Raw genomic sequence first — 57189 nt, forward strand, 5'->3', positions numbered from 1 at the left:
GGTCGAGCCGCGGGTGCTGGTGCCCCGCGTGATCCGCGACGACGCCCGCTACCAGACCACGGCAGGCGAGGCCCGCGACCTCAGGGTCGGCACGGTGCGCGGCCATGGCGTCGCAGGAGAGAGCAAGTGAGCATGCAGCCCCCGAGCGAGCTGCTGGCGAGCAACCCTTCCGAGGCCCGCCAGGAGATCCGCAACTACACGCTGAACTTCGGCCCGCAGCACCCGGCGGCGCACGGCGTGCTGCGCCTGATCCTGGAGATGGACGGCGAAGTCGTGCAGCGCGCCGACCCGCACGTGGGCCTGCTCCACCGCGGCACCGAGAAGTTGGCCGAGTCCAAGCCGTTCAACCAGTCCATCGGCTACATGGATCGCCTCGACTACGTGTCGATGATGTGCAACGAGCACGCCTACGTGCGCGCGATCGAGGCCCTGCTGGGCATCGAGGCGCCCGAGCGCGCGCAGTGGATCCGCACGATGTTCGACGAGATCACGCGGATCCTGAACCACCTCATGTGGCTCGGCTCCAACGGCCTCGACCTCGGCGCGATGGCGGTGATGCTGTACGCGTTCCGCGAGCGCGAGGAGCTGATGGACGTCTACGAGGCGGTCAGCGGCGCGCGCATGCACGCGACCTACTACCGCCCCGGCGGCGTCTATCGCGACCTCCCGGACCGCATGCCGCAGTACCGCGAGTCGCCGTGGCGCAAGGGCGAGAAGCTCAAGCGCTTCAACGAGTGGCGTGGCGGCTCGATGCTCGACTTCCTGGAAGCCTTCACCAGGGACTTCCCGACGCGCATCGACGAGTACGAAGTACTGCTCACCGAGAACCGGATCTGGAAGCAGCGCACCGTCGGCATCGGCGTGATCAGCCCCGAGCAGGCCAAGGCCTGGGGCATGTCGGGGGTGATGCTGCGCGGTTCGGGCATCGAGTGGGACCTGCGCAAGAAGCAGCCCTACGCCAAGTACGACGCGGTCGACTTCAAGGTGCCGGTGGGCACCAACGGCGACTGCTACGACCGCTACCTGGTCCGCGTGGCCGAGATGCGCGAATCCAACCGGATCATCGCCCAGTGCGTCGACTGGCTGCGCGCCAACCCCGGCCCGGTGATGGTCGACAACTTCAAGGTCGCCCCTCCTTCCCGCGAGGAGATGAAGGACGACATGGAAGCCCTGATCCACCACTTCAAGCTGTTCTCCGAGGGCTATTGCGTGCCCGCCGGCGAGACCTACCAGGCCGTCGAGGCGCCGAAGGGCGAGTTCGGCTGCTACCTGGTCAGCGACGGCGCCAACAAGCCGTTCCGCGTGCACCTGCGCGCCCCCGGGTTCGCGCACCTGTCCTCGATGGACTCGGTGGTGAAGGGGCACATGCTGTCCGACGTCGTGGCGATGGTCGGCACCTATGACCTCGTCTTCGGAGAAGTGGACCGATGAAAGCGACCGGCAACTTCGAGAACGCGCGCAACGTCGACCCGCTGGAAGTGCTCAGCGACGACACCCGCGCGCACATCGACCACTGGGTGGCCAAGTTCCCGCCCGACCGCAAGCGCTCGGCCGTCATCCAGGGCCTGTTCGCGACCCAGCAGCAGAACGGCGGCTACCTGACCGACGAGCTGATCGCGGCGGTGGCGAAGTACCTCGGCATTCCGCCGGTCTGGGCCTACGAGGTCGCGACCTTCTACTCGATGTTCGAGACGCGGGAGGTCGGCCGCAACAACGTCGCCTTCTGCACCAACATCAGCTGCTGGCTCAACGGCGCCGAGGAACTGGTCGCGCACGCCGAGAAGAAGCTCGGCTGCAAGCTGGGCGAGACCACCGCCGACGGCCGCGTCTACCTCAAGCGCGAGGAAGAGTGCGTGGCCGCGTGCTGCGGCGCCCCGGTGGTCGTGATCAACGGCCATTACCACGAGAAGCTCGACGCGGCGAAGGTCGACGAGCTGCTCGACGGACTGAAGTGAGGCTGGACGCAGGCATGGCGCATCACACTCCCCACGTCTCAGAAGGCTACGGCCCCGTCGGCCCCGCGCCGAAGGAGCACCAGGCCGTCTACACCACGCTGCATTTCGACAAGCCGTGGTCGTACGAGAACTACCTCAAGACCGGCGGCTACCAGGCGCTGCGCAAGGTGCTGACGGAGAAGATCCCGCCGGCCGAGATCATCGAGATGGTCAAGCAGTCGGGCCTGCGCGGCCGCGGCGGCGCGGGCTTCCCGACCGGCCTGAAGTGGAGCTTCATGCCCAAGGGCGACATGCAGAAGTACATCCTCTGCAACTCCGACGAATCCGAGCCCGGCACCTGCAAGGACCGCGACATCCTGCGCTACAACCCGCACTCGGTGATCGAGGGCATGGCGATCGCCTGCTACGCCACCGGGTCCACGGTCGCCTACAACTACCTGCGCGGCGAGTTCCACCACGAGCCCTTCGAGCATCTCGAAGAGGCGCTGGCGGAGGCGTATGCGCACGGCTGGCTGGGCAAGGACATCCTCGGCAGCGGCGTGGACATCGACATCCACAACGCGCTGGGCGCCGGCGCCTACATCTGCGGCGAGGAAACCGCGCTGATGGAGTCGCTGGAAGGCAAGAAGGGCCAGCCGCGCTACAAGCCGCCGTTCCCGGCCAACTTCGGCCTGTTCGGCAAGCCGACGACGATCAACAACACCGAGACCTATGCCTCGGTGCCGGCGATCATCCGCAACGGTCCCGAGTGGTTCGCGGGCCTGGGCAAGCCCAACAACGGCGGCTGCAAGATCTTCTCGGTCTCGGGCCACGTGATGAAGCCGGGCAACTACGAGGTCCGCCTCGGCACGCCGTTCGCAGAGCTGCTGGAGATGGCCGGCGGCCTGCGTCCGGGCCGCACGCTCAAGGGCGTGATCCCCGGTGGTTCGTCGATGCCGGTGCTGCCGGGCGAGACGATGATGGGCCTGACGATGGATTACGACGCCCTGCAGAAAGCGGGCTCGGGCCTGGGTTCGGGCGCGGTGATCGTGATGGACGACAGCACCTGCATGGTGCGCGCCTGCCAGCGCATCTCGCGCTTCTACTGGCAGGAATCCTGCGGCCAGTGCACGCCCTGCCGCGAAGGCACGGGCTGGATGTACCGCATGGTGAGCCGAATGGTGGAAGGCAAGGCGACGATGGAGGACGTCGAGATGCTGCGCGCGTCCGCCGGCCAGATCGAGGGTCATACCATCTGCGCCTTCGGCGAGGCCGCGGCCTGGCCGGTGCAGGGCTTCCTGCGCCACTTCTGGCACGAGTTCGAGTACTTCATCGAGCACGGCCGCTCGATCGTCGACGGCAACCGGGAGGTCGCGGCATGAGCGCGCAGCCCGTGAACCCGAGCCTGCCGCCCGACCACGTCACCGTCTTCATCGACGGCGTGGAGCTGGCGGCACCCAAGGGCTCGATGATCATCCAGGCCGCCGACAAGGCCGGCATCCCGATCCCGCGCTTCTGCTACCACGACAAGCTCGCCATCGCGGCCAACTGCCGCATGTGCCTGGTCGAGGTGGAGAAGATGGGCAAGCCGGCACCGGCCTGCGCGACCCCGGTCATGGACGGCATGCGCGTGCAGACGCGCAGCGACAAGGCGCTGAAGTCGCAGCGCAACGTCATGGAGTTCCTCCTGATCAACCATCCTCTCGACTGTCCGGTCTGCGACCAGGGCGGCGAGTGCGAACTGCAGGACCTGTCGCTGGGCTACGGCCGTTCGGTCAGCCGCTTCGCCGAGCGCAAGCGCGTGGTCGCCGACGAGGACCTCGGCCCGTTGGTGGCCTCCGAGATGACGCGCTGCATCCACTGCACGCGCTGCATCCGCGTCACCGCCGAGATCGCGGGCACCTACGAGCTGGGCGGCATGCAGCGCGGCGAGAGCCTGCAGATCGGCACCTACGACGGCAAGCCGCTGACCACCGAACTGTCGGGCAACGTGATCGACGTCTGCCCGGTGGGCGCGTTGACCAACAAGGTGTTCCGCTTCCGCGCCCGCCCCTGGGAGCTGATCGCGAAGGAATCGCTGGGCTACCACGACGCGCTTGGCAGCAACCTGTTCCTGCACGCCCGCCGGGGCGAGGTGATGCGCACTGTCCCGCGCGACAACGAGGCGGTCAACGAGTGCTGGCTGTCCGACCGTGACCGCTATTCGCACCAGGGCATGTACGCCGATGACCGCGCCGTGCGGCCGCTGGTCCGCGTGGCCTCGAACGGTGACGAAGGCGACTGGCGCGAGGCCAGCTGGGACGAGGCACTGGCGAAGGCGGCGCAGATCCTGCGCGACAACGCCGCGGACGACCTCGGCATCCTGGTCCACCCCGCGACCCCGAACGAGGAGGGCGCGCTGATCGCGCGCCTGGCCGAGGGCCTGGGCACCGGCAACCTGGACCACCGTATCGCCCAGCATGACCTGTCCGACGGCGCCGTGGCCGAGGCCTTCGGCATGCCGGTCGAGGACATCGAGAAGGCCGACGCCATCGTCATCGTCGGCAGCAACCTGCGCCACGAACTGCCGCTGGTCAACCAGCGCGTGCGCAAGGCGTGGCGCGCCGGCGCGAAGGTGCACGTGGTCAATCCGGTGGACTTCGAGTTCACCTTCGACATCAGCCACAAGGCGATCGTCGCGCCGTCGAGGATCGCCGACGCCCTGGGCTCCGGTGAGCTGGCCGGGGCGCTGAAGGACGCGGCGCGTCCGGTGGTGATCGTCGGCGCGCTCGCGGAGTGCGGCATCCATGCCGCCGCCATCCGTCGGGCCGCCGCGGATCTCGCCGGCCGTGCGAACGCCGCACTGTGCCGCGTCCCGCAGGGCGCGAACGCGGTCGGCCTGGCGCGCCTGGGCGTGCTGCCGGCCTCGCGCGACGCCAACGCCATGCTGGCGCAGCCGCGGGCGGGCTACGTGATCTACGGCATCGAGCCGGGCCTCGACTTCGCCGACCCGGCGGTGGCGATGCAGGCCCTGGCTGGCGCGCAGGTCGTGGCCTTCAGTCATTTCGCCTGCCAGTCCACCCGCCGTGTGGCCGACGTGATCCTGCCCATCGGCCTGCTTCCGGAACTCGACGCCAGCCTGACCAACCTCGACGGCCGCGAACAGCGCACCGTCGCCGGAGGCAAGCTGCCGGGCGAGGCGCGACCCGGCTGGAAGGCCCTGCGCGCGCTCGGCGGCGTGCTCGGCGTCGAAGGCTTCGACTTCGTCGACTTCGCCGGCGCACGGGCGCTGGTGCAGCCGCGCCAGGTCCAGGTCGCGCGCGGCGCGGCTCCCGCTGCGGCCGGCGGAGGCCTCGAACTCGCGGTGGCCCAGGCGATCTACCGCGTCGACGGCGTCACCCGTCGCGCCGCGGCGCTGCAGGCGCACCCGCTGACGGTCGGGCCGCGAATCACCCTCAACCCCGATGACGCATCGGCCGCCGGCGTGGCTGACGGTGCGATGGCGCGGGTGTCCAACGGTGCCGGCACCGGCACCCTGCAGGTCGCCATCAGCGCGGGCGTCGCCCGCGGCACGGCCCTGATCGAATCCGGCTATGGCGCCACTGCCGCGCTCGGCGCTGGCACGGTGCGGGTGGAGGCCGCATGAGCACGACCACGACCAACACTTCCACCGTGCTGCTCGGCTGGCTCGAGCCGGTCCGCTCGTGGCTCGAGTCGCTCGGACCGATGGGCACCGTCGTCTGGCTGGTGCTGCTGATCCTGGCGATCATGATGCCGGTGATCACCACCGTGGCGTTCTACGTGGTCTGGGAGCGCAAGCTGATCGGCTGGATGCACATCCGCCACGGGCCGATGTACGTCGGTTTCGGCGTGCTGCAGGCCTTCGCCGACGTCTTCAAGCTGCTGTTCAAGGAAGTCATCCGGCCCAGCAGTGCGCACAAGGTGCTCTACATCCTGGCCCCGATGATCACCATGGTGCCGGCGCTGGCCGCCTGGGCCGTTGTGCCCTTCGACACAGGGATGGTGCTGTCCAACGCCAACGTCGGCCTGCTGTACCTGCTGGCGATGACCTCGATGGGCGTGTACGGCGTGATCATCGCCGGCTGGGCCTCGAACTCGAAGTACGCCTTCCTCGGCGCCATGCGCTCGGCGGCGCAGGTCGTCAGCTACGAGATCGCGATGGGCTTCGCCCTGGTCGGGGTCATGGTCGCCGCGGGCAGCCTCAACCTGACCGAGATCGTGATGGCGCAGTCCGGCAACGGAGGCTTCCTGGAATGGTTCTGGGTGCCGTTGCTGCCGCTGTTCGTCGTCTACTTCGTATCCGGCGTGGCCGAGGTCAACCGGGCGCCGTTCGACGTGGTCGAGGGCGAGAGCGAGATCGTGGCCGGCCACATGGTCGAGTACTCGGGCTCCGTGTTCGCGCTGTTCTTCCTGGCCGAGTACGCGAACATGATCCTGGTGAGCTTCCTCACCGCGATCTTCTTCCTCGGCGGCTGGCTGTCGCCGGTCCCGGCGGCGTGGATCCCGGATGTCCCGGTGCTTTCGGTCGTGCTCGGTGACGGCTGGTGGTGGCTGTTCGCCAAGGTGTTCTTCTTCGCCAGCTGCTTCATCTGGTTCCGCGCGACCTTCCCGCGCTACCGCTACGACCAGATCATGCGCCTGGGCTGGAAGGTGTTCATTCCGCTGTCCATCGCCTGGATCGCGGTGACGGCGCTGATGGCGTACTTCGGCGTGTTCGAGGCAGGTGCGTGATGGACAAGTTCGTATCCCGGGCCCGGAGCCTGCTGCTGGTCGAGATGATCCAGGGCATGGCGCTGACCTTCAAATACCTGTGGCGCCCCAAGTACACGATGATGTACCCGATGGAGAAGATCCCGCAGTCTCCGCGGTTCCGCGGGCTGCACGCGCTGCGCCGCTACCCGAACGGCGAGGAGCGCTGCATCGCCTGCAAGCTGTGCGAGGCCGTGTGCCCGGCGCTGGCGATCACGATCGACTCCGAGCAGCGCGAGGACAACACGCGCCGCACGACGCGCTATGAGATCGACCTGTTCAAGTGCATCTTCTGCGGCTTCTGCGAGGAGTCGTGCCCGGTGGACTCGATCGTCGAGACCCACATCCACGAGTACCACTTCGAGAACCGCGGCGAGAACATCGTCACCAAGCCGCAGTTGCTTGCGATCGGCGACCGCCTGGAGGCGGAGATCGCCGAGCGCCGCGCCGCCGACGCCGCATACAGGTAAGCCATGGACTTCGTACAGTTCGCATTCTTCGCATTCGCCGCGCTCGCGGTCGGCTCCGCCGGCGCCGTGATCAGCGCGCGCAGCCCGGTCCACTCGGCGCTGTTCCTTGTGCTGACGTTCTTCAGCGTCGCCTGCACCTGGATCATCGCCGGCGCCGAATTCCTGGGCGTCGCCCTGGTGATCGTCTACGTGGGCGCGGTGATGGTGCTGTTCCTGTTCGTGGTGATGATGCTCGACATCGACCTGGTGTCGATCAACGAAGGCTTCGTGAGCCACCTGCCGATCGGACTCGTGGTGGCGGTGGTGATGCTGCTCGAGCTGCTGGCGCTGATCGGAGTCATGGCCTTCGTCCAGACACCACTGTCGCCCATCGTGCCCGAGGCCGAGGTATCGAATACCGCCTGGATCGCGCGCCGCCTGTTCACGGACTTCCTGCTGCCGTTCGAGGTCGCCGCGGTGATCCTGACGGTGGCGGTGGTGGCCGCGGTCACGCTGACGCTGCGCCGCCGCCCGGGCACCAAGCACCAGATCGTGGGCGAGCAGGTGCGCACGCGCCCCGGCGACCGCCTGCGCATGCTCGACATGCCGGTATCGGTCCACGTCGCCGACGACCCGCCGGCGCCCGCCGCCCCCGTCGACGGGGAGGAGAAGTAATGGAGTTCCTCGGACAGGGCCTTGCGCTCGGCCACTACCTGACGCTTGCCACCGTGCTGTTCTGCATCAGCGTGGCCGGCATCTTCCTGAACCGGAAGAACGTCATCATCCTGCTGATGTGCATCGAGCTGATGCTGCTCTCGGTGAACATCAACTTCGTCGCCTTCTCGCGCGAGTTCGGCGACGCGGCGGGGCAGGTCTTCGTGTTCTTCATCCTCACCGTGGCCGCGGCCGAGGCCGCGATCGGCCTGGCGATCCTGGTCACGCTGTTCCGCAACCGGCGCACCATCAACGTCGCCGAACTCGACACGCTGAAGGGCTGACGGAATGCCTGGCATGGATATCGTGATTTCCAAGACCGTACTGCTGGCGATCGTGCTGGCGCCGCTGTTCGGCGCCATCGTCGCCGGCCTGTTCGGCCGCCAGGTCGGCCGCGTGGGCGCGCAATCGGTGACCATCCTCGGCGTCGCGGCGAGCTGCGCGCTGTCGTGCTACGTGCTGTGGCAGCTGATCCAGGGCGCGGCGCCCTTCAACGAGAACGTCTACACCTGGTTCTCGGTGGCGGGCTTCGAGGCGCACGCCGGCTTCATGGTCGACAGGCTGACCGCGATGATGATGGTGGTGGTGACCTTCGTCTCGCTGCTGGTCCACGTCTACACGATCGGCTACATGGCGGACGATCCGGGCTACCAGCGCTTCTTCAGCTACATCAGCCTGTTCACCTTCTCCATGCTGGCGCTGGTGATGGCCAACAACTTCCTGCAGCTGTTCTTCGGTTGGGAAGCGGTGGGCCTGGTGTCGTACCTGCTGATCGGTTTCTGGTTCAAGCGCCCGACCGCGGTGTTCGCCAACCTGAAGGCTTTCCTGGTCAACCGCGTCGGCGACTTCGGCATGTTGCTGGGAATCGCCGGCGTGGCGTACTGGTTCGGGACCCTGGACTACGCCACGGTGTTCGCCAATGCCGGCCCGGTCCTCGGCGGCGGGCAGGTCATCGAGATCTTCGAGGGCCATGCCTGGTCGGTCGCGACCCTGATCTGCATCCTGCTGTTCATCGGTGCCATGGGCAAGTCGGCGCAGGTGCCGCTGCACGTGTGGCTCCCGGACTCGATGGAGGGCCCGACCCCGATCTCGGCGCTGATCCACGCCGCGACCATGGTCACCGCCGGCATCTTCATGGTGGCGCGCATGTCGCCGCTGTTCGAGCTCAGCGAAGTGGCGCTGCAGTTCATCCTCTTCATCGGCGCCACCACGGCCTTCTTCACCGGCCTGATCGGCATCGTCCAGAACGACATCAAGCGCGTGGTGGCGTACTCCACGCTGTCGCAGCTCGGCTACATGACCGTGGCGCTGGGCGTGTCCGCGTACTCGGCGGCCGTGTTCCACCTGATGACCCACGCGTTCTTCAAGGCCCTGCTGTTCCTGGGCGCGGGCTCGGTGATCATCGCCATGCACCACGAGCAGGACATGCGCCGCATGGGCGGCCTGCGCAGGTACATGCCGATCACCTTCTGGACCATGGTGATCGGCACCCTGGCCCTGGTGGCGACGCCGTTCTTCAGCGGCTTCTATTCCAAGGACACCATCATCGAGGCGGCGAAGTACGGCGCCGAGGGGATGGGCTGGGTCGGCACGTACGGCTACTGGGCGGTCCTGCTGGGTGCGTTCGTGACCTCGTTCTACAGCTTCCGCCTGCTGTACCTGACCTTCTTCGGCCGGGAACGCTTCCGCGACGCGGCACCCGCGCACGAGGATGCGCACGGCAAGCACGATCACGAAACCCATCACGAGCCCTCGAGCCTCGACGCCTACGGCCATGACGACCATGGCGTGCACGAGCCGCGCGAGTCGCCCTGGGTGGTGACCCTGCCCCTGGTGCTGCTGGCGATCCCCTCGATCGCGATCGGCTTCTTCACCGCCGGCCCGATGCTGTTCGGCACCGACTGGAGCGGCAGGGAGCAGGTGCTGCCGTTCTTCCTCGGCGCCATCGAGGTGCTCCCGCAGCACGACACCCTGGCGCGCATCGCGTCCGAACTCTGGCACGGTCCGGTGGCGTTCGCGCTGCATGGCTTCCTCACGCCCGCGTTCTGGCTGACGCTCGCCGGCTTCGTGCTCGCGACGGTCATGTACTGGTGGCGTCCGGAGCTGGCGGCGAAGGCCCGGCGTGCATTCGCGCTGCCGGTCAAGGTGCTCGAGAACAAGTACTGGGCGGACGACTTCTGGATCGGTGGCCTGGCCGGCGGCAGCCTGCAGCTGGGCAAGGCCTCCGACCTCGTCGACCGCCGTGCGATCGACGGCGTGGCGGTGAACGGCACCGCCGGTTTCATCGGTCTCGCGTCGCGCGTCCTGCGCCGCCTGCAGTCGGGGCGCCTGTACGACTATGCATTCACGATGATCGTCGGCCTGATCGTGCTCCTGGCCGTGCTCATCCACCACTGGACCTGACGGAAGACGATACGTGTCGAACTGGCCTCTCCTCAGCCTCCTCATCTGGCTGCCGATCATCGGCGGTGCGGGGGTGCTCGCGCTCGGCAACCGCGCCGGCGCCGCCCGCTGGCTGTCGCTGGCGATCGCCCTCGTGGTGCTCGCCATCAGCATCCCCCTGTTCACCGGCTACGACGCCTCGGCGGCCGCGGCCACGATGCAGTTCGTCGAGGCCCGGGAGTGGATCCCGGCCTATGACATCCAGTACCACCTGGGCGCGGACGGCATCTCGGTCGCGCTGATCGTGCTGACCACCCTGGTCACGGTGCTGGTGCTGATCGGGGCCTGGACCTCGATCGACAAGCGCGTCAGCCAGTACTACGCCTCGATGCTGATCCTCGAGGGCCTGATGATCGGCGTGTTCTCGGCCGTGGACGCGATGCTGTTCTACGTGTTCTTCGAGGGCATGCTGATCCCGATGTTCATCATCATCGGCGTCTGGGGCGGGCCGCGTCGCGTGTACGCGTCGGTGAAGTTCTTCCTGTACACCTTCCTCGGCTCGGTCTTCATGCTGGTCGGCCTGGTGTACCTCTACCTGAAGTCGGGCAGCTGGCAGCTGCCCGACCTGTACGCGCTGCCGCTGACCGCGACCGAGCAGATGTGGCTGTTCTTCGCCTTCCTGATCGCGTTCGCGGTCAAGGTGCCGATGTTCCCGGTGCACACCTGGCTCCCGGACGCGCACGTCGAGGCGCCCACCGGCGGTTCGGTGATCCTGGCGGCGATCATGCTGAAGATCGGCGGCTACGGCTTCCTGCGCTTCAGCCTGCCGATCACGCCCGACGCCGGCCACGAGTGGGCCTGGCTGCTGATCGCGCTGTCGCTGGTGGCGGTGGTCTACGTCGGCCTGGTGGCGCTGGTCCAGCAGGACATGAAGAAGCTGATCGCGTACTCCTCGGTCTCGCACATGGGCTTCGTGACCCTGGGCATCTTCATCGCCTTCGCGCTGGTGCGTGACACCGGCAACCCCGAGGCCGCGCGCCTGGGCATGCAGGGCGCGATGGTGCAGATGGTTTCCCACGGCTTCGTATCGGGCGCCATGTTCTCCTGCGTCGGAGTGCTGTACGACCGCATGCACACGCGCATGATCCGGGACTACGGCGGCGTGGCGAACGTGATGCCGGTGTTCGCGGCGTTCTACGTGCTGTTCGCGTTCGCCAACTCCGGCCTGCCGGGCACCTCCGGCTTCGTGGGTGAGTTCATGGTCATCGTGGCCTCGTTCCAGCATCATCCGCTGATCGCCTTCGTGGCCGCCATCACCCTGATCCTGGGCGCCGGCTACACGCTGTGGCTGGTCAAGCGCGTGATGTACGGCGAGGTCGGCAACGCGCACGTCGCGGAGATGAAGGACATCAACGGCCGCGAGGCCCTCGTGCTTGGCGTGTTCGCCGCGGGCGTTCTGCTCATCGGCTTCTACCCCAGGCCCCTGACCGACCTGATGGAACCGTCCATCGCGCAGCTGGCGGGCATGCTCGCCAACAGCAAGCTTTGAGGAATGTGACGCGATGATGCCTGGAGCGATGACCCCTCCCGTCCGGACGCTGGCCGACATCGCGCCGCTGGCGCCCGAGCTCGTGGTCGTGATCGGCGCGTTCGCGCTGCTGATGCTGGACCTGTTCATCGGCGAGCGCCGCCGGGTCGTGACCCACGGCCTGGCCGTGGCCGTGCTGCTGGCCGCCGCCGCCATGATCGTCGCCGGCGTGGGCGGGCACGGCATGGTGCTGGCCGACATGTTCGTGCGCGACACCGTCGCCGATGTGCTGAAGGTGATCATCCTGGTGATCACCGCGGCCTCGCTGGGCTATGCCTGGCCGTTCATGCAGGAGCGCGGCCTGTACAAGGGCGAGCTGCCGGTCCTGGTGCTGTTCGCGACGCTGGGCATGATGCTGCTGGTCTCGGCGCCCAACCTGACCACGGTCTACGTCGGCCTGGAACTGCTTGCGCTGTGCCAGTACGCACTGGTCGCGATCGACCGCGACAATCCGGTCGCTTCCGAAGCGGCGATGAAGTATTTCGTGCTCGGCTCGCTGGCATCCGGCCTGCTGCTGTTCGGCATGTCGCTGGTCTACGGCGCCACCGGCAGCCTGGACCTGTCCGCGATCAGCAGCGCCGCGGCCACCGTCGAAGGCGGGACCCGCACCCTGCTGCTGACCGGGACGGTGTTCCTCGTGGTCGGCATCTGCTTCAAGTTCGGCGCTGCGCCTTTCCACATGTGGCTGCCCGACGCCTACCACGGCGCACCGACCCCAATGACCCTGTTCATCGGTTCGGCGCCCAAGCTCGCGGTGTTCGGCATGGCCTACAGGCTGCTCGAGTCGGGTGTCGGCCCGCTGCAGGACCAGTGGCAGCTGATGCTGGCCCTGATCGCCGCGCTGTCGCTGGTGGTCGGCAACGTGTTCGCGATCGCCCAGACCAACCTCAAGCGCATGCTGGCGTACTCGACCGTCTCGCACGTCGGCTTCCTGCTGCTCGGCCTTGCCGGCGGCGGCGCCGAAGGCTACGCCGCGGCGATGTTCTACGCGATCAGCTACGCGGTCATGGCCGCCGCGGGCTTCGGTGCCATCGTGCTGCTGTCGCGGCGCGGCTTCGAGGCCGACCGCATCGATGATTTCAAGGGCCTCAACGCCCGAAGCCCGTGGATGGCGGCGATGGTCCTGGTGATCATGGCCTCGCTCGCCGGCGTGCCGCCCTTCCTCGGCTTCTGGGCCAAGCTCGTGGTGCTGCGCGCGGCGATCGGCGGCGACATGCTGTGGCTGGCGATCGTGGGCATCGTGTTCGCGGTGGTGGGCGCGTTCTACTACCTGCGCGTGATCAAGGTGATGTACTTCGACGAGCCTGCCGGCGAGGCCATCGAGGTCCGCGACAACGGCCCGTTGAAGGTGCTGTTCTCCGCCAACGCGCTGGCCCTGCTGGTGCTGGGCATCGCATGGAATCCGATCATGGCCCTGTGCCAGGCGGCGTTCGCCTGATCGCGCGCTGAGCGTCCGCAGGCGCGCGACGCGATCGCGGGCTTGCAAGACATCCGGCATTCCGTCATAATTGTCGGCCTGCTGCGGGGTGGAGCAGTCTGGCAGCTCGTCGGGCTCATAACCCGAAGGTCGCAGGTTCAAATCCTGCCCCCGCTACCAGTTTTGCAGCAGTCCGAACGGCGCGCCTGATACCAGGCGCGCCGTTCTTTTTGGTTCCTCGTCAGGCTCCGGGACGCGGGCGTGCAGTCGCCGCGTTGTTGCACCCGGGAGCGGCTCCGTTGTGGTCTGGCGCCAGTCCCGCGCTCAGGAGCGGCTCCCTTCTGGTCCGCGCAGCCCGTCCCGCGCACAGGGGGTGTGCTCCCCCGGCCGTCTCCGCGTCCTGCTCCCATCGGCCGGCCGCCGGCCATCCATGGCCGGCTGTCCGCACACCCCCTGTACGCGGGACGGGCTCCAACGTTCTGCGGCTTCGGGACGGAAGATCAAGAGCGGTCGCGAGCAGGGCGGCGCGCACTCACATCCGATCCGCCTGCGTCCGCGGCGGACTCCAGGGGAACGTCTCCCCGATAACGTGCCCTCAGGCCTCCAGGACCATCCGCCCGCGGCTTCCGCGACGGTCACGCCCCTCGCCAACGATCACATGCGGCACGAAGCGCGCGGTGTCGCGGGTGATCGGCGAATCGTCTTCGCGAATGCCCATGCCGCAGGCGCGGTCGCCCACGACCCAGCTGCCGATCAGCGGATACGCGCCGCCATGCTCGGGGAGCGCGTGCAGCGCCTGGCGGATGGCGGGGCCGCCATAGGGACCGGGCTGGTGCAGCGTGCGGCCGTCGGAAAAGCGCATCTCGATGTTCGCGCCTTCGCGCGAGAACAGGGGTTTGCGCACCCAGCCGCCGGGCAGCGGGGCGGCGCCGTCGTCGAACTCGGCCGGCAGGAGATTCGGATGGCCGCGATGGCGCTCCCACAGCAGCGGCAGCACGCCCTTGTTGCTGAGCAGCAGCTTCCAGGCCGGCTCGAGCAGCCGCATGCCCGAGCCGGGCAGGGCCTGCGCGAACTCGTCGGCGAACAGGTCCTCGAGCGGGTAGAGCTTGAACAGGCTGGCGATCACCACGTCGTCGCCCGCGGTGAAGCGGCCATCGGCCGCCAGTCCGATGTCCTCGATCGCCACCGTGCCCGACTCGATGCCGGCCTGCGCGGCGCAGTCGCGCAGGTAGTCGACGGTGCCCTGGTCCTCGGCGCTGCCCTGGGAGGCGGCGAAGAACAGGGGCCGCGGCAGCCTGCCGCCGATCTCGGCGAAGCGCTCCACCAGGGCCTCGTGGATGGCGTTGAACTGGTCGGCGTCCGGCGGCAGGGCGCCGGATTCGCGTTGCCGCTCCAGCCAGTCCCACTGGAAGAAGGCCGCCTCGAACAGCGAAGTCGGGGTGTCGTAGTTGAGCTCGTACAGCTTCGCCGGGCCGCGGCCGTCGTAGGCCAGGTCGATGCGCCCGTAGAGGTGGGGATCGCGGCGCCGCCAGCTGTCGGCGACCTGGTCGCGGGCAGCCATCGGGATCGCCAGCCGTTCCATCAGCTCCTGGCTGCCGGCAGCCTCGGCCGCGAGTTCCATCGCCATGGAGTGCAGCTCGGCGCTGGGGTCCTCGATGTCGTCCTCGATCTGGCGCAGGTCGAAGGCGTAGTACGCGCTTTCATCCCAGTACGGGGCGCCGTCGATGGTGTGGAAGGCGAAGCCGCAGTCCGCGGCGCGCCGGCGCCAGTCCGGGCGTGGCTCGATCGCGATCCGGCGCATCAGCCGCCGGCGCTGCGGCCGGCGCCGGAACGGCCGAAGCCGCCGCGGCGCACGGTGGGCGCACGATCGGGCTGTAGGTCGGTGCGGGCGAGGGCGATGGCGCCACCGGGGCCCGCCTGGGGACGCAGCCAGCCCGACTGGTTGGAGAGGAAGGCGGGCGCCGCGCGCGTATTGCCCGCCGCCGCCGCCGGCGCGCCCGAAGGCGCGGGGCCGGGAGCCATCGCGCCGCCGCGGCCGCCGAGCATCTGCGAGAGCACGAAGCCGGCCATCATCGGTCCGACGAAGCTGCCACCTGCGCTCTGCCGGGTCTCGCACCGGCCCTCGCCGAACTCCGCCTCGCATTCGGCCACCGACGCGTAGCGCGGCGCGACGGCGTCTGCCTGGGCCTGCGCCTGGTCGAAGGCCTGGCGGCACATCGATGGATTCATGGTTTCGGTCGCGCAAGCCTCGACCGAGGTGAACAGGCCCTCCGATGTCTGCACTTCGGGCTGCTTCGCGCAGGCCACCAGCAGCAGCGGGGCCGAGCCCATGAGGACGAGAGCGGTCTTGCGGGAGCGTTTCATCGAAGCATTGCACCGGCGCATGGCTGGACGCCAAGATTAACCGATGGCGCCTGCGGGAGGGCGGAAGGGGGCGTTGTCTATCTTGCGGGAAGACGGCGCCACGCCTATAATCCAGCGGCTCGGCGGGATCCGCAGGGCCGGCGCGGCGCCAGCGGCGCAGGGGCCGGCATCCGCCGCAAGCTTTTCGCAGTCGCCGGAGAGCCTCCAAGGAGGCTTTTTCGATTGCGGGAGTCGGGCTCGCGCGGTGCGCAACGAGGCGCGCCGGCACCGGATCCAGCAGCATCGGACAAGGGGCCCGTCGGGCCCTTTTTCGTTTTTCGTTCCCCGGCGCGGCCGGTACTTGACCAGACAGGAGGAAGCCAGTGGCCGACAAGTCGACCGACATCGCGGAACTCCTGTCGCCGACCGTTTCCGCGATGGGCCTGGAACTGCTCGGCGTCGAATACCTGCCGTCGCCCGGCGGCGCCCTGCTGCGCCTGTACATCGACCGTCCGGGAGCCGATCCATCGGCCGAAGGGCAGGGCGTGGGCATCGAGGACTGCGAGGCGGTGAGCCGCGAGGTGTCCGCGCAGCTCGACGTCGAGGACCCGATCAGCGGCAACTACACCCTCGAGGTTTCGTCGCCCGGCGTCGACCGGCCGCTGTTCACGCCGGCGCACTTCGGGCGCTTCCTCGGCGAACAGGCGAAGGTCGGCCTGAAGCTGCCGCAGGACGGCCGCCGCCGCCTGCAGGGCCGGATCGCCGCGGTCGAGGGCGACATGGTCACCTTCGAGGTCGATGGCCAGCCGTTCGCGGTCGCCGCCGGCAACATCGACAGGGCGCGCCTCGTGCCCGACTGGGTCGCGCTCGGCTACGGCCCCGCGAAGGACGCCTCCGGGCGCGACGCGCGGCCGGGCAAGGGCAGGCCTGGCGGGAAACCGAACACCAACAACAAGCCGGCGGCGTCGAAGCCGTCCAGTGCGGAGTGAACCAGAAGATGAGCAAGGAACTGTTGCTGGTCGTCGATGCGGTCGCCAACGAGAAGGGCGTGCCCGAGTCGGTGATCCTCGAAGCCCTCGAGGCGGCGCTGGCCACCGCGGCCAAGAAGCGCTACCTCGACCAGGACGTGCTGACCCGCGTGGCCATCGACCCGAAGGACGGCAGCTACGAGACCTTCCGCCGCTGGGAGGTCGTGGCCGACGACGTGGTGATGGAGTCGCCCGACCGCCAGATCCGCCTGATGGACGCGATCGAAGAGGCCGAAGGCGTCGAGGTCGGCGACTACATCGAAGAGCAGATCGAGAACGTCGACTTCGGCCGCATCGCCGCCCAGGCCGCCAAGCAGGTGATCGTGCAGCGCGTGCGCGAGGCCGAGCGCCAGCAGGTCGTGGACGCGTGGAAGGACCGCGTCGGCGAGCTGGTGACCGGCGTGGTCAAGCGCGTCGAGCGCGGCAACGTCTACGTCGACCTCGGCGGCAACGCCGAAGCCTTCATTCCCAAGGACAAGGCGATCCCGCGCGACGTCGTGCGCGCCGGCGACCGCATCCGCGGCTATCTGTACGACGTGCGCAGCGAGCCCCGCGGCCCCCAGCTGTTCATCAGCCGCGCCGCGCCGGAATTCATGATGGAGCTGTTCAAGCTCGAGGTGCCGGAAGTCGGCCAGGGCCTGGTCGAGATCAAGGCCTGCGCCCGCGATCCGGGCGATCGCGCCAAGATCGCGGTGCTCGCCTACGACAACCGCACCGACCCGATCGGCGCCTGCATCGGCATGCGCGGCTCGCGCGTGCAGGCCGTGAGCAACGAGCTCAACGGCGAGCGCGTCGACATCGTGCTGTGGTCCGACAATCCGGCCCAGTTCGTGATCAACGCCATGGCGCCGGCCGAAGTACAGTCGATCGTGGTCGACGAGGACAAGCACTCGATGGACCTGGCGGTCGCCGAGGATCGCCTGGCCCAGGCCATCGGCAAGGGTGGCCAGAACGTGCGCCTCGCCAGCCGCCTCTCGGGCTGGCAGCTCAACGTCATGACCCAGGACCAGGTCACCGCGAAGTCCGAGGCCGAGCAGGCCACGGCGCGTGCCCTGTTCCAGGAGAAGCTCGAGGTCGACGAGGAGATCGCCGGCATCCTGGTGGCCGAAGGCTTCAGCACGGTCGAGGAGATCGCCTACGTTCCGGTCGGCGAACTGCTGGCCGTCGAGGGCTTCGACGAGGACATCGTCGAGGAACTGCGCGCCCGCGCCCGCGACGCTCTGCTCAACGATGCGCTCGCGGTGGAGGAGGAGATCGGCGAGAACGTGCCTGCCGATGACCTGCTGGCGCTCGAGGGCATGGACGACGGGACCGCGTTCGCGCTGGCCGCGAACGGTGTCCGCACCGCCGAGGACCTGTCCGACCTGGCCGTCGACGAGGTGCTGGAGTTCGGCATCGAGGGCCTCGATCATGAGCGCGCCGCCGCGCTGGTGCTGGCCGCCCGCGCGGGCGAGATCGCGCGCCTGGAGAACGAGGGCTGACAGGCCGGGGCCATCGGCCCCCGAACCCGGCAAGCACCCAGTCCAGTATTGATCCATCCACAGCGCGGCACGCGCCGTCGCCAAAGGAACCGGAATCCGAATGTCGCAGCAAACCACCATCCGCAAGCTGGCCGCACTGGTGAACACACCGGTCGACAAGTTGCTGGAACAGCTGTCCGAAGCGGGCATGCAGTTCAGCGACCCCGACCAGGTCGTGACCAGTACCGAGAAGGTGAAGCTCCTGGGCTTCCTGCGCCGCACCCATGGCCGCGCCGAACAGGGCGCCGCCGCCGATCCCGTCGCGCCCAGGAAGATCACCCTGCAGCGCAAGAGCACGCTCACCGTGGGCGGCGGCCGCAACAAGGCCCCGGTCGACGTGGTCGTGCGCAAGAAGGTCACCCTGGTGAAGCCCGAGGAAGGCGTCCGTGCACCGACGGCCGCGGGCGAGGTCGACGACGAGCGCGCCGAGATCCTGCGCAAGCTCGAGGAGTCGCGCCAGCGCAATCTCGACGAGCAGCAGCGCCTGGCCGAGGCCGACCGCCGCCGCCTGGAGGAGGCCGAAGAGGCGAAACGCCGCGAAGCCGAAGAAGCCGAGCGGCTGCGCGCCGAGGCCGAGGTCGCGGCCGCCGCCGTGGTCGCCGAGGACGCCGCACCGCGCAAGGCCCACGGCCATGGCCATCCCAAGCCGGCACCCGCGCGCGACGACCGCGGCGCGGGCAAGGCCAAGCATCGCGGCTCGCACGTCATGGTCGCCGGAGTCGAGGACGACGAGGGCGCCGCGCGCTTCGCCGGCCAGCTGCACCTCTCGCCCGCGGACCGCGCGCGCCGCAGCACCGCGCGTCCGAAGCGTCCGCAGCGCGGCCAGCAGCGCGACCAGTCGCGCACCGGCACCGGCTTCACCCGGCCGACCGCGCCGGTGGTGCGCGAGGTCGCGATCGGCGATGCGATCACCGTGGCCGACCTCGCCCAGAAGCTGGCGCTGAAGGGCGGGGACGTGGTCAAGGCGCTGTTCAAGATGGGCGTGATGGCCACCATCACCCAGACCATCGACCACGACACCGCGGCGCTGGTGACCGAGGAACTCGGCCATACCGCGGTGCGCGCCGACGCCGACGACGCCGAGAGCGAGCTGCTCGCGCACGTCGAGGATGTGCAGGGCGAACAGGCCCAGCGTCCGCCGGTGGTCACGATCATGGGCCACGTCGACCACGGCAAGACCTCGCTGCTCGACTACATCCGCCGCACCCGCATCGCCACCGGCGAAGCGGGCGGCATCACCCAGCACATCGGCGCCTACCACGTCGAGACGCCGAAGGGCGTCATCAGCTTCCTCGACACTCCCGGCCACGCGGCGTTCACGTCCATGCGTGCGCGCGGCGCGAAGCTCACCGACATCGTGGTGCTGGTGGTCGCGGCCGACGACGGGGTCATGCCGCAGACGGTCGAGGCGATCCAGCACGCGAAGTCGGCGAAGGTGCCGCTGATCGTGGCGATCAACAAGATCGACAAGTCCGAGGCCGATCCTTCGCGGATCAAGAACGAGCTTCTCGCGCACGACATCGTCGCCGAGGAGTTCGGCGGCGACACGCAGATGGTCGAGCTGTCGGCGAAGACCGGCGACGGCGTCGACGACCTGCTCGAGGCGATCGGCCTCCAGGCCGAGGTGCTCGAGCTCAGGGCGGTGGCCGAGGGTCGCGCCAGCGGCACCGTCATCGAGTCCTCGCTGGACAAGGGCCGCGGCCCGGTGGCCACGGTGCTGGTGCAGCAGGGCCAGCTCCACAAGGGCGACTTCCTGGTCTGCGGCGTCGAGTACGGCCGCGTGCGCGCACTGTTCGACGAGACCGGCAGCCAGGTGCCGTCGGCCGGGCCTTCGATCCCGGTCCAGGTGCTGGGCCTGTCCGGCGTGCCCGACGCCGGCGACGACTTCGTCGTCGTCGACGACGAGCGGCTGGCCAGGGAGGTCGCGGAGCAGCGCGAGGCCAAGCGCCGCGAGCAGCGCCTCGTGCAGGCGGCGGGCAACCGCATGGAAGACATCATGGCCCAGATGGGCGGCGGCCAGCAGCTCGAGCTGCCACTGGTCATCAAGGCCGACGTGCAGGGTTCGGTGGAGGCGCTCCGCCAGGCGCTGGTCGCGCTGTCCAACGACGAGATCCGGGTGAACATCATCCGTTCGGGCGTGGGCGGCATCACCGAGTCCGACGCCAACTCGGCGGCGGCGGCGAAGGCGACGATCATCGGCTTCAACGTCCGTGCGGACGCATCGGCCCGCAAGGTGGTCGACACCCACGGCCTGGACCTGCGCTACTTCTCGATCATCTATGACGTGATCGACCAGGTGAAGCAGGTGGCCTCGGGCATCCTGGGCGTGGAGATCCGCGAGGAGATCATCGGTACCGCCGAGGTCCGCGAGGTCTTCCGCAGCTCCAAGTTCGGCGCGGTGGCCGGCTGCATGGTCATCGAGGGCGTGGTCAGGCGCAACAAGCCGATCCGCGTGCTGCGGGACGACACCGTCATCTTCGAGGGCGAGCTGGAGTCGCTGCGCCGCTTCAAGGAAAACGTCGACGAGGTGCGCGTCAACACCGAGTGCGGCATCGGCGTGAAGGCCTACAACGACATCAAGCCGGGCGACAAGATCGAGTGCTTCGAACGCGTCGAAGTGCAGCGCACGCTCTGATGCCGCAGAAGTCCTTCCATCGCACCGACCGGGTCGCCGCCCAGCTCCGCAGGGAGCTGGGCACCCTGGTACGCGAGGCCGTCGCCGAGCACGGCCTGCCGTCGGTGAGCGTGTCCGACGTCGAGGTCACGCGCGACATGGCGCACGCCAAGGTCTACGTCACCGCGCTGCAGTCCGAGCGCGCCGCGGAGGCGATCAAGGGGCTGAAGGCGGTGGCGCCGGAAGTGCGCTACCGGCTGGCACGCGCGGTCAAGCTGCGCCATGTGCCCGAGCTCCACTTCCCACTACGACGACTCCGTCGACCGCGGCGAGCGCATCGAAAGCCTGTTGCGGGACCTGCCCGACGCCGGCGAGGACTGAGTCCGTCGGCCCGCCGGGCACCGGCTCCTGCAGCCGGCGGCCATGATGGGGCGGGCGCGCCTCCGCCTACAATGAACCGATGACCGCCCGACCGCGAACGAAATTCCGCAAGCTCGACGGCATCCTGCTGCTCGACAAGCCGCGGGGGCCCAGTTCCAACCAGGCGCTGCAGCGTGCGCGCCATCTGTTCCGCGCGGAGAAGGGTGGCCACACCGGCAGCCTCGACCCCTTGGCCACCGGCCTGCTGCCGCTGTGCTTCGGCGAGGCGACGAAGATCGCCGGCGGCCTGCTCGGAGCGCGCAAGGCGTACGACACTGTCGCGCGCCTGGGACAGGTGACCGACACTGACGACGCCGACGGGCAGCTGCTGCGCGAGCGTCCGGTGCCTGTGCTCGATATCGCCACCATCGATGCTGCGCTGGGCGCGCTCACCGGCCGCATCCGGCAGCGCCCGCCGATCTACTCCGCGCTCAAGCGCGGCGGCGAACCGCTGTACGCCCGGGCGCGTCGTGGCGAGCAGGTCGAGGTGGAACCCCGCGAGGTCGACGTGCATGCGTTCAGCCTGCTGTCCGCGGCGGACCTGCTCGACGCGACGGACGGCGTTGCGCCGGGGAACATCCTGCGGCTGCGGGTGGAATGCGGTTCGGGCACCTATGTCCGGAGCCTGGTGCGCGACCTGGGCGAGGCGCTGGGCTGCGGTGCCCACGTGGCGGAGCTGCGCCGGCTCTGGGTGGACCCGTTCAGGAACCCGCGGATGTGGACCTTCGCCGAGCTGGAGGCCCTGGCCGCGCGGGGCGAGCGCGCCCTCGAGGCCTGCCTGTTGCCGCTGGAGGCGGGCATGGACGCCTGGCCGCGGGCCGAAGTCGACGCCGCTGGCGCCGCGCGCCTGGCCCATGGCCAAGGGGTGGACGGGGTGCTCGCCCCCGTCGGCCGGGAGGTCGCGGTGTTCGGGCCCGGAGGTCGTGCCCTGGGCCTCGGCCTGGTCGGCGACGAGGGTCGCCTGCGTCCGCGGCGCCTGTTCAGCTGGGCCTGCGCCCAGCCGCCGGCACCGCGGCCCCCGACGCAGGCCTGAGGCCCGCGCCTTGTCCGCTGCGCCTGCGCCACGTTACAATTCCGCAGCTTTTCCAGGCACTTCTGGCGCCCGACACGGGCGCCAGGCGTTTTCAATCGCAAGCGGCGGTTCTCGTGGTGCGCGCCTGCCGGTCCGGCATGGGTGCGTTCCTGCGGTCCACGCATCACCAGAAGGTACAACCCAGATGTCCATCGAAACCGGCAAGATCATCGAAGACAACAAGCGCGGCGAAAACGACACCGGCTCGCCCGAAGTCCAGGTCGCGCTCCTCACCGCGCGCATCGTCCAGCTGACCGAGCACTTCAAGGTCCACAAGCAGGACCACCACAGCCGCCGCGGCCTGCTGAAGATGGTCAACCGCCGCCGCAGCCTGCTCGACTACCTGCACCGCAAGGACGCCACCCGCTACAAGGCGCTGATCGAGAAGCTCGGCCTGCGTCGCTGATCCAGACCCGCCGCGGCGCAGAGATGCGCCGCGGTTCTTTTTCGGCGCGCCGCGCGCGCCACCCGTCCCGGGGCATGGGTCCCGGCCGGTTCATCGCTAGACGCACCGAGGAATTCACAACGTGGCAAAAGTTACCAAGAGCTTCCAGTACGGTGATCGCACCGTCACCCTCGAAACCGGCGAGATCGCCCGCCAGGCCGGCGGCGCGGTCATGGTTTCCTGCGACGGCACCGTGCTGCTGGTCACCGCGGTCGCGGCGAAGACCGCCCGTGAAGGGCAGGATTTCTTCCCGCTGACCGTCGACTACCAGGAGAAGTTCTACGCGGGCGGCCGCATCCCCGGTGGCTTCTTCAAGCGCGAAGGCCGCGCGACCGAGAAGGAGACGCTGACCTCGCGCCTGATCGACCGCCCGATCCGCCCGCTGTTCCCCGACGACTTCAGGAACGAGGTCCAGATCATCGCCACGGTGATGAGCCTCAATCCCGAGGTCGACGGCGACATCCTCGCCCTGATCGGCGCCTCCGCCGCCACCTCGCTCACCGGCGCCCCGTTCCAGGGCCCGATCGGCGCGGCCAAGGTCGGCTACAAGGGCGGGCAGTACCTGCTCAACCCGACGGTCAGCGAACTGGTCGATTCCGAGCTCGAACTGGTCGTCGCCGGCACCGCCGACGCGGTGCTGATGGTGGAGTCGGAAGCGAAGGAGCTGTCCGAGGACGTGATGCTCGGCGCCGTGGTGTTCGGCCACCAGCAGATGCAGGTCGCCATCGAGGCCATCAACGCACTGGTCGCCGAAGCCGGCAAGCCGAAGTGGGACTGGCAGTCGCCGGCCCGCAACGAAGGTCTGGTCGCCTCGCTGCGCAACGCCATCGGCGAGCGCCTGTCCGACGCCTTCCAGATCCGCAACAAGCTCGAGCGCCGCGACACGATTTCCGGGGTGAAGAAGCACGCCCTGGAAGCACTTGCCGCCGAGGCCGAAGAGAACGCCTGGAGCCCGGGCGACCTGGCCAAGGAGTTCAGCGAGCAGGAATACCAGACGATGCGCCAGTCGGTGCTGAAGTCGAAGGTCCGCATCGACGGCCGCGCCCTGGATACCGTGCGCCCGATCGAGTGCAAGGTCGGCATCCTGCCGCGCGTGCACGGCTCGGCGCTGTTCACCCGCGGCGAGACCCAGGCGATCGTCGCCGTGACCCTCGGTACCGCGCGCGACGGCCAGATCATCGACGCCGTCGGGGGCGAGTACAAGGAACACTTCCTGTTCCACTACAACTTCCCGCCGTACTCGGTCGGTGAAGCCGGCCGCATGATGGGTCCGAAGCGCCGCGAGATCGGCCACGGCCGCCTCGCCAAGCGCGGCGTGCTGGCGATGATGCCCGGCATGGAAGCTTTCCCGTACACCATCCGCGTGGTATCGGAGATCACCGAGTCGAACGGCTCCTCGTCGATGGCCTCGGTCTGCGGCTCCTCGCTCGCGCTGATGGACGCCGGCGTGCCGGTGAAGGCGCCGGTGGCGGGCATCGCCATGGGCCTGGTGAAGGAAGGAGACGAGTACGTCGTCCTGTCCGACATCCTCGGCGACGAGGACCACCTCGGCGACATGGACTTCAAGGTGGCCGGCACCGAAAGCGGCATCACCGCACTGCAGATGGACATCAAGATCCAGGGCATCACCGAAGAGATCATGAAGGTGGCGCTGGCCCAGGCGAAGCAGGGCCGCCTGCACATCCTCGGCGAGATGTCGAAGGCGCTGACCACCGCGCGTTCGGAGCTGTCCGACTTCGCGCCGCGCCTGATCACCATCAAGATCCATCCCGACAAGATCCGCGAGGTCATCGGCAAGGGCGGTTCGGTCATCCAGGCGATCACCAAGGAGACCGGCACCCAGATCGACATCCAGGACGACGGCACCATCACGATCGCCTCGGTCGACGCCGCCGCCGGCAAGGCCGCCAAGGATCGCATCGAGCAGATCACGTCCGACGTCGAGCCGGGCCGCATCTACGAGGGCAAGGTCGTCAAGCTGATGGACTTCGGCGCGTTCGTCACCATCTCCCCCGGCAAGGACGGCCTGGTGCACGTCTCGCAGATCTCCAACGAGCGCGTCGAGAAGGTCTCCGACAAGCTCAAGGAAGGTGACGTGGTCAAGGTCAAGGTGCTGGAAGTCGACAAGCAGGGCCGCATCCGCCTGTCGATGAAGGCCGTCGAGGAAGGCGAGGGCACGCCGGCCGAGTAAGCCGCGCGCTCCGGGTGCGCCGAAGGGCGCACCGCCGAGACGAAAGAGCGGGCTTCGGCCCGCTCTTTTTCGTTTCCAGGAGCCGCTTCGTTGGGGCTGCGCGCAGCCCGTCCCGCGCACAGGGGGTGTGCTCCCCCGGCAGTCTCCGCGTCCTGCTGCCACTGCCGGCCGCCGGCCATCCATGGCCGGCTGTCCGCACACCCCCTGTACGCGGGACGGGCTCCGTCGTTCTTCGGCTTCGAGAGGGAAGAGCGAGAAGAAGGCAGGGACAGGAGCGGTCGCGGCCAAGGCCGCTCCTAACCATAAGGATCCGACCGCTTCGACGTCGACGATCTTGTTGCCTGCCGGCGGAGTGTCCATTCGTTGCTCTTGATCTTCTCCCCCGACCGCGACCGGAGGTAGGGCCCGCCGTGGTTGCAGGGGGGATGCCCGGAGCCGGCCAAGGATGGCCGGCGGCCGGATTGGGAGCAGGAAGCGCACTCATCCGGCCGGGCATCCCCCCTGCAGCCGCGGTGGGCAGCGCGCACCTGGGAGCAGCGCGGAGCCGACGGGGCTCTCTCGTTCTCCGTGCCGCGGAAGCGCGTCGTCCCGTCAGACCCAGCCGGTCGCGTAGAACAGGCCGATGATGAAGAACACCGCCAGGGTCTTGATGATCGTGATCGCGAAGATGTCCTTGTAGGCCTGGCGATGCGTCAGGCCGGTCACCGCCAACAGGGTGATCACGGCGCCGTTGTGTGGCAGCGTGTCCATACCGCCCGAGGCCATCGAGGCCACGCGGTGCAGCACGTCCATCGGAATGCCCGCCGCCTGGGCGTTGGCCATGAAAGTCTCGGCCATGGCCGCCAGCGCGATCGACATGCCGCCCGAGGCCGAGCCGGTGATGCCGGCCAGCGCGGTGACCGTGACCGCCTGGTTGACCAGCGGGTTCGGGATGGCGCCCAGCGCGTTGGCCACCACCAGGAAGCCGGGCAGGGCCGCGATCACGGCGCCGAAGCCGTACTCCGAGGCGGTGTTCATCGAGGCCAGCAGCGCGCCGCCGATCGCCGTCTTCGTGCCTTCGGCGAAATGCCGGAACACGCTGCGCCAGGCGAACGCCAGTACTGTCGCGATGCCGATCAGCAAGGCGCCCATGACCGCCCAGATGGCGGCGATCTTCGCGACTTCCTGGACCACCGGCGCCGGGTTGCCGACCACTGCGGGAATGAAGCTGTGCGCTTCGCCGTACCAGCCCGGGATCAGCCGCGTCAGCACCAGGTTGGACACGCCCACCATCACCAGCGGCAGGAGCGCGACCAGGGGGTGCGCGAGCCGGTCGCCGGCGAAGGGCGCCGGCTCGTTGAGAAGGGTGCCGGGGTCTCCGTAGCCCTCGCCGGCCCGCAGCGCCGTCCGCCGGCGCCACTCCAGGTAGGCGAGGCCGAAGAGGATGATGAAGACGCCGCCCAGCGTGCCGAGTACCGGCGCCGCCCAGGTGTCCGTGCCGAAGAACGCGGTCGGGATGATGTTCTGGATCTGCGGCGTGCCGGGCAGTGCGTCCATGGTGAAGGTGAAGGCGCCCAGCGCGATGGTGCCGGGGATCAGCCGCTTGGGGATGTCGCCCTGGCGGAACAGTTCGGCCGCGAACGGATACACCGCGAACACGACCACGAACAGAGACACGCCGCCGTACGTGAGCAGGGCGCAGACGATCACGATCGAGAGCATCGCCCGCTGGGCGCCGACCACGCGGATGGTCGCGGCGACGATCGACTTGGAGAAGCCGGAAATCTCGACCAGCTTGCCGAACACCGCGCCGAGCAGGAAGACCGGGAAGTACAGCTTCAGGAACCCGACCATCTTGTCCATGAAAAGCCCGGTGAACATCGGTGCCACCAGCGACGGGTCGGTGAGCAGCACGGCGCCCAGTGCGGCGATCGGGGCGAACAGGATCACGCTGTGGCCGCGGTAGGCGACATACATCAGGAAGACCAGCGCGGCGAGCACGATCAGGAACGACATCAACGGACCCCAGCCATCGTGCGGCGCACGACTCCACGGCTGACAGTGTTCCCGCCGGCTTCCGTCCCGGCACATTGTCCGAAGGTACGATGCCCACCTGCCGGTGCGGCCCCTAGGCTTGCGATCGAGGCGGCATCCGCCGCGCGTGCATGCATATTCCGAGGGGAACACGATGAAGCGAGCCAAGATCCCGCACACCGCACTGAGCCTGGCGATCGCCCTCGGGCTGTCGTCGTCCGTGGCCTTCGCCCAGGACGCCACCGGCGCCACCGACGACTCCGGCGCCACCGCGGAAGCGGCCCAGTCCCGCGGGGCCACCACCCTCGGCGGGATCACCGTCACCGCGCGCAAGCGGGAGGAGACGCTGCAGGAAGTCCCGGTGGCGGTCACGGCCTTCACCCCGGAGGCCATCGAGAAGCTGAACATCCAGGACATCGGCGACGTCGCCTCGCAGGTGCCCAACACCACCATCTACGCGGCGCGCGGCTCGAGCAGCACGGTGACCGCCTACATCCGCGGCATCGGCCAGGCGGACCCGCTCTGGGGCGTGGACCCCGGCGTCGGCATCTATCTCGACGACGTCTACATCGCCCGCCCGCAGGGCGCGCTGCTGGACGTGTTCGACGTCGAGCGGGTCGAAGTGCTGCGCGGCCCGCAGGGCACGCTGTACGGAAAGAACACCATCGGCGGCGCGATCAAGTACATCTCGCGCGGGCTGCCGGCGCAGGCCGACGGCTTCGCCTCGATGACGGTCGGAAACCACAACCAGCTCGACGTGAAGGCCGCTTACGGCGGATCGCTCGGCAGCAGCGACGCCCTGCGCGCGCGCGTGGCGGTGGCCAGCCTGAACCGCGACGGCTATGGCGAGAACAGGCTCACCGGGCAGCAGGTCAGCGACAAGGAGATCCTCGCGGCGCGCGTCCAGCTTGGCGCGTACGTCAGCGACGACATCGACATCCAGTTCGCGTTCGACTGGATGGACGACCAGTCCGGCGTGCGCGGCGGCAAGATGCTCGCCCCGAACCCGCTCGACTTCGTCATCGATCCGGGCCGCGGCTCCGGCCAGCAGCCGCTGGGCGACCGCTACGACATCCGCAGCGGCATGCCCAACGTCAATGACACCTCGATGAAGGGTGCTTCGGCGACCTTCAACTGGCGCGTGAACGACGACTACTCGCTGAAGTACGTCCTGGCCAAGCGCGAGTCCGACACCGAGACCAACATCGACTTCGACATGCTGCCCAACCGCATCGTCGACGTGCTCGCATTCTACAGCGACGAACAGGTCAGCAACGAGCTGCAGGTCAACTACGACGCCGGCGGCAGGATGCGCGGCGTGGTCGGCTTCTACCACTTCGACGGCGAAGCCGGCGGCCAGGTGCTGAACAACTTCCTGAACATGTCGTTCGGCGACACCCGCGGCACGGTGTTCACCGAGAGCATCGCGCTGTACGCCGACTGGAGCATCGACCTCACCGAGAAGTGGAGCCTCGACCTCGGCGCCCGCTACACCGATGAGGAGAAGCATGCGGTCGTGCTGAACCGCGCGTACTCGAGCGCGAACTTCGACACCGTGATCGCCACTCCGGCCGACTTCGACAAGACCGTCGACTTCAGCAACGTCTCGCCGAAGGTCTCGCTGGGCTACCAGGTCAACCCCGACGTGCTGGTCTACGGCCTGGCCTCGCGCGGCTTCAAGTCCGGCGGCTACAACATCCGCGCCAACAGCGCGGTGCCGCACACGCTGCTGCCCTTCGACGACGAGTCGGTGGACAGCTTCGAAGTGGGCGCGAAGATGGGGCTGCTGGACCAGCGCCTGTTCCTGAACCTCTCCGCGTTCCACAACAAGTACGAGGACATCCAGCTGTCGGTGTTCACCGGCTACGACTCGAACGGCGACGGCGTGGACGACGCCTTCCTGGGCGACTTCACCAACGCCGGCAAGGGCACGGTCAACGGCGTCGAGGCCGAGTACCAGTGGCTGCCGAACGACAACTGGGTGGTGAGCGGCAACCTGGCGTGGCTGGACACCGAGTACGACGAGTTCATCAGCGCCGGCGCCAACGTCGCCGACTCCCAGGTGTTCACCAACGCCCCGGAGTTCTCCGGCGCGCTGAACGTCGAATGGCGCACCGACCTGGCCAACGGCGGCAACCTGTCGGCCCGCGTCAGCTACGCCTATCAGAGCGAGGTCTACCCGACCACCGACCTGTCCGAGGACATCAGGCAGGGGGGTTACGGCCTGGTCAACGCCGGTGTGATCTGGCGCGCCAACGACGCCTGGAGCTTTTCGCTCCAGGGCACCAACCTCGCCGACAAGGAATACCGCACCACCGGCTACAACATCGCGGCGCTGGGCATCCTGACCGGCTTCTACGGCCCGCCGCGCCAGTACAGCCTGACCGCGCGCTACAGCTTCTGAGCCGTCGCGGGCATCCGTTGAACAGGCAGCGGCGGGCTTCGGCCCGCCGCTGCGCTAAGCTCGTCCCGTACGCCTGAAGACGCGCGGATGGGGATCATGGGGCAATGCTGAGCGTCGGCGTGGTGGTCGCGGCGGCGGCGCTGTGGCTGGCCCTGCTGTTCGGCGTGGCGGTCTACGCCGAGCGCCGGCCGGGCGCGCTCGCACGCCACTGGCGCCACGTGTACGCGCTGTCGCTGGCGGTGCACTGCACGTCCTGGACCTTCTACGGCACCGTTACCCAGGCCGCGCGCTACGGCTGGCCGCTGCCGCCGACCTTCCTCGGCGCGATCGTCTTCTACATCGTCGCCTTCGCGTTCATGCTGCGCCTGGTGCGGCTGGCGCGCGAGAGCAACGCCACCTCGATCGCCGACCTCATCGCCACCCGCCTGGGCAAGGACCCGTGGCTGGCGGCGGTGGTCACCCTGGTGGCGCTGCTGGGCATGGTTCCCTACATCGCGCTGCAGCTGAAGGCGGTGACGATGAGCTTCGCCACGCTCACGACCGATGGCGGCGATGTCGCGGCCGCGGTCGCTCCGTGGCGCGACGGCGCGCTGTACGTGGCGCTGGCGATGGCGGTGTTCGCGGCGGCCTTCGGCACCCGTCGGGCCAGCGCCGCCGAGCACAATCGCGGCCTCGTGCTGGCGATGGCCTTCGAGTCGCTGTTCAAGCTGCTGGCCATGCTCGCGCTCGGGGCGCTGGTCTGGTTCGGCCTGGGGGAGTTCGACGTGGCGGCGCGGCCTTCGCCGCCCGAGCCCGTGGGCGGCTTCGTCCCGCTGGTGCTGCTGGGCGCGCTGGCGATGTTCATCCTGCCGCACCAGTTCCATGTCGCCGTGGTCGAGTGCCGGGACGAGGACGATGTGCGCACGGCGCGCTGGCAGTTCCCGCTGTACCTGGTGCTGATCGCCCTGCCCACGCTGCCGCTGGCGCGGGCGGGCATGGCCATCCTCGGCGACGGCGTGCCCTCGGACATGTACGCACTGGCGCTGCCGGCGGCGCTTGGCCACGAGAGCCTGGCGCTGTTCGCCTTCCTCGGAGGACTCAGCGCCGCCACCGGCATGGTCGTGGTCAGCACCCTGGCGCTGAGCCTGATGATCGGCAACCACTGGTTCGCGCCCGGCCTGCTGCGCGGCGCCTGGGCGGTGGGCCGCGAAGGCGGGGATCATCGCGGCGCGCTGCTGGCGCTGCGCCGCGCCGGCATCCTGGCGGTGATGCTGCTGGCCTGGGCCTACAGTCGGGTCATCGCCGGCAGCGAAGCCCTGGCCGATGTCGGCGCGGTGTCGTTCTCGGCCCTGGCCACCCTCGCGCCGGCGCTGTTCTGCGCGGTCTGGCGGACCCGCACGCCGGCGACGGCGGCCACCTGGGGCGTGGTGGCGGCCTTCCTGGCCTGGGGCTGGGTGACCCTGTCGCCGATGCTGGTGGAACTGGCCGGCAGCGACCCCGAGTGGCTGGCCGCCGGGCCCCGCGGCATCGCCTGGCTGGCCCCCGACACGCTGTTCGGGCTGACCGGATGGAGCCGCCTCGGGCGCGCGGTGGGCGCCAGCCTGTTCGTGGGCATCGCCGCCACGCTGGTGCTCTCGGCCTGGCTTTCCGCGCCCGATCGCGACGTGGCCCGCGGCTCCGACCTGCGCACGCTGCGCCAGGCCGGGCGGCGCTTCCTGCCCGCGCGCACCGTCGATGAGCTGCTGCGCGGCGCGCCGGCCAGCGGACCCGTGCCGTCGGCGATCGAGGCGCGCTTCGAGCGCGAGCTGGCGGCGGTGCTGGGCAGTGCCTCGGCGCGACTGCTGCTCGACGCCGCCCGCCGCGAGGCCGGACCCGATCTCGACACCGTGGCCGAGATCGTCGGTGAAGCCTCGCAGGACCTGCGCTTCAATCAGCGCGTGCTGGAGGCGGCGCTGGAGAACATGAGCCAGGGCATCAGCGTGGTGGACCACGAACTGCGCCTGGTGGCCTGGAACCGCCGCTACGCGGAACTGTTCGACTATCCGCCGGGCCTGCTGCGCATCGGTGTGCCGGTGGCGGAGCTGGTGCGACACAACCTGGGCCGCGGGCTGGTGGAAGGCGCCGAAGGGCGCGCCAACCCGGAGTCGGACAAGCGCCTGCGGCACATGCGCGCGGGCACGCCCTACGTCAGCGAGCGCGTCTTTCCCCACGGCGGCATCGTCGAGATCCGCGGAAACCCCATGCCGGGGGGTGGTTTCGTCGCCACGTTCACCGACGTCACCGCCTTCCGTCGCACCGAGGCCGAGCTCAAGCGCAGCAACGAAACCCTGGAGCAGCGGGTCGGGGAGCGCACCGCCAGCCTCGATCAGGCGCGACGCGAGGCCGAACGGGCCAACGAGGCCAAGAGCCGCTTCCTGACCGCGGTGGGGCATGACCTGCTGCAGCCGCTGCACGCCGCGCAGCTGTTCACCGATGCGCTGGCGGAGCGGACGGACGATCGCTACCGGGATTCACTGGCGCAGATCCGCGGCGCGCTGGACTCCACCACCGACCTGCTGACCGGACTCTTCGACATGGCACGGCTTGAAGCCGGCGGGCTGGTGCCGCAGCCGCGCGACTTTCCGCTCGCCGAGGTGCTCGAACCCCTGGCCTCGGAATTCCGCGCCCTCGCGGCCGACCGTGGCCTGGACTTCGGCCACGTTGCCAGCAGCGCATGGATCCACAGCGATCCCCAGCTGCTGCGCCGGGTGCTGCAGAACTTCCTCGCCAACGCCGTGCGCTACACCGCCAGCGGCCGCGTGCTGCTGGGCGTGCGCCGCCTCGAGGGCCGCGTGAGCATCGAGGTACACGACACCGGGCCGGGCATCGAGCCGGCGCAGCAGACGCTGATCTTCGAGGAGTTCCGCCGCGGCGAGGGCGTGGCCGGGCAGGGGCTGGGGCTTGGTCTGTCGATCGCCGAGCGCATCGCGCGGCTGCTGGGCTCGCGGGTGGAGCTGCGCAGCCGGCCGGAGGTGGGCACGGCCTTCGCCATCGCGCTGCCTTCGGTGGCGGCGCCCGCGGGCACCGGGAGCGTTCCCGCGGCGCGCGCAGGGCTGGCCGGTGCGCACGTGCTGGTGCTGGACAACGACCGGATGGCGCTGGCCTCGCTCGCAGGCCTCCTGCAGGGCTGGGGCTGCAGCGTCGATACGCTTGCCGACGGGGATGCCGCGCTCGCCGCCCAGGCCGCGCGGCCGGCCGACCTGTGGCTGCTGGACTATCACCTCGACGACGGCGACACCGGAATCGACGCCTGGAAGCGGCTGTCGGCACGCCATGGTGCCGTGCCCGCGCTTGTGCTCAGCGCCGACGCCACCGATGCCGTCCGCCGTGAAGTCGCGGAGCATGGCCTCGGCCTGCTGCAGAAGCCGGTGCGTCCGCTGGCCCTGAAGTCCGTGCTCGGGCGCATGCGGATCAGGCCTTCGGACTGAGCCCCGGCGCCGGGCGTCCTACAATGGCCGGCTCCGTCGCATCTCCTTGCCCATGCCCTATACCCCGATCCTGGCCACGCTCGGCTATGTGCTGTCGCCCGACCGCCGTCGCGTGCTGATGATCCACCGCAACGCACGCCCCGGCGACCAGCACCTCGGCAAGTACAACGGCCTGGGCGGCAAGCTCGAGCCCCACGAGGATGCGCTCGCCGGCATGCGCCGCGAGATCCGCGAGGAAGCCGCGATCGACTGCGAGGACATGCGGTTGCGCGGCACCATCAGCTGGCCCGGCTTCGGCAAGCAGGGGGAAGACTGGTTCGCCTTCGTCTTCCTCGTGACGCGCTTCACCGGCACGCCGCCGGCGTCGAACCCCGAGGGCACGCTGGAGTGGGTCGACGTCGACCGCGTGCTCGACCTGCCGCTCTGGGAGGGTGACCGCCACTTCGTGCCGCTGGTGTTCGACGACGACCCGCGCGCCTTCCACGGCGTGATGCCGTACCGCGACGGGCGCATGCAGTCCTGGAAATTCTCGCGCGCCTGAGGGGCCTCAGCCGGCGCCGTCCACCTGTCGCGCCGGATCGCTGAGCTCCAGCCCGCGCAGGATCACGCCGGCCTGGGTGCGATTGCGCACGCCGAGCTTCTCGAAGATCGCCGACAGGTGCGCCTTCACCGTGCGCTCCTGCACGTCCAGCCGGTCGGCGATCTGCTTGTTGAGCAGGCCTTCGGCCACGAACCCCAGCACCCGGAACTGCTGCGGCGTCAGGCTGGCCAGGCGCGCGGCGAGGTCGGTGTCGCCCGGCGCGGACTCGGCGCGCGCCACCGCGCCGCGCAGCGCCGGCGGCAGCCATTCCTCGCAGGCCAGCACGGTGCGGATGGCGTCGCGCATCTCGTCCAGGCCGGCGCTCTTGGGGATGTAGCCGGCGGCGCCATGGTCGAGCGCACGCCGCACCACCAGGGGATCCTCGTTGGCCGAGACCAGCACCACCGCGACCGCCGGGAACCGGGCGCGCAGCGCCGCCAGGCCGGCCAGGCCGTGGTTGCCGGGCATGTGCAGGTCGAGCAGCACCAGGTCGATGTCGGACTGCGATTCGAGCGCGGCCAGGGTGTCGTCCAGGGTGCCGGCCTCGATGATCCGCGTGCCGGCCTCGGCCTCGACCGCGGCGCCGCGCAGGGCCGCGCGGAACAGCGGATGGTCGTCGGCGATGAGCAGGGTGGTCATGCGTCGCGCGCCGGATGGACCTACTGCGCGGTCCAGCCGCCGTCGACCGGGAACGACGCGCCGGTGACGTTGTGTGCTTCCCGCCGGCACAGCCACGCGGCGATCGCGCCGATCTCCCCGGGGAGGGTCATGCGCAGGCTCGGCTGCTTCTCGGCCAGCAGCGCGCGCACGCCGTCCTCGCGGCCGCCGCCGTCGCGGCGGGCCTCGATCTGCGGCTCGATCAGCGGCGTCTCCACCCAGCCCGGGCAGATGCAGTTGACCGTGACGCCGCCCGAGTCGCGGCTGCCGGCGGTGGCGTATTCCAGCGCCGCGACCTTGGACAGGCCGACGATGCCGTGCTTGCTGGCGACGTAGGGCGCCTTGTCCTTCGATGCCACCAGTCCGTGCACCGATGCGATGTTGACCACGCGGCCGAAGCCTCGCACGGCCATGCCCGGCATCGCCAGGCGCATGGTGTGGAAGGCGGCGCTGAGGTTGATGGCGATGATCGCGTCCCACTTTCCGACCGGCATCTCCGCCAGCGGCACGGCGTGCTGGATGCCGGCGTTGTTGACCAGCACGTCGACCGGAGACCAGCCGTCGATGTCGGCCATCATCTTCGCGATCGCCTCGGGGTCGAGAAGGTTGGCGTCGAAATGGCGGACCTCGCCGCCGCCGGCCTCGCGGACCGCATCGAGCGCGGCCTGGATCTGCGCCTCGTCCCCCAGCCCGTTGATCGCCACCCGCGCGCCGGCCGCCGCGAGCGAACAGGCGATGGCGAGGCCGATGCCGGACGTGCTGCCGGTCACCAGCGCGGTGCGGCCGGAAAGGAAGGTGTCGGTCATGGCGGGCAGGGGCATGGGGTGGAAAGCCACGGTAGCAAATCCATGCGGCGCGTCCCTGCGTACCAAAGTACGATGCCGGCGCCGGACCCGGCTGCTACGGTGCGGTCGTTCCCGGCATCCAGAGGAGGCGCACGTGCGCCATCGACAGCACCATCGCCTGACCGCGCCGCGCGCGCGTTTCCTCGCGGTCGCCGCCGCGCTGGCCATCGCCGCGGGCGCAGGTTGCGCTTCGACCACGGCCGACGGGGCGACGAGGGAGGCCATCGTGTTCGAACACCCGCGCAGCACGATCCATCGCGACGGCGACGACCTGCTCACCGCCGGACTCGGCATCGACGGCCTGCGCCGGATGGCGCCGCCGGACTTCGCCGACGCCGAAGCGCCGACCCCCGCCGAACTGCGGCGCCGCGCGCTGTGGAGCAACTGGCGCGGCATCGCCGACCTCGGCCCCGCGGGCGGTTACGGCGCGCTCTACGGCAGCGTCGCCGACGTCCCCGGCCGCGAGTTCTCCGCCTATGCCACGGTGCCCGGTGCCATCCACCCGCACCGCGTCCTGCTGCAACTCCCCGACGCCTTCGATGCGGCCAGGCGCTGTGTCGTGGTGACGGCATCCTCGGGTTCGCGTGGCATCTACGGAGCGATCGCGGTCGCCGGCGCCTGGGGCCTGCCGCGCGGCTGCGCGGTGGCCTATACCGACAAGGGTGCCGGCAGCGATTACTTCGATCTCGACGCCGGCATCGGCTTCGGGCCCGATGGCCGCGCGGTGGCCGGCGACGCCGCCGGCATCGCCTTCGCGCCCGAGGCGCCCGAAGGGGCGGGCGGCGTCGCCTTCAAACATGCTCATTCGAAAGACAACCCGGAGGCCGACTGGGGGCGGCACGTGAAGCAGGCCGCGGAGTTCGCCCTGCACGCGCTGGACGAGGCCCTGCCGGCGCAGGCGCCCTTCACCTTCGACAACACCCGCGTGATCGCGGTCGGGATCTCCAACGGCGGTGGCGCGGTGCTGCGCGCGGCCGAGCTCGAGGGCGACTGGCTCGACGCCGTGGTCGCGGGCGAGCCCAATGTGCACGTCGACGCCCCGGGCGCGCGCGCGCTCTACGACTACACCACCGAGGCCGCGCTGCTGATGCCCTGCGCGCTGCTGGCGATGGACGGCCTGCCGCAGCCGCCGCTGCTCGACCAGGTGCGGCCCCTCTATGCGGCGCGCTGCGACTCGCTGGCGGCCGACGGGGTCCTGCCGGGCGCCGACACCGCGACCCGGGCGGTCCGGGCCCGCGACATGCTGCTGGCCGCCGGCTGGACCGAAGGCGCGCTCCGCGCCGGCGCGCTCTCCGCCGGCTTCGACCTCTGGCGCTCGGTGGCCGCGACCTATGCCAACGCTTATGGCCGGCATGGCGTGGGCGAGGGCCCCTGCGGCTTCTCGTTCGCCGCGCAGGGCACGGACTTCCTGCCGCGGCGCGCCACGGCCGCCGAGCGCGCGGCCTGGTGGTCGGACGCCAGCGGCATCCCTCCGGGCTCGGGCGTGGGCCTGATCGATGCCGGCCTGGCACCGCCCGACCTGGCGCTGAAGGGCCTGCAGTGCCTGCGCGGGCTGTGGACGGGCGAGGGTGCCGGTGCCGACCGCGTGCGCGCCGGCATCGCGGCCACCCGCGCCGCGCCGCCGCGCGCCGGGCTGCCGGTGGTCGTGGTGCACGGACTCGACGACGGCCTGATCCCGGTCGCCTTCAGCAGCGCGCCCTGGGTCGCGCATGCGCGCGCCGCGGGCCGCGACGTGCGCTTCTGGCAGGTGCGCAACGTCCAGCACTTCGACGGCTTCCTGGCGCTGCCCGACTACGGTGCCCGCTACCTGCCGCTGCTTCCCTATGTGTACGAGGCGCTGGACCGCATCGATGCGCATCTGGACGGCGCCCCGCTGCCGGCGGACGCGGTGATCGACGCGACGCCGCGCGGGGCGGCAGCGATGGACGCGTCGCATCTGGCCATGCCGCGCTGAGGCGGACGCCGCCGCGGACCGGGACTGCTCCCGTCATGACGGCGGGTTTGGCATGCTGGCGTCTCCTCCTGCGACGGGGCCGCCGATGACCCGCGAGCGCCATTTCTCGATGCTCCGCGACTTCCAGCTCGCGGACTGGTTCACCCTCGCCAACGCCTTCTGCGGCACCGGCGCGATCTTCGCCGCCATGCGTTACCTGCAGGAAGGCGCGGGCGCCACCGGCATCCGCGACCTGATGCTGGGCATGGCGCTGGTGCCGCTGGCCCTCGTGTTCGACGCCCTCGATGGACGCATCGCGCGCTGGCGCAAGGTCGCCTCCACCCTCGGTCGCGAGCTCGACTCGCTGGCCGACGTCATCTCCTTCGGGGTCGCGCCGGCGGCGCTCGGCTATGCCTGTGGCCTCCAGGGCGGCTGGGACTGGGTCGTGCTGAGCGGGTTCGTGGTCTGCGGCGTCAGCCGCCTGGCACGCTACAACGTCACCGCCGAGACCCTGGCCGACGGCGGCGACAAGGTGAAGTACTTCGAAGGCACGCCGATCCCGACCAGCGTCCTGATCGTCCTGCTGCTGGCAGTGGCCGCCTGGCAGGGTGCGATCGGGGCCGACATCTGGTTCGGCGAGTGGCAGCTCGGTCCCTGGCAGCTGCATCCGCTGGTGCTGGTGTACGCGCTGTCGGGCTCGCTGATGATCAGCAAGACGCTGCGCATTCCCAAGCCCTGAGCGGCGTTCGCGTCGTCGCACACGGTTGCTATGATCGGAGCGAACGGACGGAGGCGCACGATGTCGGGCAATCCTGGGGACGATTTCGAGTCGCTGGCGCGGCGCTACTGGGCCGCCTGGGGCGATGCGCTGCGCAGCGCGGTGCCGGGCACCGGAACGATCCCGGGAATGGGCGGGCCGCAGCAGCCGCCCTTTGGCGCCGAGGCCTGGCGCGACTCCCTGGACTGGTGGTCGCGGCTGGCCCACGGCGGCCGCACGGAGGCCAACGACGCGCTGGCGCACTTCAACAGCCAGGCCAGGCACTGGTTCGGGCGCATGCAGGAGGTCGCGGCGCGTTTCGCCGGCCAGGAATCCTCCGCCGCCGATGTCGCCCGCGCCTGGAAGGAGGCGCTGGGCGCCACCGGCGAGAATCCGTTCCCGGAAATGCTGCGCACGCTGCGCGGCCACGGCCTGCAGGGCCTGGAGCAATGGGTCGAGGATGCTTCGCCCTGGCTCGAGTCGCTCCGCGACGAGGGCCTGTCCTGGCTCAGGCTGCCGGCCTTCGGCCCCGGCCGCGAACAGCAGGAGCGGATGCAGGCGATGGCGGTCCACCTGGCCGAATACCATCAGGCCTCCAGCGCCTACAACGCGCTGCTGCTCAAGGCCCAGCAGGAAGCGTTCACGATCTTCGAATCCAAGCTCGCCGATCACGAGGAGCCCGGCCGTCAGCTGCAGACCGCGCGTGCGCTGTTCGACCTGTGGATCGACGCGGCGGAGGAGGCGTATGCCGGGATCGCGCTGTCGCCGGAGTTCGGCGAGGTCTATGGCCGGCTGGTGAATGCGCAGATGCGGGTCCGCGGCGGCGTCCAGCGCATGGTCGAAGATGCCTGCGCGCAGCTGGGCATGCCCACGCGCAGCGAGCTCGACGGCGCGCACCGCAAGCTCGCCCGGCTCGAGCGCGAGGTGCGCGCGCTCCGCGACGCGGTGGCGCAGGGCGGGAACGGCGGAACGCACCGCCCGTCCGCTGCCGCCGCACCGGCGTCGACCGGACGGCGCGCCGATGCGGGCGCGGCCCGGGCCGCGGCGGCGCCCCCCACCCGGACGGAACCCGCCGCGGCAAGGCCGGCGGCGAAGAAGAAGAAGGACGGTGCGTCGACCGCCCGGAGCTTCGGCGGCGCCATCGCCGGCACCGTGCCGCGCGCGCCCGAGCCGCTGGCGCCGAAGCCGCGGAAGAAGCAGGCCGCGAAGAAGGTCGCGAAGAAGGTCGCCAAGGCAGCCAAGGCAGCCAAGGCCCAGAAGACTGCGAAGGTCGCGAAGGCCCCGAAGGCCCCGAAGGCCCCGAAGGCCGCGAAGGCCGCGAAGGCCGCGAAGAAGGGGAAGCGTTGACATGTACGGTCCACTCAACATCACCCCGGCCGGGCTAGCCGAAGAGGCGATCCGCCTGCAGCAGAAGCTCGCCTCCGGTTTGCAGGTCCTGCGCGACGTCGAGGACGTCGACTTCGGCGCCACCGCCAGGGAAGAGGTCTGGCGGGACGGCAAGGTCGTCCTCTACCGCTACGTCGGCGATCGCGCTCCCACTGCGCGCGTGCCGCTGCTCATCGCCTACGCTCTGGTCAACCGCCCTTACATGGTCGACCTGCAGGACAACAAATCGCTGGTGCGGCAGCTGCTGGCGCGCGGCGAAGATGTCTACATCATCGACTGGGGCTATCCCGACCGCTCCGACCGCTTCCTCACCCTGGAGGACTACATCGAGCGCTTCCTCGGCGGCGCCGTGGACCACCTGCGCGAGGCGCATGGGCTGGATGCGATCAATCTGCTCGGTATCTGCCAGGGCGGCGCCTTCTCGCTCACCTACGCCGCGCTCAATCCCGGCAAGGTGCGCAACCTGATCACCATGGTCACGCCGGTGGACTTCCACACGCCGGACAACATGCTGTCCAGCTGGACCCGCTCGATGGACGTGGACCTGTTCGTCGACACCCTGGGCAACGTGCCCGCGGACCTGATGAACTTCTGCTACCTCACGCTCAAGCCCTGGCGGCTGTTCGTGCAGAAGTACGTGGGCATGACCGACATCCTCGACGACAAGGAAGCGCTGGAGGATTTCCTGCGCATGGAAAAGTGGATCTTCGATTCGCCCGACCAGGCCGGCGAGGCCTTCCGCCAGTTCATCACGATGTACTACCACGGCAATGGCTTCGTGAACGGCGGCATCGAGATCGGCGGGCGCGAGGTGCACCTGGGCCTGGTCGAGATGCCGGTGCTCAACATCTACGCCGAGCAGGACCACCTCGTGCCGCCGTCGGCGTCGAAGCCGCTGCGCGACCTGGTCGGCAGCCGCGACTACTCGGAGCTCGCATTCCGCGGCGGCCACATCGGCATCTATGTGTCCAGCCGGGCGCAGAAGCAGGTGCCCGAGGCGATCCACGACTGGCTGGCACAGCGATGAGCGAAGCGCGGCGCGGGTTGAGCAGGCCGATCGACGACCGCGTGCTCGCGGGCGTGGTCGGCGGTATCGCGCGCCGCTTCGGCTGGAGCTCGACGCTGCTGCGCGTGCTGTACGTGGTGTTCTCGGTGCTGTCGGCCGCGTTCCCCGGCATCCTCGTCTATCTGGTGCTGTGGCTGCTGATGCCCGAGGACGGCTGAGCGCCGGGATGCGCGCGCTGCGGCTGGCCGCGGCCTCGCTCGGCATGCTCTGGGCGCTGCCCAATACGCTGCCCGGCCTGGTCGTGGGCCTGGCCGCGCTGCCCTTCGGAGCGCGCGCGGCGCTGCGCCGCCGGGACCTCGCACTGGTGTTCGATGGCGTGCCCTGGGGGCCGGGCGGCGCGCTCACGCTCGGCAACGTGGTGCTGCACACGGGCGAGAGCATCGACTGCGACTGCCTGACCTACGCGCATCGTGCCGGGCTTTGCGTGCAGCCCGCGGTGCGGCTCGCCGACCATGAGCGCGCCCACGTGCTGCAGTACATGGCGCTGGGGCCGCTGTTCCTTCCGCTGTACTTCCTCTGCGGGGGCATCGGTGTGCGCAACCGCTTCGAGCGCGCCGCCGATCGCTACGCACTGACCGGGCGCGGGTGGTGGCCCTGGCCCGCGCCGCCGACGGACGGTCGGGTGGATTGACGTCCGCGTAACACCGCCTGCGCTAATGTCGCATCGTCGAAGAAAAAGCGGAAAGGCCGACAAGCCCTACGCAATCGCTTCGGCAACGAGAGGCTCAGCCGACCGGGGCATCCTGGCCGACTGGGCCTTTCACATATGTAGCCGCCGCGCCGATCAGACGACCGGGCGCGGCACGAAGGCGTGGCTGGTACCGAGCAGATCCGCGCCCGGGCCGAAGCGCCGCTCGGCGAACACGAAGCCGTCGTCTCCGGCCAGCACGATCGTGCTGGAGCGTGTGCCGTAGGCCTCGCCGCGGACGAAGGGCGGTGACAGCGCCCGCTCCAGTTCGAGGCCGACGCCCGTGTCAGGCAGAGCCTCGTCGGGCGCCACCGAGGTGTCGGCGAGCGCGCGGAACATCGGTTCCAGCGCGTCGGGTGCCGCCCGCGGATCCTCCAGCGCCAGGGGCGATGCGAGCCAGGTCTCCAGTGCGCGCGTGGCCAGCGTGCTCTTGGGCCAGGCCGCGTCGAAGGCACCGTTGGACATCGCGTGGAGGCCCGGCGATACCTTGGCGTGCGTAGGCCGCGGCTGGTTGCTGGCGAACGCCAGCGTGGCTCCGTCGAAGGCCAGGAGATTGAACGGGCCGTACGCGTCGGCGTCCGCGCCGATGGCCTCCGCGAAGACGGAGGCCGGCCCGGTGCCCCGGACGAAGTCGCGGACCAGCCAGCCGCGCGAACGCGGGGCGGCCGCGGCGCGTAGGCCGTTGCGGACGTTGGTCACTGCGGCCAGTCGTCCGGAGGTCGAGACCTGGAGCCAGCTTCCGCCCTGCACGAGGTCGCGGCCGCCATACACGGACGGCGCGTCCGGATCGAGGCCGGCGGCCGCGGTCGGGCGCGCATGCGCCTCGTCGCGGTTGGCGGCGATGGCCAGGGGCCAGCGGGGATGGTGCTGCCAGGCGAGCGCGATCAGGCACATGCGGCGATGGTAGCCCGCGTGTGGCGATGGTAGCCCGCGTGTGGCGTATGGCGTGCGGCGTGCGTGGCGTGCGGAGCGCTGCCGGGTACGAAGCAGGGGGGAGGGGTGCCGGCCCAGCACCGCGGCGGTTGCCGCGGCCGAAGGTCCATCGAGGCGGCGCTCCATCCGTGGGGCGCTGTGCTGCCGGTCGGCACAGGATCGTCTGGTGGGCCGCCATGGAATATCGGCGCTGCCCTGTAAACCGGGTCAGAGAATTCCTACATAACCGACGCGGGTCGCGTGGGAACGAGGCGGGTGGGGGTCGCTCCGTTGTGAGCCGCGCTGCCCGTCCCGCGCGCAGGGGGTGTGCTCCCCCGGCAGTCTCCGCGTCCTGCTGCCACTGCCGGCCGCCGGCCATCCATGGCCGGCTGTCCGCACACCCCCTGCGCGCGGGACGGGCTCCGGTGTCCTCCGGCTTCGGGACGAAGATCAAGAACAAGATCAAGAGCGGTCGCGCGCTCGTCGAGCCGCTGCTGCCCATGACGACCAGACCGTCCCCGACTTCGACCTCGACCTTGGCGTCGACGTCGCGGCTGCTGTTGCCCTTTCCGCACCTCAACAGAGCGTCCCCTCACCGAAGGTGGGACTCGAACCCAGCCTTGCCAATCGCGTTCCGATCCGCGCGTTGGGCGGGCGGTATGAAATGTCGCCGGTTGCGTTTCGATGGCGGTTAGAAAAAGCTTCGGAAAAACAGTGAGATATAGAGCATGACTAATGCGGCGTCGCATAATAAGACATTTCAAAAGTCGTAATGTTGACAAAAGCACCTCGTGTCCCTCATGGTGCCTCCACGCTATCTTGGAGACCGCTCATGCAAGGCAAGGCCGAGGAATTCGATTCGGCGAAGGAAAAGGTGCTCAAGGCGCGCATGTCCGTCGTGCTGAGAGCGAACGAGGTTGTGGTGGCTGAGGTCGAAGACGCCGCCCTCTGGAACGCGGTCTTCGCCGCAATCAACTCCGGATCGTCTTCGCTGCTGCAAGCCGCACCTGTGTCCCCGGTGCTTGCTGGGCCAGCGGCCGGCGGATCGGTCGTCGAAACAATGGCGCGGAATACCCCGGTCGCGGAGCCGATCAACAAATTCGCCAAGGAACTGAGCGTCGATTTGGATGTTCTTATTGGTGCTTGCGATCCGACGCCGAACGATCCGTACTTGCGCCTCGATCCGCACCACTGGGAAAAGATGAGGAAGGAACTTCCCGCTCGCGGGGTGAAGGCGCTCCCGCCAATCGTCGTAGCGGCGACCATTCTTTGCCTGTGGTCGCGCCATGCAGCGCTGGGTTCGGTGACCCAGGCTCAAGCGCAGAGCGTTCTTGCCGCAATCAACTCTCGCGATAACAACCCGACGCGCGGAATCGCAGGTGCGAGCTGGCTGCAGGCACGTCCCGGTGGTCAGATCGTCCTAAACCCGTCGCAGATTTCTCGGGCAATCACCATCGCCAAGGGCTTCTGCGAGCAGGACTGGAGCGCATGGAAGGCGCTGTAAAGGTAGAGCGAGGTAGGAAGTGACTCCTGTTGATTTTCTCTTGCGGGTAGACCCGGTATGCAAGACGCAGCTGGATCGCGCCATTGCGCTCTTGTGGTTCGCCGGTAGTGGTGACCAGACCGTGGGCATGACTGCCAGGGAGATTGCTAGCGTCCTCCATTCGGGAGGGCATCCTCAGCAGAACGTGTCGCGCCTCGACAATGCGCTGCGGTTGGATCGCCGAACGGCGGCATGCAAGGGCGGGTGGGCGCTCCGCCCAGCCGCCAGGCGTGCGCTAGATGTTTCTTACAGTGACTATCTTGGACCGAAGGAGTTGCCGGTCAGCGACAGCATCGTTCCGATGGCGCTCGTCAGCGGTACGCGCGGATACATTGAGCGTGTCGTCGATCAGATCAACAAGAGCTTTGACGGCGGCCTCTATGATTGCTGCGCTGTGATGTGCCGACGCCTGCTGGAGACACTCATCATCGAGGTCTATGAACATGTGGGTCGCGCGGGCGACATTCGAAAGGACGGACAATTCCTCCCCCCTCAGCGATTTGGTGGACCGATTGGAAAGCGACAAGTCCATTTTTGTGAGCAAGCTTGGAATGCGGGCGCTCAAAGACTTCAAGCGTCTCGGTGATCTCTCGGCCCATAATCGTCGTTACAACGCCCGCGTTACTGACATCGATCCGTTGCGCGCAGGTATTCGACTCGTGGCCGAGGAACTAATCCATCTGGCTGGACTGGATGCGAAGAAGGCAACGGCTGCCTAATTTCGAGGAACGCTCGTGGCCAGTTTCAAATATGCGGGGTTCCTGCAGCACAACGACAGCACGGCGTTCGACGCCTTGCTGGCGCCAGGAACAATCGCTCACAACTCAGGCATCTACCGGTGTGGCGCCTGTGGTGACGAAATCGCTGCGAACAAGAACAACCCGCTTCCGCCCCAAAACCATCACCAACACGCGCCCGGGGTCGGGCCTATTAGGTGGCAACTGATCGTATTTGCGGTCCAGAGGAATTAGGCGCACCTCGCTACGGGCCTTGTACGGGTCGTGGACGAAGTGCGAAGCGCAGTTCGTACGGTGTCGCCTGAGACGGGGCGGCGGGGCTGCCACGTTCTAAGGGCGCGTGGCCAGCCCCATTTTTAGTATTTGACTACAACGTTCTCGACGAGAAGGATGAAGTCGGTGGCCTTCACTTCCGTGATGACCACCGTTGAAGGATGTGCAGCGCTATTCCGCACTCCGAGCTTGTCCTCCAAGATTCTCCTTACGTCATTGGAGATGATCTTGGCGGAACGCCCACCTTTGCCTTGATGAATTGTTGTTTTGCCCCTCGCTTCGAATTCTTCGACAAGTACGCCCGAATGTTCGAAAGGGGGGAATACGAAGCAGCTCAAAACATCTGGCAACGCCAGCAGGAGACGCCGCTTCCTCCTGCTCCACAATCGTCAAGAATAGACAAAGTAGCTAATGAGCTCCGCAGGCGCCTTGCTGCCTCCATCTGGAATCTGCAACGCAAACGCCTCTAAAGACTCCTTCACGCCTTGGCCTTCTTCGGGAAGTCATGTTCCAAATGGTTCATGCCTCGCGTGCTCACGACGATGTTTTCCATGTCCGATGTATCAAGCCATCCATTGCGATTGGCTGTGTTGAAGAGGCTTTGCCTAAAAGCCCCAGGAACCTTGACTCCGACATCGCGGTAGCACGTGTAAACGTGGTTTTCAGTGATTCCCGTAATGCCGAGCTTGTATTGGAGAAAGTAAACGAAGATCAAATTATGATCTGGCGCGCTTTTAGCATCGAACTGTGCGTGAAAGTCCTTCAGACGACCTTGCTTCCCGCTACTAAGGTCAAGATCCTTGAGCATGGTCGGGCCGCCGCCCTTGGACTTGGCCTTCGGTTTCGGCGAGCTACCGTTCGATGCAGCCTTTTTCGATTTGCGTGCGGTCTTCTGAGCTGGTGCGGCGGGTTTTTCTTCAGCGCTGCGCTCTTGTCGCGTTGCGCTTGGCGCCTTATCGGCTAGTTGTTGTTTGAAATCCTCATATACCGCCAACACGAACGACTCAGAACCTTCTGCCTCAATAGTTCCTTCAGAGATATCAATTCGCAGTTTGGTGATGGTAGACACGGTAGCCCCCTGTGCATTTGTGGCTTGAGTCTACATTGCTGGGGTGCGGTGAGTACGCCAGAAAGCACTCGATGGAATACTCACCGTACTCGGCCGCCATTCGGCCGCGGCGGGCTTCTCGTACACAACTCGTACACGGGTTAAGTTCCGCAAAAAGAACCAGGGCCTAGCCTTTCGGCTAAGCCCTTGTTTTTACTGGTGCCGGAGGAGGGACTCGAACCCTCACGAGTGTTAGCTCGGCGGATTTTGAGTCCGCTGCGTCTACCGATTCCGCCACTCCGGCGCGGGCGGCAAGTATAGCGGCTGGCTTGCCCGACCACGGCGCTGCCGTCGCGTCTTCATCGCGACAGTGGGGGCGGCTGCGGGTCGGGGCGGGCCGCTCAGGCCGCCGCGTCGGTGCGCAGGGCGTTGTCGGCGCGAAGGTGCCATTCCCCGGACAGCGGCTCGAAGCGCGAGCACTGCTCCAGCGGCGCTTCGTAGACGTGCAGCGAGATCGCGATCGCGCCGGCGTCGGCGTTGCGGATGGTGTGGTATTCGTGCGGCGGGATCAGGCTGCCGGCGCTGCCGGGGCCGGCCTGCATGCCGCCCGCCGAGCGGAAGCGGAAGCGCTCGCCGTCGCGTTCGAGCAGCTCGAACTGGGTGATCTCCAACGCGCCGGCCCAGACGCCTTCCACGCACCAGCATCCGGCGTGGTCGTGGATCGGCGTGCCCTGGCCCGGTCCCCAGGTCATGGCGACCACGCTGTAGCCGTGCCGGGGACTCCGGTACAGCTCGCGTCGGGCGTAATGCTCGGCGATGGGCGCGTGCACGCAGTCGGGCAGGCGGACTTCCGGGTCGCGGATCAGGCTGCACATCGCACTGCGGAGGGCCGCGGTGACCGCGTGGCAGTCGCCGGCGGCGAGGGCGGCGTCGATGCCTGCGACCAGGCGTTCGCGGCCGGGAAAGGCGACGTCAGGCAGGGCGCCGGCGGCGCCAGGGGTGGTCTGGGTCATGTTCCGGAGTGTACGACGCCCCGTGCTCACGGGCCGCCGCGCTGCAGCATCCCGGCGGTTCGGGCGCATCGGGCCTGTCCGCGGCATCCGCGCATCCGCGGCGTCGGGCATCGGGACATCTTGTCGGAGCTGTCGCTGACGGAGTTGCGGCTGGTGGACTCAGAGCCCGGCGAGGAATCCGCCGATCGCCGGCGAGAAGCGGGCGAAGTCGACCAGGAAGGCGTCATGGCCCTGCGGCGACTCCAGCGGCAGGAACGTGGCCGCGCTGCCGCCCGCGCGCAGGCCGTCCGCGATCTCCTCCTGCTGCTGCAGCGGGAACAGGATGTCGGTGTGCACGCCGATGGCCAGTGCGCGCTCGACGCGGATGCGCGCCAGGCCCTCGGCCGTGGTGCCCCCGCAGGACTCGCCGATGTCGAACCAGTCCATGCAGCGGCTCAGGTACAGGTAGCAGTTCGGATCGAAGTTGCGCACGAAGCGGCGCGCGTGGGCCTCGAGGTAGCTTTCCACCTCGAACTCCAGCCCGAAGGGGTCCTCGTCGTCGCGGCGGTCGGAGTCCAGGCGCACGCGGCCGAAACGGCCGTCCCATTCCAGCGCCGAGCGGTAGGTGATGACGCCGAGCTTGCGCGCCATGCGCATGCCGCTCTCGGGGTAGTGTTCCTCGTCGTAGTCGCCGCCGTTCCAGTTCGGGTCCAGCCGGATCGCTTCGCGCTGCAGCGAGCGGATCGCGATCGAGAACGGCAGCGCCTTCGCCGCGCCGGAGACATTGATGTGGCTGCGCGCGATGCCCGGATGCCGCGCCAGCAGGGCCAGCGCGACCATGCCGCCCATGGAGTTGCCGACCACGCAGGCGAGGCGCCCGATGCCCAGCGCCCGCACCACGTGCGCGGCGGTGTCGGCCACGTCTTCGATGGACACGTCGGGGAAGGCCAGGCGGTATGGCCGGCCGGTCGCGGGATCCAGCGAGGCCGGACCGCTGGAGCCCTTGCAGCTGCCGAGCGAGTTCACGCAGACCACGTGCCACCGGTCGGTGTCGATGGCCTTGCCGGGACCGACCATGGTCTCCCACCAGCCCGGCGCCGGGTCGGCTTCGCTGGCCGCCGCGTGAGCGTCGGGCGAGAGTCCGGTGAGGATGAGGATGGAGTTGTCGTCGGCGGCGTTGCGCCGGCCCCAGGTCTCGTAGGCGATGCGGGCCCGCGGCAGTGTGCCCCCGCGCTTCATCGGGAAGCCGGGGGGCAGGTCGATCCAGCGCGTGCCGGGCGGGATGAATTCGGTCATGGCCGGCAGTTTAACGGGGCCGGTCACGCCGCGACGCCGCGTCGATGCCCGTCAGGAACGCCTCATTCCGCGCCTAGCACCAGTTCCACGGTGGCATCGGTCGGCAAGGAAACCCGGACGGCTGCGGACTCGATGTCGTCCGCGCTGCGCTCGACCGTGCCGCGGGCCGAGATCCGCGCCGAGACCACCGCGACGTCGAGCCGCGACAGCGGCTGGGTCGGCATCGGGCTGTCGCTGTCGTCGAGGACGATGTCCAGCGGGAGCGCGGAGACCGGATGGCGCTCGGCGGCCACCGGCATCGGCGGCCCGTCCGGCGCGCGCGCCATGACGAAGACGGTGCCCTGGCCGTCGAGGCGTTCGGCGAGGCCGGGGGCCAGGCGGATGCGCACGCGCAGGCCCGGCGCGGCTGCGTCGCGGGTCCCGGAGGAGGCGAGAGGCGACGTGGCAGGGGTGGCGGCGGCCGACGGCGGCGCTCCAGCGGACCCGGCGTCGGGCTCCGCTGGTGCCGGGGGCAGCCCGGCCGCGACACGCGCTTCGGCGATCTGGGTGCGCAAGCTGCCCGCGGTGGCGGCGTCGACGGCCGGGAGCAGGGCCTCCCACGTCGCGACCGCCTCGGCGTTCAGGCCGCGCTGGCGCTGGGCCACGCCCAGGAACCAGCGCGCGCGCTGGTTGGCGGGCTGCATCACCAGGGCCTGTTCGAGCAGGGCGAGCCCTTCGTCGTCGAACAGGTGCCGAGGGTCGGCCTGCGCCCGCGCCTGGGCCAGTTCGACCATCAGCGCCGGCTCGTCGGGCACGAGTTCCAGCGCCTTGGCATAGGCGTCGCGGGCGCCGGCGGCGTCGCCCTGGACCGACAGCGAGCGGGCCAGCAGCACCCAGCCCTCGGGCTGCTGCGGATTGCGCTCGAGCTCGGCGCGGAGCTCGGCCACTGCCGCGGCGAACTCGGCGGGATCGACCGCGGTGTCGGCACCGGTCGCCAGCGGTGCGCGCGCCGCGGGTTCGAGGGCCGCGGGCGTGCCGAGCAGCAGGTAGGCACCGAGCGTCAGCACCGGCACCGCGGCCAGCGTCGCCAGCCAGGTGCGGGGGGAGTTGCGGCGCAGCGGCGCCACGACCACGGCCGTGATCGCCAGCGAGCCGAAGAGCAGGGCCAGGAGGAACACCGTTGCCATCACCACTCCTGTCCTTCGTCCACGGGGTCCAGCGCCGCGCGGTTGGCGGCTGCGCGCCGACGTACCACCACCACCAGGACGGCGGCGCCGGCCAGCAGCACCAGCGCCGGCGCGAGCCACAGCAGCAGCGTGCCGCCGCCGAACTGCGGGCGGTAGAGCACGAACTCGCCGTAGCGGTCGACCAGGAAGCGCTTGATCTCGGCGTCGCTGCGGCCTTCGCGCATGAGGTTGTAGACCTCGCGGCGCAGGTCGTGGGCGATCGGGGCGTCGGAATCCGCCAGCGACTGGTTCTGGCACATCACGCAGCGCAACTCGGTGGTGAGTGCGCGGGAAGCGCTGCTCCTCGGCGCGGTCCCTGAACTCCAGCGGCTGGACGTTGCGCACCGCCTGCGCGGCGGCGGGCGGCGGCGCGACGAGCGCCGCCGAGAAGGCGAATGCGGACAGCAGCGCCAGCAGGCAGGCGCGGGCGGCAGCCGCGCCGCGGTCGCGGATGGCCGTGCGTGCGCTCATCCGCCATCCTCCAGCCGTTCGACCATGGGCGCCAGCACCTCGTCCACGATCTCGTGGGTCAGCGGGCCCACGTGCTTCCAGCGCACGATGCCCTCGGCGTCGACGAGGAAGGTTTCCGGGGCGCCGTACACGCCCCATTCGATCGCGGTCTGGCCTTCATGGTCGGCGACCACCACCCAGTAGGGGTTGCCGAACTGCTCCAGCCAGCGCAGCGCGTCCTCGGGCTCGTCCTTCCAGTTGTAGCCGACCACGCGGATCTTGCGGGTCTCGGCATAGCGCTCGAGGACCGGGTGCTCGTCCCGGCAGCCGGGGCACCAGCTGCCCCAGACGTTGAGCAGGTAGGGCCGGCCGGCGAGGTCGGCGGTGCCGACGCGGTAGTCGGGGTCGTGCAGCACCGGCAGCGAGAACTCCGGTGCCGGCCGGCCGATCAGCGGCGAGGGCAGGGATTCCCGATCGGGACGGTCGGAGCGGGACACTCCCCAGCCGAGCAGCGCCACCAGGGCGACGAAGCCGCCCAGCAGCAGCACGGCCAGCAGCCGGCGGCCGCCGCCGGTTCCCGGAGAGGACGCCGGCGTGCTCATCGTTTCTCCTTCAGCGGAAGGCGGAAGCGGCGGTCGGCCGCGACAACGAACGCGCCGAGCGCCATCAGCAGCGCACCACCCCAGATCCAGCGCACGAAGGGCTTGACGTGCAGACGGACCGCCCAGACGTCGTTGCCCAGCGGCTCGCCGAGGGCGACGAAGATGTCGGCGCGCACGCCGGCGTGGATGCCGGCGTCTGTCATCACCTGGCCACCGCTGGCGTAGGCGCGCTTCTCCGGATGCAGCAGCACCAGCGGCCCGTCGTCCCTGAACACCTGCACATGGCCGCGGTCGGCCATGTAGTTCGGGCCCTGCACGCGGTCCACGCCGTCGAAGCGGAAATCGTAGCGGCCGATGCTCTGGGTCTCGCCCGGCGCCATGGGCACCTCGCGCAGCACGTTCTGCGCCTCCACCAGCATTGCACCGACCAGGAACACCGCGATTCCCAGGTGGCCCAGCACCATGCCGAACATCTCGGGAGTGAAGCTGCGGCCCTTGGCGCGGATGCGCGTCCACGCGAAGCGCAGCGTGCCCAGTCCCACCCAGGCCGCGCCGGCGACGCCGAAGCCGGTCTTAAGCGCGCTCTGCGGTGCCTGGTACCAGGCGATGACGCCCAGCAGCAGCGCCAGGCCGAACCAGGGCGCGAGGAGCGCCACCGGCTTCGACACCTGCTCCTGCTGCCAGCGCGTCAGCGGACCGAACGGCACCAGCAGGACGAGCGGTGCCATCAGCACCAGGAAGAGGGTGCCGAAGTAGGGCGGACCGACCGAAACCTTGCCCAGGTCCAGGGCATCGGCCAGCAGCGGATACAGCGTGCCCACCAGCACCATCGCGCAGGCCGAGGCGAGCAGCAGGTTGTTGACCAGCAGCAGCGTTTCGCGCGAACCCGCCGCGAACGGCTTGCCGTCGGCCAGTCGCGGAGCGCGCGTCACGTACACCGCCAGTGCGCCGCCGATCACCGCGCCCAGGAAGGCGAGGATGAACAGCCCGCGCGACGGGTCGGCCGCGAACGAATGCACGCTGGTCAGCACGCCCGAGCGCACCAGGAAGGCACCCAGCAGCGACAGCGAGAAGGCGGCGATGGCCAACAGCATGGTCCAGCTGCTGAAGCTGCCGCGCTTCTCGGTGACCGCCTGCGAATGGATCAGCGCGGCGCCTGCGAGCCAGGGCATGAAGCTCGCGTTCTCGACCGGATCCCAGAACCACCAGCCGCCCCAGCCGAGCTCGTAGTACGCCCACCAACTGCCCATGGCGATGCCCAGGGTGAGGAAGCCCCAGGCGATGTTGGTCCATGGCCGCGACCAGCGCAGCCAGCGTGCGTCGATCGCCCCTTCCAGCAGGGCCGCGATGGCGAAGGCGAACGGCACCACGAAGCCGATGTAGCCGATGTACAGCAGCGGGGGATGGATGATCATCCCCGGGTCCTGCAGCAGAGGATTCAGGTCGTGGCCCTCGGACGCGGCCGGAAGCAGGCGCTCGAAAGGATTCGAGGTGAACACCATGAACGCCAGGAAGCCGACCGCCACCAGGCCGATCACGCCGAGGGCGCGGCCGCGGAAGCGCCAGGGAATGCCCCGCGACAGCAGCGCCACCGCGGCGTTCCACACCGCCAGCATCAGCGCCCACAGCAGCAATGAGCCTTCGTGCGCGCCCCAGACCGCGGTATAGCGGTAGATCAGGGGCAGCAGCGAGTTGGAGTTGTCGGCCACGTACTTGACCGAGAAGTCGCCGACCACGAACGCCGCCGTCAGCAGCACGTAGGCGGCCAGCACCAGTACCAGTTGCGCGACCGCCGCCGGGCCCGTCACCGCCGCCAGGTCCTCGCGGCCGCGGGCGGCGCCGGCGAGGCCGGCGATGCCCTGCAGCACGGCGAACACCAGCGCCAGGGCCAGCGCGGCCTGGCCGATCTCCGGCAGCACTAGCGCTTGTCCCCGGCGGCCGGCGCGGGCATGTCGACCTTGTGCTTCTCGTGCGCCAGGCCCATCTTGTCGGCCACTTCCTTGGGCACGTAGGTCTCGTCGTGCTTGGCCAGCACCTCGTCGGCGACGAACGTGCCGTCGGCGCGCATGCGGCCGGTGGCGACCACCGACTGGTCCTCGCGGAACAGGTCGGGAAGGATGCCGGAATAGACCACCGGCATCAGCGCGTCGCCGTCGCTGACCTGGAAGCGCGCCTCCATCGACCCGGGCGTGCGTTCGAACGACCCCTTGGCGACCATGCCGCCGAGGCGGAAGCGCGTGGCGCCCGAGGCCACGTCGGCGCCGGCGCGGCCGTCGAGGATCTCGGCGGGCGTGAACAGGTAGGCGACGTTGCGCTGCAGGGCCATGGCCACCAGCACCGCCACCAGGGTGGCGGCCGCGACCACGGCGACTACGAACCAGAGACGCCTGCGGCGGGTTGGATTCATCGACCGAGCTCCGTGGGACCTTCGTTGCGGGCGGAACGTGCCGCGCGACGCGCGGCCAGCCGGCGGGCGGCCCGCAGCTGGCGCGCGACGGCCAGCCTTGGGGCGATCCAGTCCCAGGCCAGCATCAGGGCGAACACCGCATAGGCGGCGATGACGTATTCGCGATAGCTCATGGTGTCGTTCGGGCCTCCGCCATGCGGCGGACCCAGTCCTTGCCGGCCTCGCGCTGCAGGTTGTCGGCGCGCGCGCGCCAGAAGCGAACCCGCGAACCACAGCTTGGTGCCGATCACCATCCAGACCAGCGGCGGAAGCATGCTCGGGTCCATCGAGGATTCGCCGAACACGCGGATGGTCTGGCCCTGGTGGAGCGAGTTCCACCACACCACCGAATAGCGGATGACCGGCAGCATGACCACGCCGACCAGGGCCAGCAGGCCGGCGGCGCGGGCCGCGGTGCGACGGTCGTCGATCGCGTGGTAGAGGCCGATCACGCCCAGGTACAGGAACAGCAGCACCAGCTGGCTGGTCAGGCGCGGGTCCCAGTCCCACCAGGTGCCCCACATCGGCTTGCCCCAGATCGCGCCGGTGACCAGCGTCACCGCGGTGAACGCAGCGCCGATCGGCGCGCAGGCCATGGCCAGGATCTCGCAGAGCTTGATCCGCCAGATCAGGGCGATCGCGGAGTACAGCGCCATCAGCCCGAACACCAGCAGGCTCATCCAGGCCGCCGGCACGTGGATATAGAGGATCCGGAAACTGTCGCCCTGCTGGTAGTCCGCGGGCACCTGGAACAGCGCGCCGTACACCCCCACGCCATGACCAGCACGCCCAGCCCGTAGCCCCAGGGGCTCCATCGGGCGGCGAAGCGGTCGAAGTAGGGCGGTGAGCCAAGCTGGTGGAACCAGCGGATCACCGGGTTCATGTCGGACATCGGATTTTCGCTGGCTGGAGGTGCACCGGTCCCCGGGCCGGCCCGGTGCCTCGGCCCTGGGCGGGTGGGACCAGCACGGCATTCTTTCAGGTTTGGCCCCCGCGGCCAAGGCGCCGCACCGGAACGTTGAAGTGATGGTTGGCTGCGTTTCAGCGGCGATCGTGGCAGCTCTGCGCGGACCGCACACTGACTCAGGTCAACAGCAGCGGGTCGTTCCTGGCCCGCGCGAGGGCGGGCGGACCACAACGGAGCGATGCCCGGAGCCGGGATTCAGGAGAGGGCGATCCGGATCGCCGCCGCCGCGGCGAGCGGCGCAAGCACCAGCGCCGCGACCAGCCCCGCCGCCAGCAGCAGCAGACCGCCCACGGGGTCGAACCCCCGGGCGGCCGCGGTCACCGCACCGGCACCGAAGACCAGCACCGGCACGTACAACGGCAGCGCCAGCAGCGCCACCAGGATGCCGGAGCGGCGCATGCCCACGGTGAGCGCGGCGACCACCGCGCCGAGCAGTGCCAGCAGCGGCGTGCCCAGCGCCAGCGAAGCGAACAGCACGCCCCAGTGCCCGCGTGGCAGCGCCATCAGCTCCGCCAGCAGCGGCATCGCCAGCACCAGCGGCAGCGCCGTGGTCGCCCAGTGCGTGGCCACCCGCACCAGCACCAGCCAGGCCAGCGGCACTGGCGCCAGCAGCCACTGCTCGAGCGAGCCGTCCTCGGCGTCGCCGCGGAACAGCGTGTCCAGCGCCAGCAGGCCGGACAGCAGCACCGACACCCACAGCGCGGCGGGCGCCACCCGGGCCAGCATCTCGCGGTCGCTGCCCAGCGCCAGCGCGAACAGAACCAGCACCAGCAGCGCGAACAGCGCCGGCTGCAGCGCGTCGCCCCGCCGGCGCCAGAGCAGGCGCAGATCGCGGACGGCGAGCGCGCGGGCGGCAGACCACATCATGACGGCCGCTCCAGCACCAGCATCCGGGTGCGCACCGGCGGCGCGGCATAGGCACCGTGGGTGGTGACCATGGCGCCGCCACCCTCGCGCAGATGCGCCTCCACCATGCGATTGACGAGTTCGATGCCCTCGAGGTCGAGGTTCGCGTAGGGCTCGTCCATCAGCCACAGCGGAGCCGGCGACAGCCACAGGCGCGCCAGCGACAGGCGCTTGCGCTGGCCCGCGGACATCTGCCGCGCCAGCGCGTCCTCGTAGCCGGCCAGGCCGACGGTGGCCATGGCGTCTTCCAGCGACATTCCCGGACGGCTGCCATGCAGGCCGCACAGGAAGCGCAGGTTCTCGAGCGCACTGAGGTCGGCCTTCTGCGCCGGCAGGTGGCCGAGGTAACCGACCACGCGCGCACGCAGCGCGGGGACGACCGGCCTGCCCTGGACCCGGACTTCGCCGCCGTCGGCGCGCAGCAGGCCGGCGAGGACCTTGAGCAGGGTGGTCTTGCCGGCGCCGTTGTCGCCCTGGACCAGCAGCGCCTCGCCCGCGGCGACCTCGAAATCGATCGGGCCGAACACCGGCATCTCGTTGCGCATGAAGCGCAGGGCCTGGGCGGAGAGCAGTGCGGGCGCTGGGCTGGCGGCTGGAGGCATCATGCGGCACGGGCCGCGACGGCGACCGGGGCCGCTATTCTAGCCAGTCGATCGGGGCGGCGCGCCGGAACGTGGCCGGTTTCGGCGCCTGCATGCGCAGCCTCACCGCGCCGCCCCGCGGCCACCACAGCGCGCCGAGCTGGCCGAATTGCCGGGCGAGCTCATCCAGCCCTTCGGGATCGAGGTCGAGGATGACCCAGCCCGGTTCGCGCCAGCTGCGGTTGGGCGCCGAGGAGAACGAGGGGAGGTGTTCCAGCCCGCGCGCGGCGAGTCCGGCTTCGAGCGCCGCGTCCTGGCGGCGGTTGGCGGCCTCGTCGCGGGGCCTCGACCAGGGGTTCCAGGCCGACAGCAGGGCGAAGCTGAGCGCCTGCGGATAGAGCAGCTCCAGCCCCGGTGCCGGCAGACCGATGCGGATGTCGTGCCAGTCGCCTTCCCGCGCCCAGCGGTACTCCGCGCCAAGGTAGGCGGTGGCGAGCCGATGGACGTCGGCCTCGCTGGCCGCTGGCAGCTGTCTGGACATAGGCGCGATTTAACGCCACATGCCGGCTTGCGTAAACTCGGAGCCATCCGGCATGGGCCGGGCGGAGGAGCGGATGCCTGGCACCAAGCTGCCGAAGGTCGGCACGACCATCTTCACCGTGATGTCCCAGCTCGCGGGCGAGCACGGCGCGGTCAACCTGGGGCAGGGTTTCCCGGACTTCGAGGTGCCCGCGCGCCTGGTCGACGCGCTGGCCCGCGCGATGCGCGCCGGTCACAACCAGTACGCGCCGATGACCGGCGTGGCCGCCCTGCGCGAGGCGATCGCCGACAAGACCGCGGCGCTGTATGGCCATCGCCCGGATCCCGACGCCGAAATCACGGTCACCAGCGGCGCCACCGAGGCGATCTTCGATGCCGTGCACGCGGTGGTCCGCGCCGGCGACGAGGTCGTCGTCCTGGACCCGGCCTACGACTGCTACGAGCCGGCCATCGACCTCGCCGGCGCACGCGCGGTGCACGTACCGCTGGACCCGGCCACCTTCGTGCCCGACTGGGCGCGGGTGCGCGCGGCCATCGGACCGAAGACGCGGATGCTCATCGTCAACACGCCGCACAACCCCTCCGGCGCGATGCTCACCGCGGACGACATGGCCGAACTGGTCGCCATCGTCCAGGACACCGGCGTCTGGCTCATCTCCGACGAGGTCTACGAGCACATCGTCTTCGACGGCGCGCGCCATGAATCGGCGCTGCGGTACCCGGCGCTGCGCGAGCGCGCCTTCGTGGTGTCGAGCTTCGGCAAGACCTACCACTGCACCGGATGGAAGGTCGGCTACTGCATCGCGCCGCCGGGGCTGTCGCTCGAGTTCCGCAAGGTCCACCAGTACAACGTGTTCTGCACCTTCGCGCCGGCGCAGCATGCATTCGCGGAGATGCTGCGCGAGGAGCCGCAGCACCACCTCGGACTCGGCGCGTTCTACGAGGACAAGCGTGACGCCTTCCGTGCGCAGCTGGCCGGCACCCACCTGCGGCCGCTCCCGGTGCCCGGCGGCTACTTCCAGCTGGTCGACTATTCGGCGGTGAGCGACCTGTCGGACACGGAGTTCTGCCGCTGGCTCACCATCGAGCACGGCGTCGCCGCGATCCCGCTGTCGCCGTTCTACGAGAACCCGCCGCCCGGCCAGCGCCTGGCGCGGCTGTGCTTCGCCAAGGCGCAGTCCACGCTGGATGCGGCCATCGAGCGCCTCGCGGGGCTGCAGCTCCGGGCCGGGCTATGATCGGGCCATGGACAACCTGCGCATCTCCCTGGTCCAGGGCGACACGCTCTGGCACGACCCCGCCGGCAACCGCGCCTACTATGGCGACCTGATGGCGCCGTTGCGCGGTGGCACCGACCTGGTGCTGCTGCCGGAGACCTTCACCAGCGGCTTCAGCAACGACGCCATCGACCATGCCGAAGACATGGATGGCCCGACCGTGGCGTGGATGCTCGACCGGGCCGCCGCGCTCGGCGCGGTGGTGGCCGGCAGCGTGCAGCTGCGCGATGGCGGAGGCGTCTACAACCGCATGCTGTGGGCCGAGCCCGACGGCGGGCTCCGCCACTACGACAAGCGCCATCTGTTCACCTATGCGCGCGAGCACGAACGTTATGCGCCGGGACGCGATCGCCTGGTGGTGGAGCTCAGGGGCTGGCGGATCAATCCGCTGATCTGCTACGACCTGCGGTTCCCGGTGTTCGCGCGCAACACGCTCGATGCGGCCAGCGGCCGCCCGGACTTCGACCTGCAGCTGTACGTCGCCAACTGGCCGGCGGCCCGCGCCTATGCGTGGAAGACCCTGCTGCGCGCCCGCGCGATCGAGAACCTGTGCTATGTCGCCGGGCTCAACCGCGTCGGGCGCGATGGCAACGGCATCGCCTATTCCGGCGACAGTGCGGTGATCGACTTCATGGGCGCGCCGCTGAGCGAGTGCGCGGACGAAGAGGTGGTGGTGACCACGACCCTGCTGGCCGGTCCGCTGGCCGCGCACCGCGAGCGCTTCCCGGCGCTGCGCGACGGGGACGCGTTCACGCTCAGCGGGAGCTGATTTC

Annotated in this window: 48 protein-coding genes, 2 tRNA genes and 3 pseudogenes (1 of these 53 running past the window's edge); 33 read left to right on the forward strand and 20 right to left on the reverse strand. The window is 69.4% G+C overall.

The genetic code is table 11. The features are described 5' to 3' along the window. The 13 genes from FPZ22_RS12805 to FPZ22_RS12865 all read left to right on the forward strand — a co-directional run. Positions 1 to 130, forward strand: partial view of an NADH-quinone oxidoreductase subunit C gene (locus FPZ22_RS12805; protein WP_144893557.1) — the 3' portion only. The gene continues 659 nt to the left of window position 1, outside the view; only the last 130 of its 789 coding nucleotides appear in the window; the start codon falls outside the window, past its left edge; it ends in the stop codon at positions 128 to 130. A 2-nt stretch (positions 131 to 132) separates the two neighbouring features. Further along, on the forward strand, positions 133 to 1431 hold the full coding sequence (locus tag FPZ22_RS12810) for an NADH-quinone oxidoreductase subunit D (protein ID WP_144894186.1): 1299 nt from the start codon (positions 133 to 135) through the stop codon (positions 1429 to 1431). Beyond that, positions 1428 to 1955, forward strand: a complete 528-nt coding sequence (nuoE, locus tag FPZ22_RS12815; protein ID WP_144893559.1) for an NADH-quinone oxidoreductase subunit NuoE — start codon at positions 1428 to 1430, stop codon at positions 1953 to 1955. The genes FPZ22_RS12810 and nuoE overlap by 4 nt, the downstream gene beginning before the upstream one ends. 14 nt (positions 1956 to 1969) lie before the next feature. After that, positions 1970 to 3316, forward strand: coding sequence for an NADH-quinone oxidoreductase subunit NuoF (gene nuoF / locus FPZ22_RS12820; RefSeq protein ID WP_144893561.1), 1347 nt, complete (start codon positions 1970 to 1972; stop codon positions 3314 to 3316). Further along, the gene (gene nuoG / locus FPZ22_RS12825) at positions 3313 to 5559 is read left to right on the forward strand and encodes an NADH-quinone oxidoreductase subunit NuoG (RefSeq protein ID WP_144893563.1); all 2247 of its coding nucleotides are present in this window, start codon (positions 3313 to 3315) and stop codon (positions 5557 to 5559) included. Before nuoF ends, nuoG begins: the two co-directional genes overlap by 4 nt. Further along, positions 5556 to 6665, forward strand: a complete 1110-nt coding sequence (gene nuoH, locus FPZ22_RS12830) for an NADH-quinone oxidoreductase subunit NuoH (RefSeq protein ID WP_144893565.1) — start codon at positions 5556 to 5558, stop codon at positions 6663 to 6665. Before nuoG ends, nuoH begins: the two co-directional genes overlap by 4 nt. Next, positions 6665 to 7153: an NADH-quinone oxidoreductase subunit NuoI gene (gene nuoI / locus FPZ22_RS12835; protein ID WP_144893567.1), complete on the forward strand. Its 489-nt coding sequence runs from the start codon at positions 6665 to 6667 to the stop codon at positions 7151 to 7153. The genes nuoH and nuoI overlap by 1 nt, the downstream gene beginning before the upstream one ends. Positions 7154 to 7156: 3 nt before the next feature. Beyond that, positions 7157 to 7807 (forward strand): NADH-quinone oxidoreductase subunit J, encoded by a 651-nt coding sequence (locus FPZ22_RS12840; RefSeq protein ID WP_144893569.1) that lies wholly within the window; start codon positions 7157 to 7159, stop codon positions 7805 to 7807. Beyond that, positions 7807 to 8130: an NADH-quinone oxidoreductase subunit NuoK gene (gene nuoK, locus FPZ22_RS12845; protein ID WP_144893571.1), complete on the forward strand. Its 324-nt coding sequence runs from the start codon at positions 7807 to 7809 to the stop codon at positions 8128 to 8130. Before FPZ22_RS12840 ends, nuoK begins: the two co-directional genes overlap by 1 nt. A 13-nt stretch (positions 8131 to 8143) precedes the next feature. Further along, on the forward strand, positions 8144 to 10249 hold the full coding sequence (gene nuoL / locus FPZ22_RS12850; protein ID WP_144893573.1) for an NADH-quinone oxidoreductase subunit L: 2106 nt from the start codon (positions 8144 to 8146) through the stop codon (positions 10247 to 10249). 13 nt (positions 10250 to 10262) lie between these two features. Further along, positions 10263 to 11777, forward strand: a complete 1515-nt coding sequence (locus FPZ22_RS12855; RefSeq protein ID WP_144893575.1) for an NADH-quinone oxidoreductase subunit M — start codon at positions 10263 to 10265, stop codon at positions 11775 to 11777. A 28-nt stretch (positions 11778 to 11805) separates the two neighbouring features. Further along, on the forward strand, positions 11806 to 13254 hold the full coding sequence (gene nuoN / locus FPZ22_RS12860; RefSeq protein WP_144893577.1) for an NADH-quinone oxidoreductase subunit NuoN: 1449 nt from the start codon (positions 11806 to 11808) through the stop codon (positions 13252 to 13254). Positions 13255 to 13336: 82 nt separating this feature from the next. Next, positions 13337 to 13413, forward strand: a tRNA-Met gene (locus FPZ22_RS12865). A gap of 415 nt (positions 13414 to 13828) precedes the next feature. Here the strand turns inward: FPZ22_RS12865 and FPZ22_RS12870 are convergent. After that, the gene (locus tag FPZ22_RS12870) at positions 13829 to 15034 is read right to left on the reverse strand and encodes a glutathionylspermidine synthase family protein (protein WP_144893579.1); all 1206 of its coding nucleotides are present in this window, start codon (positions 15032 to 15034) and stop codon (positions 13829 to 13831) included. After that, entirely contained in the window at positions 15034 to 15597 is a 564-nt protein-coding gene (locus FPZ22_RS12875; RefSeq protein ID WP_144893581.1) for a DUF1190 domain-containing protein, read from the reverse strand. Before FPZ22_RS12875 ends, FPZ22_RS12870 begins: the two co-directional genes overlap by 1 nt. 362 nt (positions 15598 to 15959) lie before the next feature. On the opposite strand from FPZ22_RS12875, the gene rimP reads away from it, so the two are divergent. The 7 genes and pseudogenes from rimP (at position 15960) to pnp (ending at position 24866) form a co-directional block, all read left to right on the forward strand. Beyond that, complete coding sequence (gene rimP, locus FPZ22_RS12880) at positions 15960 to 16565, forward strand: ribosome maturation factor RimP (protein ID WP_144893583.1); 606 nt, start codon at positions 15960 to 15962, stop codon at positions 16563 to 16565. 8 nt (positions 16566 to 16573) lie between these two features. Beyond that, complete coding sequence (nusA, locus tag FPZ22_RS12885; RefSeq protein WP_144893585.1) at positions 16574 to 18085, forward strand: transcription termination factor NusA; 1512 nt, start codon at positions 16574 to 16576, stop codon at positions 18083 to 18085. Positions 18086 to 18185: 100 nt separating this feature from the next. Next, positions 18186 to 20759 (forward strand): translation initiation factor IF-2, encoded by a 2574-nt coding sequence (gene infB, locus FPZ22_RS12890; RefSeq protein ID WP_144893587.1) that lies wholly within the window; start codon positions 18186 to 18188, stop codon positions 20757 to 20759. Beyond that, positions 20759 to 21119, forward strand: a pseudogene (gene rbfA, locus FPZ22_RS12895) (30S ribosome-binding factor RbfA). The gene infB and the pseudogene rbfA overlap by 1 nt, the downstream one beginning before the upstream one ends. A gap of 79 nt (positions 21120 to 21198) precedes the next feature. Beyond that, on the forward strand, positions 21199 to 22191 hold the full coding sequence (gene truB / locus FPZ22_RS12900) for a tRNA pseudouridine(55) synthase TruB (protein WP_144893589.1): 993 nt from the start codon (positions 21199 to 21201) through the stop codon (positions 22189 to 22191). 184 nt (positions 22192 to 22375) lie between these two features. Further along, the gene (rpsO, locus tag FPZ22_RS12905) at positions 22376 to 22636 is read left to right on the forward strand and encodes a 30S ribosomal protein S15 (protein WP_144893591.1); all 261 of its coding nucleotides are present in this window, start codon (positions 22376 to 22378) and stop codon (positions 22634 to 22636) included. Between the two features lie 121 nt (positions 22637 to 22757). Continuing rightward, a complete protein-coding gene (gene pnp / locus FPZ22_RS12910) occupies positions 22758 to 24866 on the forward strand; it encodes a polyribonucleotide nucleotidyltransferase (protein ID WP_144893593.1) in 2109 nt (702 codons plus the stop codon). A gap of 591 nt (positions 24867 to 25457) precedes the next feature. On the opposite strand, the gene FPZ22_RS12915 is transcribed toward pnp, so the two are convergent. Next, positions 25458 to 26861 (reverse strand): GntP family permease, encoded by a 1404-nt coding sequence (locus tag FPZ22_RS12915; RefSeq protein ID WP_144893595.1) that lies wholly within the window; start codon positions 26859 to 26861, stop codon positions 25458 to 25460. A gap of 172 nt (positions 26862 to 27033) precedes the next feature. Here FPZ22_RS12915 and FPZ22_RS12920 point away from each other — a divergent pair, with 172 nt between their 5' ends. From FPZ22_RS12920 to FPZ22_RS12930, 3 genes are all read left to right on the forward strand, one after another. Continuing rightward, entirely contained in the window at positions 27034 to 29283 is a 2250-nt protein-coding gene (locus FPZ22_RS12920) for a TonB-dependent receptor (RefSeq protein ID WP_144893597.1), read from the forward strand. Positions 29284 to 29387: 104 nt separating this feature from the next. Further along, the gene (locus tag FPZ22_RS12925; RefSeq protein WP_144893599.1) at positions 29388 to 32729 is read left to right on the forward strand and encodes a hybrid sensor histidine kinase/response regulator; all 3342 of its coding nucleotides are present in this window, start codon (positions 29388 to 29390) and stop codon (positions 32727 to 32729) included. Positions 32730 to 32781: 52 nt separating this feature from the next. Next, positions 32782 to 33270 (forward strand): NUDIX hydrolase, encoded by a 489-nt coding sequence (locus FPZ22_RS12930; RefSeq protein ID WP_144893601.1) that lies wholly within the window; start codon positions 32782 to 32784, stop codon positions 33268 to 33270. Positions 33271 to 33276: 6 nt separating this feature from the next. Here the strand turns inward: FPZ22_RS12930 and FPZ22_RS12935 are convergent, their stop codons facing one another. Together FPZ22_RS12935 and FPZ22_RS12940 are read right to left on the reverse strand one after the other, a co-directional pair. Next, a complete protein-coding gene (locus FPZ22_RS12935; protein WP_144893603.1) occupies positions 33277 to 33948 on the reverse strand; it encodes a response regulator in 672 nt (223 codons plus the stop codon). 20 nt (positions 33949 to 33968) lie between these two features. Then, positions 33969 to 34802 carry a 3-hydroxybutyrate dehydrogenase gene (locus FPZ22_RS12940; RefSeq protein WP_281287414.1) on the reverse strand — a complete coding sequence of 278 codons (834 nt, stop codon included), beginning with the start codon at positions 34800 to 34802 and terminating at the stop codon, positions 33969 to 33971. A gap of 103 nt (positions 34803 to 34905) precedes the next feature. On the opposite strand from FPZ22_RS12940, the gene FPZ22_RS12945 reads away from it, so the two are divergent. The 6 genes from FPZ22_RS12945 to FPZ22_RS12970 all read left to right on the forward strand — a co-directional run bounded on the left by FPZ22_RS12945 (position 34906) and on the right by FPZ22_RS12970 (position 40584). Beyond that, the gene (locus FPZ22_RS12945; RefSeq protein ID WP_246120752.1) at positions 34906 to 36765 is read left to right on the forward strand and encodes a D-(-)-3-hydroxybutyrate oligomer hydrolase; all 1860 of its coding nucleotides are present in this window, start codon (positions 34906 to 34908) and stop codon (positions 36763 to 36765) included. An 85-nt stretch (positions 36766 to 36850) separates the two neighbouring features. Next, on the forward strand, positions 36851 to 37483 hold the full coding sequence (locus tag FPZ22_RS12950; protein WP_168199010.1) for a CDP-alcohol phosphatidyltransferase family protein: 633 nt from the start codon (positions 36851 to 36853) through the stop codon (positions 37481 to 37483). A gap of 60 nt (positions 37484 to 37543) precedes the next feature. Then, the gene (phaE, locus tag FPZ22_RS12955) at positions 37544 to 38848 is read left to right on the forward strand and encodes a class III poly(R)-hydroxyalkanoic acid synthase subunit PhaE (RefSeq protein ID WP_168199011.1); all 1305 of its coding nucleotides are present in this window, start codon (positions 37544 to 37546) and stop codon (positions 38846 to 38848) included. 1 nt (position 38849) lies between these two features. Next, complete coding sequence (gene phaC, locus FPZ22_RS12960; RefSeq protein WP_144893608.1) at positions 38850 to 39914, forward strand: class III poly(R)-hydroxyalkanoic acid synthase subunit PhaC; 1065 nt, start codon at positions 38850 to 38852, stop codon at positions 39912 to 39914. Further along, complete coding sequence (locus tag FPZ22_RS12965; RefSeq protein ID WP_144893610.1) at positions 39911 to 40111, forward strand: PspC domain-containing protein; 201 nt, start codon at positions 39911 to 39913, stop codon at positions 40109 to 40111. The genes phaC and FPZ22_RS12965 overlap by 4 nt, the downstream gene beginning before the upstream one ends. Before the next feature lie 8 nt (positions 40112 to 40119). Next, positions 40120 to 40584, forward strand: a complete 465-nt coding sequence (locus FPZ22_RS12970) for a hypothetical protein (protein WP_144893611.1) — start codon at positions 40120 to 40122, stop codon at positions 40582 to 40584. Positions 40585 to 40737: 153 nt separating this feature from the next. Here FPZ22_RS12970 and FPZ22_RS12975 read toward each other — a convergent pair whose 3' ends face one another. After that, entirely contained in the window at positions 40738 to 41535 is a 798-nt protein-coding gene (locus FPZ22_RS12975) for an NRDE family protein (RefSeq protein ID WP_144893613.1), read from the reverse strand. Between the two features lie 850 nt (positions 41536 to 42385). Here FPZ22_RS12975 and FPZ22_RS12980 point away from each other — a divergent pair. Further along, complete coding sequence (locus FPZ22_RS12980; protein ID WP_144893615.1) at positions 42386 to 43057, forward strand: tudor domain-containing protein; 672 nt, start codon at positions 42386 to 42388, stop codon at positions 43055 to 43057. Between the two features lie 476 nt (positions 43058 to 43533). Next, positions 43534 to 43815: a hypothetical protein gene (locus tag FPZ22_RS12985; protein ID WP_144893617.1), complete on the forward strand. Its 282-nt coding sequence runs from the start codon at positions 43534 to 43536 to the stop codon at positions 43813 to 43815. 769 nt (positions 43816 to 44584) lie between these two features. Here the strand turns inward: FPZ22_RS12985 and FPZ22_RS12995 are convergent. The 14 genes and pseudogenes from FPZ22_RS12995 to FPZ22_RS13060 form a co-directional block, all read right to left on the reverse strand. Beyond that, the gene (locus FPZ22_RS12995; protein WP_144893621.1) at positions 44585 to 45175 is read right to left on the reverse strand and encodes a hypothetical protein; all 591 of its coding nucleotides are present in this window, start codon (positions 45173 to 45175) and stop codon (positions 44585 to 44587) included. A gap of 196 nt (positions 45176 to 45371) precedes the next feature. Continuing rightward, positions 45372 to 45458: transfer RNA gene (locus FPZ22_RS13000), tRNA-Leu, on the reverse strand. A gap of 97 nt (positions 45459 to 45555) precedes the next feature. After that, a complete protein-coding gene (locus FPZ22_RS13005) occupies positions 45556 to 46167 on the reverse strand; it encodes a cysteine dioxygenase family protein (RefSeq protein WP_210412678.1) in 612 nt (203 codons plus the stop codon). Positions 46168 to 46326: 159 nt separating this feature from the next. Then, positions 46327 to 47442, reverse strand: coding sequence for a homoserine O-acetyltransferase MetX (gene metX, locus FPZ22_RS13010; protein ID WP_144893623.1), 1116 nt, complete (start codon positions 47440 to 47442; stop codon positions 46327 to 46329). A gap of 62 nt (positions 47443 to 47504) precedes the next feature. Then, positions 47505 to 48608 (reverse strand): tetratricopeptide repeat protein, encoded by a 1104-nt coding sequence (locus FPZ22_RS13015; protein ID WP_342779185.1) that lies wholly within the window; start codon positions 48606 to 48608, stop codon positions 47505 to 47507. Then, positions 48608 to 49118 (reverse strand): annotated as a pseudogene (locus tag FPZ22_RS13020) (cytochrome c-type biogenesis protein). The gene FPZ22_RS13015 and the pseudogene FPZ22_RS13020 overlap by 1 nt, the downstream one beginning before the upstream one ends. Further along, positions 49115 to 49699 (reverse strand): DsbE family thiol:disulfide interchange protein, encoded by a 585-nt coding sequence (locus FPZ22_RS13025; RefSeq protein ID WP_144893627.1) that lies wholly within the window; start codon positions 49697 to 49699, stop codon positions 49115 to 49117. Before FPZ22_RS13025 ends, FPZ22_RS13020 begins: the two are co-directional and overlap by 4 nt. Next, a complete protein-coding gene (locus FPZ22_RS13030; protein WP_144893629.1) occupies positions 49696 to 51618 on the reverse strand; it encodes a heme lyase CcmF/NrfE family subunit in 1923 nt (640 codons plus the stop codon). Before FPZ22_RS13030 ends, FPZ22_RS13025 begins: the two co-directional genes overlap by 4 nt. Continuing rightward, the gene (gene ccmE / locus FPZ22_RS13035) at positions 51618 to 52106 is read right to left on the reverse strand and encodes a cytochrome c maturation protein CcmE (protein WP_144893631.1); all 489 of its coding nucleotides are present in this window, start codon (positions 52104 to 52106) and stop codon (positions 51618 to 51620) included. Before ccmE ends, FPZ22_RS13030 begins: the two co-directional genes overlap by 1 nt. Next, a complete protein-coding gene (gene ccmD / locus FPZ22_RS14460) occupies positions 52103 to 52279 on the reverse strand; it encodes a heme exporter protein CcmD (RefSeq protein ID WP_144893633.1) in 177 nt (58 codons plus the stop codon). The genes ccmE and ccmD overlap by 4 nt, the downstream gene beginning before the upstream one ends. Further along, a pseudogene (locus FPZ22_RS13045) lies at positions 52276 to 53028 on the reverse strand (heme ABC transporter permease). The gene ccmD and the pseudogene FPZ22_RS13045 overlap by 4 nt, the downstream one beginning before the upstream one ends. Positions 53029 to 53307: 279 nt before the next feature. Continuing rightward, the gene (gene ccmB, locus FPZ22_RS13050; RefSeq protein ID WP_144893635.1) at positions 53308 to 53979 is read right to left on the reverse strand and encodes a heme exporter protein CcmB; all 672 of its coding nucleotides are present in this window, start codon (positions 53977 to 53979) and stop codon (positions 53308 to 53310) included. Further along, positions 53976 to 54620, reverse strand: a complete 645-nt coding sequence (gene ccmA / locus FPZ22_RS13055; RefSeq protein WP_425463048.1) for a heme ABC exporter ATP-binding protein CcmA — start codon at positions 54618 to 54620, stop codon at positions 53976 to 53978. Before ccmA ends, ccmB begins: the two co-directional genes overlap by 4 nt. 34 nt (positions 54621 to 54654) lie before the next feature. Then, the gene (locus tag FPZ22_RS13060; RefSeq protein WP_144893639.1) at positions 54655 to 55140 is read right to left on the reverse strand and encodes a DUF3293 domain-containing protein; all 486 of its coding nucleotides are present in this window, start codon (positions 55138 to 55140) and stop codon (positions 54655 to 54657) included. Positions 55141 to 55213: 73 nt separating this feature from the next. On the opposite strand from FPZ22_RS13060, the gene FPZ22_RS13065 reads away from it, so the two are divergent. Then, positions 55214 to 56377: a pyridoxal phosphate-dependent aminotransferase gene (locus FPZ22_RS13065; RefSeq protein ID WP_144893641.1), complete on the forward strand. Its 1164-nt coding sequence runs from the start codon at positions 55214 to 55216 to the stop codon at positions 56375 to 56377. 7 nt (positions 56378 to 56384) lie between these two features. Next, positions 56385 to 57185, forward strand: coding sequence for an amidohydrolase (locus tag FPZ22_RS13070; protein WP_144893643.1), 801 nt, complete (start codon positions 56385 to 56387; stop codon positions 57183 to 57185). Positions 57186 to 57189 lie beyond the last annotated feature (4 nt).

This window comes from Luteimonas granuli (genome assembly GCF_007795095.1).
Classification (GTDB): Bacteria; Pseudomonadota; Gammaproteobacteria; order Xanthomonadales; family Xanthomonadaceae; genus Luteimonas; species Luteimonas granuli.

Bases quoted from the DNA above. Each gene is read 5' to 3' on its own strand.
- FPZ22_RS12810 (WP_144894186.1), top strand. From the start codon at position 133: ATGCAGCCCCCGAGCGAGCTGCTGGCGAGCAACCCTTCCGAGGCCCGC.
- nuoE (WP_144893559.1), top strand. From the start codon at position 1,428: ATGAAAGCGACCGGCAACTTCGAGAACGCGCGCAACGTCGACCCGCTG.
- nuoF (WP_144893561.1), top strand. From the start codon at position 1,970: ATGGCGCATCACACTCCCCACGTCTCAGAAGGCTACGGCCCCGTCGGC.
- nuoG (WP_144893563.1), top strand. From the start codon at position 3,313: ATGAGCGCGCAGCCCGTGAACCCGAGCCTGCCGCCCGACCACGTCACC.
- nuoH (WP_144893565.1), top strand. From the start codon at position 5,556: ATGAGCACGACCACGACCAACACTTCCACCGTGCTGCTCGGCTGGCTC.
- nuoI (WP_144893567.1), top strand. From the start codon at position 6,665: ATGGACAAGTTCGTATCCCGGGCCCGGAGCCTGCTGCTGGTCGAGATG.
- FPZ22_RS12840 (WP_144893569.1), top strand. From the start codon at position 7,157: ATGGACTTCGTACAGTTCGCATTCTTCGCATTCGCCGCGCTCGCGGTC.
- nuoK (WP_144893571.1), top strand. From the start codon at position 7,807: ATGGAGTTCCTCGGACAGGGCCTTGCGCTCGGCCACTACCTGACGCTT.
- nuoL (WP_144893573.1), top strand. From the start codon at position 8,144: ATGGATATCGTGATTTCCAAGACCGTACTGCTGGCGATCGTGCTGGCG.
- nuoN (WP_144893577.1), top strand. From the start codon at position 11,806: ATGACCCCTCCCGTCCGGACGCTGGCCGACATCGCGCCGCTGGCGCCC.
- FPZ22_RS12870 (WP_144893579.1), bottom strand. From the start codon at position 15,034: ATGCGCCGGATCGCGATCGAGCCACGCCCGGACTGGCGCCGGCGCGCC.
- FPZ22_RS12875 (WP_144893581.1), bottom strand. From the start codon at position 15,597: ATGAAACGCTCCCGCAAGACCGCTCTCGTCCTCATGGGCTCGGCCCCG.
- nusA (WP_144893585.1), top strand. From the start codon at position 16,574: ATGAGCAAGGAACTGTTGCTGGTCGTCGATGCGGTCGCCAACGAGAAG.
- infB (WP_144893587.1), top strand. From the start codon at position 18,186: ATGTCGCAGCAAACCACCATCCGCAAGCTGGCCGCACTGGTGAACACA.
- truB (WP_144893589.1), top strand. From the start codon at position 21,199: ATGACCGCCCGACCGCGAACGAAATTCCGCAAGCTCGACGGCATCCTG.
- rpsO (WP_144893591.1), top strand. From the start codon at position 22,376: ATGTCCATCGAAACCGGCAAGATCATCGAAGACAACAAGCGCGGCGAA.
- FPZ22_RS12915 (WP_144893595.1), bottom strand. From the start codon at position 26,861: ATGTCGTTCCTGATCGTGCTCGCCGCGCTGGTCTTCCTGATGTATGTC.
- FPZ22_RS12920 (WP_144893597.1), top strand. From the start codon at position 27,034: ATGAAGCGAGCCAAGATCCCGCACACCGCACTGAGCCTGGCGATCGCC.
- FPZ22_RS12925 (WP_144893599.1), top strand. From the start codon at position 29,388: ATGCTGAGCGTCGGCGTGGTGGTCGCGGCGGCGGCGCTGTGGCTGGCC.
- FPZ22_RS12930 (WP_144893601.1), top strand. From the start codon at position 32,782: ATGCCCTATACCCCGATCCTGGCCACGCTCGGCTATGTGCTGTCGCCC.
- FPZ22_RS12935 (WP_144893603.1), bottom strand. From the start codon at position 33,948: ATGACCACCCTGCTCATCGCCGACGACCATCCGCTGTTCCGCGCGGCC.
- FPZ22_RS12950 (WP_168199010.1), top strand. From the start codon at position 36,851: ATGACCCGCGAGCGCCATTTCTCGATGCTCCGCGACTTCCAGCTCGCG.
- phaE (WP_168199011.1), top strand. From the start codon at position 37,544: ATGTCGGGCAATCCTGGGGACGATTTCGAGTCGCTGGCGCGGCGCTAC.
- phaC (WP_144893608.1), top strand. From the start codon at position 38,850: ATGTACGGTCCACTCAACATCACCCCGGCCGGGCTAGCCGAAGAGGCG.
- FPZ22_RS12965 (WP_144893610.1), top strand. From the start codon at position 39,911: ATGAGCGAAGCGCGGCGCGGGTTGAGCAGGCCGATCGACGACCGCGTG.
- FPZ22_RS12970 (WP_144893611.1), top strand. From the start codon at position 40,120: ATGCGCGCGCTGCGGCTGGCCGCGGCCTCGCTCGGCATGCTCTGGGCG.
- FPZ22_RS12975 (WP_144893613.1), bottom strand. From the start codon at position 41,535: ATGTGCCTGATCGCGCTCGCCTGGCAGCACCATCCCCGCTGGCCCCTG.
- FPZ22_RS12980 (WP_144893615.1), top strand. From the start codon at position 42,386: ATGCAAGGCAAGGCCGAGGAATTCGATTCGGCGAAGGAAAAGGTGCTC.
- FPZ22_RS12985 (WP_144893617.1), top strand. From the start codon at position 43,534: ATGAACATGTGGGTCGCGCGGGCGACATTCGAAAGGACGGACAATTCC.
- FPZ22_RS13005 (WP_210412678.1), bottom strand. From the start codon at position 46,167: ATGACCCAGACCACCCCTGGCGCCGCCGGCGCCCTGCCTGACGTCGCC.
- metX (WP_144893623.1), bottom strand. From the start codon at position 47,442: ATGACCGAATTCATCCCGCCCGGCACGCGCTGGATCGACCTGCCCCCC.
- FPZ22_RS13015 (WP_342779185.1), bottom strand. From the start codon at position 48,608: ATGGCAACGGTGTTCCTCCTGGCCCTGCTCTTCGGCTCGCTGGCGATC.
- FPZ22_RS13025 (WP_144893627.1), bottom strand. From the start codon at position 49,699: ATGAGCACGCCGGCGTCCTCTCCGGGAACCGGCGGCGGCCGCCGGCTG.
- ccmE (WP_144893631.1), bottom strand. From the start codon at position 52,106: ATGAATCCAACCCGCCGCAGGCGTCTCTGGTTCGTAGTCGCCGTGGTC.
- ccmD (WP_144893633.1), bottom strand. From the start codon at position 52,279: ATGAGCTATCGCGAATACGTCATCGCCGCCTATGCGGTGTTCGCCCTG.
- ccmB (WP_144893635.1), bottom strand. From the start codon at position 53,979: ATGATGTGGTCTGCCGCCCGCGCGCTCGCCGTCCGCGATCTGCGCCTG.
- ccmA (WP_425463048.1), bottom strand. From the start codon at position 54,620: ATGCCTCCAGCCGCCAGCCCAGCGCCCGCACTGCTCTCCGCCCAGGCC.
- FPZ22_RS13060 (WP_144893639.1), bottom strand. From the start codon at position 55,140: ATGTCCAGACAGCTGCCAGCGGCCAGCGAGGCCGACGTCCATCGGCTC.
- FPZ22_RS13065 (WP_144893641.1), top strand. From the start codon at position 55,214: ATGCCTGGCACCAAGCTGCCGAAGGTCGGCACGACCATCTTCACCGTG.
- FPZ22_RS13070 (WP_144893643.1), top strand. From the start codon at position 56,385: ATGGACAACCTGCGCATCTCCCTGGTCCAGGGCGACACGCTCTGGCAC.